At 36.2% G+C, this 57,671-nt stretch carries 54 protein-coding genes and 2 pseudogenes (1 of these 56 cut by a window edge); 48 read left to right on the top strand and 8 right to left on the bottom strand.

Annotation, left to right across the window (positions count from 1 at the left end; all coding sequences use genetic code 11):
• The 31 genes from nuoN to WAZ07_RS07400 form a co-directional block, all read left to right on the top strand.
• Positions 1–630 carry the 3' end of an NADH-quinone oxidoreductase subunit NuoN gene (gene nuoN / locus WAZ07_RS07250; protein ID WP_336472103.1) on the top strand. Its footprint begins 891 nt before the window's first position, so the window shows 630 of its 1,521 coding nt (coding positions 892–1,521); its start codon lies beyond the left edge, outside the window; its stop codon occupies positions 628–630.
• A gap of 134 nt (positions 631–764) precedes the next feature.
• On the top strand, positions 765–1,001 hold the full coding sequence (locus WAZ07_RS07255; RefSeq protein WP_090917823.1) for a DUF1146 family protein: 237 nt from the start codon (positions 765–767) through the stop codon (positions 999–1,001).
• 70 nt (positions 1,002–1,071) lie between these two features.
• Positions 1,072–1,770 carry a YwmB family TATA-box binding protein gene (locus tag WAZ07_RS07260; RefSeq protein WP_396548059.1) on the top strand — a complete coding sequence of 233 codons (699 nt, stop codon included), beginning with the start codon at positions 1,072–1,074 and terminating at the stop codon, positions 1,768–1,770.
• A gap of 34 nt (positions 1,771–1,804) precedes the next feature.
• On the top strand, positions 1,805–3,109 hold the full coding sequence (gene murA, locus WAZ07_RS07265; protein ID WP_336471907.1) for a UDP-N-acetylglucosamine 1-carboxyvinyltransferase: 1,305 nt from the start codon (positions 1,805–1,807) through the stop codon (positions 3,107–3,109).
• A 200-nt stretch (positions 3,110–3,309) separates the two neighbouring features.
• Entirely contained in the window at positions 3,310–4,332 is a 1,023-nt protein-coding gene (spoIID, locus tag WAZ07_RS07270) for a stage II sporulation protein D (protein ID WP_336471908.1), read from the top strand.
• A gap of 516 nt (positions 4,333–4,848) precedes the next feature.
• A complete protein-coding gene (locus tag WAZ07_RS07275) occupies positions 4,849–6,459 on the top strand; it encodes a long-chain fatty acid--CoA ligase (protein ID WP_336471909.1) in 1,611 nt (536 codons plus the stop codon).
• Between the two features lie 189 nt (positions 6,460–6,648).
• Complete coding sequence (locus WAZ07_RS07280) at positions 6,649–7,656, top strand: LytTR family transcriptional regulator DNA-binding domain-containing protein (RefSeq protein ID WP_336471910.1); 1,008 nt, start codon at positions 6,649–6,651, stop codon at positions 7,654–7,656.
• Positions 7,657–7,878: 222 nt separating this feature from the next.
• On the top strand, positions 7,879–8,721 hold the full coding sequence (locus tag WAZ07_RS07285; protein WP_336471911.1) for an ABC transporter ATP-binding protein: 843 nt from the start codon (positions 7,879–7,881) through the stop codon (positions 8,719–8,721).
• Positions 8,721–9,428 carry an ABC transporter permease gene (locus WAZ07_RS07290; RefSeq protein ID WP_336472104.1) on the top strand — a complete coding sequence of 236 codons (708 nt, stop codon included), beginning with the start codon at positions 8,721–8,723 and terminating at the stop codon, positions 9,426–9,428. The genes WAZ07_RS07285 and WAZ07_RS07290 overlap by 1 nt, the downstream gene beginning before the upstream one ends.
• A gap of 162 nt (positions 9,429–9,590) precedes the next feature.
• Positions 9,591–10,646, top strand: a complete 1,056-nt coding sequence (locus WAZ07_RS07295; protein WP_336471912.1) for a peptidoglycan DD-metalloendopeptidase family protein — start codon at positions 9,591–9,593, stop codon at positions 10,644–10,646.
• A gap of 142 nt (positions 10,647–10,788) precedes the next feature.
• Positions 10,789–10,923, top strand: a complete 135-nt coding sequence (locus WAZ07_RS07300) for an ABC transporter ATP-binding protein (RefSeq protein ID WP_090917838.1) — start codon at positions 10,789–10,791, stop codon at positions 10,921–10,923.
• 321 nt (positions 10,924–11,244) lie between these two features.
• Entirely contained in the window at positions 11,245–11,517 is a 273-nt protein-coding gene (gene spoIIID, locus WAZ07_RS07305) for a sporulation transcriptional regulator SpoIIID (protein ID WP_020061467.1), read from the top strand.
• A gap of 158 nt (positions 11,518–11,675) precedes the next feature.
• Positions 11,676–12,677: a rod shape-determining protein gene (gene mreB, locus WAZ07_RS07310; RefSeq protein WP_090917842.1), complete on the top strand. Its 1,002-nt coding sequence runs from the start codon at positions 11,676–11,678 to the stop codon at positions 12,675–12,677.
• 485 nt (positions 12,678–13,162) lie between these two features.
• On the top strand, positions 13,163–13,597 hold the full coding sequence (gene fabZ / locus WAZ07_RS07315; protein ID WP_035430592.1) for a 3-hydroxyacyl-ACP dehydratase FabZ: 435 nt from the start codon (positions 13,163–13,165) through the stop codon (positions 13,595–13,597).
• 361 nt (positions 13,598–13,958) lie between these two features.
• Entirely contained in the window at positions 13,959–14,633 is a 675-nt protein-coding gene (locus WAZ07_RS07320; RefSeq protein WP_413788873.1) for a CpsD/CapB family tyrosine-protein kinase, read from the top strand.
• Between the two features lie 113 nt (positions 14,634–14,746).
• The gene (locus WAZ07_RS07325) at positions 14,747–15,295 is read left to right on the top strand and encodes a GNAT family N-acetyltransferase (RefSeq protein WP_336471914.1); all 549 of its coding nucleotides are present in this window, start codon (positions 14,747–14,749) and stop codon (positions 15,293–15,295) included.
• Positions 15,296–15,696: 401 nt separating this feature from the next.
• Positions 15,697–16,440, top strand: a complete 744-nt coding sequence (locus tag WAZ07_RS07330; protein WP_336471915.1) for a YveK family protein — start codon at positions 15,697–15,699, stop codon at positions 16,438–16,440.
• Positions 16,430–17,134, top strand: a complete 705-nt coding sequence (locus WAZ07_RS07335; RefSeq protein ID WP_336471916.1) for a CpsD/CapB family tyrosine-protein kinase — start codon at positions 16,430–16,432, stop codon at positions 17,132–17,134. Before WAZ07_RS07330 ends, WAZ07_RS07335 begins: the two co-directional genes overlap by 11 nt.
• 64 nt (positions 17,135–17,198) lie before the next feature.
• A complete protein-coding gene (locus WAZ07_RS07340) occupies positions 17,199–17,966 on the top strand; it encodes a tyrosine-protein phosphatase (protein WP_336471917.1) in 768 nt (255 codons plus the stop codon).
• Positions 17,967–18,218: 252 nt separating this feature from the next.
• Entirely contained in the window at positions 18,219–19,100 is an 882-nt protein-coding gene (gene galU / locus WAZ07_RS07345; protein ID WP_336471918.1) for a UTP--glucose-1-phosphate uridylyltransferase GalU, read from the top strand.
• 81 nt (positions 19,101–19,181) lie between these two features.
• A complete protein-coding gene (locus WAZ07_RS07350; RefSeq protein ID WP_396548063.1) occupies positions 19,182–19,796 on the top strand; it encodes a sugar transferase in 615 nt (204 codons plus the stop codon).
• Positions 19,797–19,833: 37 nt separating this feature from the next.
• On the top strand, positions 19,834–21,075 hold the full coding sequence (gene wecC, locus WAZ07_RS07355) for a UDP-N-acetyl-D-mannosamine dehydrogenase (protein WP_336471920.1): 1,242 nt from the start codon (positions 19,834–19,836) through the stop codon (positions 21,073–21,075).
• Complete coding sequence (locus tag WAZ07_RS07360; RefSeq protein ID WP_336471921.1) at positions 21,072–22,058, top strand: glycosyltransferase family 4 protein; 987 nt, start codon at positions 21,072–21,074, stop codon at positions 22,056–22,058. The genes wecC and WAZ07_RS07360 overlap by 4 nt, the downstream gene beginning before the upstream one ends.
• Before the next feature lies 1 nt (position 22,059).
• Positions 22,060–23,334: a lipopolysaccharide biosynthesis protein gene (locus tag WAZ07_RS07365; RefSeq protein ID WP_336471922.1), complete on the top strand. Its 1,275-nt coding sequence runs from the start codon at positions 22,060–22,062 to the stop codon at positions 23,332–23,334.
• Between the two features lie 66 nt (positions 23,335–23,400).
• A complete protein-coding gene (locus tag WAZ07_RS07370) occupies positions 23,401–25,620 on the top strand; it encodes an alginate lyase family protein (RefSeq protein WP_336471923.1) in 2,220 nt (739 codons plus the stop codon).
• Between the two features lie 10 nt (positions 25,621–25,630).
• The gene (locus tag WAZ07_RS07375) at positions 25,631–26,770 is read left to right on the top strand and encodes an acyltransferase family protein (protein WP_336471924.1); all 1,140 of its coding nucleotides are present in this window, start codon (positions 25,631–25,633) and stop codon (positions 26,768–26,770) included.
• A 10-nt stretch (positions 26,771–26,780) separates the two neighbouring features.
• Positions 26,781–28,052, top strand: a complete 1,272-nt coding sequence (locus WAZ07_RS07380; protein WP_336471925.1) for a polymerase — start codon at positions 26,781–26,783, stop codon at positions 28,050–28,052.
• The gene (locus tag WAZ07_RS07385) at positions 28,024–29,175 is read left to right on the top strand and encodes a GumK N-terminal domain-containing glycosyltransferase (protein ID WP_336471926.1); all 1,152 of its coding nucleotides are present in this window, start codon (positions 28,024–28,026) and stop codon (positions 29,173–29,175) included. The genes WAZ07_RS07380 and WAZ07_RS07385 overlap by 29 nt, the downstream gene beginning before the upstream one ends.
• Positions 29,176–29,185: 10 nt before the next feature.
• A complete protein-coding gene (locus WAZ07_RS07390) occupies positions 29,186–30,283 on the top strand; it encodes a glycosyltransferase (protein WP_336471927.1) in 1,098 nt (365 codons plus the stop codon).
• Positions 30,280–31,404: a glycosyltransferase family 4 protein gene (locus WAZ07_RS07395; RefSeq protein ID WP_336471928.1), complete on the top strand. Its 1,125-nt coding sequence runs from the start codon at positions 30,280–30,282 to the stop codon at positions 31,402–31,404. Before WAZ07_RS07390 ends, WAZ07_RS07395 begins: the two co-directional genes overlap by 4 nt.
• A 54-nt stretch (positions 31,405–31,458) precedes the next feature.
• Complete coding sequence (locus tag WAZ07_RS07400; protein WP_336471929.1) at positions 31,459–32,832, top strand: sugar phosphate nucleotidyltransferase; 1,374 nt, start codon at positions 31,459–31,461, stop codon at positions 32,830–32,832.
• Between the two features lie 102 nt (positions 32,833–32,934).
• Here the strand turns inward: WAZ07_RS07400 and WAZ07_RS07405 are convergent, their stop codons facing one another.
• Positions 32,935–33,918 carry an LCP family protein gene (locus tag WAZ07_RS07405; RefSeq protein ID WP_336471930.1) on the bottom strand — a complete coding sequence of 328 codons (984 nt, stop codon included), beginning with the start codon at positions 33,916–33,918 and terminating at the stop codon, positions 32,935–32,937.
• Positions 33,919–34,261: 343 nt separating this feature from the next.
• On the opposite strand from WAZ07_RS07405, the gene tagU reads away from it, so the two are divergent.
• From tagU to WAZ07_RS07475, 15 genes and pseudogenes are all read left to right on the top strand, one after another.
• Positions 34,262–35,179 (top strand): polyisoprenyl-teichoic acid--peptidoglycan teichoic acid transferase TagU, encoded by a 918-nt coding sequence (gene tagU, locus WAZ07_RS07410; RefSeq protein WP_336471931.1) that lies wholly within the window; start codon positions 34,262–34,264, stop codon positions 35,177–35,179.
• A gap of 98 nt (positions 35,180–35,277) precedes the next feature.
• Positions 35,278–35,389: pseudogene (locus WAZ07_RS26195) on the top strand (SGNH/GDSL hydrolase family protein); the annotation flags it as partial.
• A 38-nt stretch (positions 35,390–35,427) separates the two neighbouring features.
• A pseudogene (locus WAZ07_RS07415) lies at positions 35,428–36,072 on the top strand (SGNH/GDSL hydrolase family protein); the annotation flags it as partial.
• Positions 36,073–36,474: 402 nt separating this feature from the next.
• Positions 36,475–37,143 carry a response regulator transcription factor gene (locus WAZ07_RS07420; RefSeq protein ID WP_336471933.1) on the top strand — a complete coding sequence of 223 codons (669 nt, stop codon included), beginning with the start codon at positions 36,475–36,477 and terminating at the stop codon, positions 37,141–37,143.
• 10 nt (positions 37,144–37,153) lie between these two features.
• The gene (locus WAZ07_RS07425) at positions 37,154–38,584 is read left to right on the top strand and encodes a sensor histidine kinase (protein ID WP_336471934.1); all 1,431 of its coding nucleotides are present in this window, start codon (positions 37,154–37,156) and stop codon (positions 38,582–38,584) included.
• 66 nt (positions 38,585–38,650) lie between these two features.
• Positions 38,651–39,433: a DUF3919 family protein gene (locus WAZ07_RS07430; RefSeq protein ID WP_336471935.1), complete on the top strand. Its 783-nt coding sequence runs from the start codon at positions 38,651–38,653 to the stop codon at positions 39,431–39,433.
• The gene (locus WAZ07_RS07435) at positions 39,430–40,464 is read left to right on the top strand and encodes an ABC transporter substrate-binding protein (RefSeq protein WP_336471936.1); all 1,035 of its coding nucleotides are present in this window, start codon (positions 39,430–39,432) and stop codon (positions 40,462–40,464) included. The genes WAZ07_RS07430 and WAZ07_RS07435 overlap by 4 nt, the downstream gene beginning before the upstream one ends.
• 19 nt (positions 40,465–40,483) lie before the next feature.
• A complete protein-coding gene (pgtP, locus tag WAZ07_RS07440) occupies positions 40,484–41,824 on the top strand; it encodes an MFS transporter (protein WP_336471937.1) in 1,341 nt (446 codons plus the stop codon).
• 202 nt (positions 41,825–42,026) lie between these two features.
• Positions 42,027–42,419 (top strand): hypothetical protein, encoded by a 393-nt coding sequence (locus WAZ07_RS07445; RefSeq protein ID WP_336471938.1) that lies wholly within the window; start codon positions 42,027–42,029, stop codon positions 42,417–42,419.
• Positions 42,420–42,883: 464 nt separating this feature from the next.
• A complete protein-coding gene (locus WAZ07_RS07450) occupies positions 42,884–44,071 on the top strand; it encodes an efflux RND transporter periplasmic adaptor subunit (protein ID WP_336471939.1) in 1,188 nt (395 codons plus the stop codon).
• Entirely contained in the window at positions 44,068–44,748 is a 681-nt protein-coding gene (locus WAZ07_RS07455; protein WP_336471940.1) for an ABC transporter ATP-binding protein, read from the top strand. Before WAZ07_RS07450 ends, WAZ07_RS07455 begins: the two co-directional genes overlap by 4 nt.
• Positions 44,745–45,944: an ABC transporter permease gene (locus WAZ07_RS07460; RefSeq protein ID WP_336471941.1), complete on the top strand. Its 1,200-nt coding sequence runs from the start codon at positions 44,745–44,747 to the stop codon at positions 45,942–45,944. The genes WAZ07_RS07455 and WAZ07_RS07460 overlap by 4 nt, the downstream gene beginning before the upstream one ends.
• 216 nt (positions 45,945–46,160) lie before the next feature.
• Positions 46,161–46,847, top strand: a complete 687-nt coding sequence (yknW, locus tag WAZ07_RS07465; RefSeq protein ID WP_336471942.1) for a YknW family membrane protein — start codon at positions 46,161–46,163, stop codon at positions 46,845–46,847.
• Between the two features lie 158 nt (positions 46,848–47,005).
• Positions 47,006–47,689 carry a YknW family membrane protein gene (gene yknW / locus WAZ07_RS07470; RefSeq protein WP_336471943.1) on the top strand — a complete coding sequence of 228 codons (684 nt, stop codon included), beginning with the start codon at positions 47,006–47,008 and terminating at the stop codon, positions 47,687–47,689.
• A 504-nt stretch (positions 47,690–48,193) separates the two neighbouring features.
• A complete protein-coding gene (locus WAZ07_RS07475; protein ID WP_336471944.1) occupies positions 48,194–48,670 on the top strand; it encodes a sigma-70 family RNA polymerase sigma factor in 477 nt (158 codons plus the stop codon).
• Between the two features lie 84 nt (positions 48,671–48,754).
• Here the strand turns inward: WAZ07_RS07475 and WAZ07_RS07480 are convergent, their stop codons facing one another.
• Positions 48,755–49,261: a competence protein ComK gene (locus WAZ07_RS07480; protein WP_336471945.1), complete on the bottom strand. Its 507-nt coding sequence runs from the start codon at positions 49,259–49,261 to the stop codon at positions 48,755–48,757.
• A gap of 229 nt (positions 49,262–49,490) precedes the next feature.
• Here WAZ07_RS07480 and WAZ07_RS07485 point away from each other — a divergent pair, with 229 nt between their 5' ends.
• Complete coding sequence (locus WAZ07_RS07485) at positions 49,491–49,880, top strand: DUF4359 domain-containing protein (RefSeq protein ID WP_336471946.1); 390 nt, start codon at positions 49,491–49,493, stop codon at positions 49,878–49,880.
• Between the two features lie 29 nt (positions 49,881–49,909).
• Here WAZ07_RS07485 and WAZ07_RS07490 read toward each other — a convergent pair whose 3' ends face one another.
• Positions 49,910–50,125, bottom strand: a complete 216-nt coding sequence (locus WAZ07_RS07490) for a DUF2922 domain-containing protein (RefSeq protein WP_336471947.1) — start codon at positions 50,123–50,125, stop codon at positions 49,910–49,912.
• A 19-nt stretch (positions 50,126–50,144) separates the two neighbouring features.
• Entirely contained in the window at positions 50,145–50,369 is a 225-nt protein-coding gene (locus tag WAZ07_RS07495; RefSeq protein ID WP_336471948.1) for a DUF1659 domain-containing protein, read from the bottom strand.
• A gap of 111 nt (positions 50,370–50,480) precedes the next feature.
• On the opposite strand from WAZ07_RS07495, the gene WAZ07_RS07500 reads away from it, so the two are divergent.
• The gene (locus tag WAZ07_RS07500) at positions 50,481–50,966 is read left to right on the top strand and encodes a VanZ family protein (RefSeq protein WP_336471949.1); all 486 of its coding nucleotides are present in this window, start codon (positions 50,481–50,483) and stop codon (positions 50,964–50,966) included.
• A 74-nt stretch (positions 50,967–51,040) separates the two neighbouring features.
• Here the strand turns inward: WAZ07_RS07500 and WAZ07_RS07505 are convergent, their stop codons facing one another.
• The 4 genes from WAZ07_RS07505 to WAZ07_RS07520 form a co-directional block, all read right to left on the bottom strand.
• On the bottom strand, positions 51,041–53,797 hold the full coding sequence (locus WAZ07_RS07505) for a DEAD/DEAH box helicase (RefSeq protein ID WP_336471950.1): 2,757 nt from the start codon (positions 53,795–53,797) through the stop codon (positions 51,041–51,043).
• Positions 53,781–55,400, bottom strand: coding sequence for an SWIM zinc finger family protein (locus WAZ07_RS07510; RefSeq protein WP_336471951.1), 1,620 nt, complete (start codon positions 55,398–55,400; stop codon positions 53,781–53,783). The genes WAZ07_RS07505 and WAZ07_RS07510 overlap by 17 nt, the downstream gene beginning before the upstream one ends.
• A 322-nt stretch (positions 55,401–55,722) precedes the next feature.
• Positions 55,723–56,037 (bottom strand): DUF3910 family protein, encoded by a 315-nt coding sequence (locus WAZ07_RS07515; protein WP_336471952.1) that lies wholly within the window; start codon positions 56,035–56,037, stop codon positions 55,723–55,725.
• 90 nt (positions 56,038–56,127) lie between these two features.
• Complete coding sequence (locus tag WAZ07_RS07520) at positions 56,128–56,976, bottom strand: 3D domain-containing protein (protein WP_090918061.1); 849 nt, start codon at positions 56,974–56,976, stop codon at positions 56,128–56,130.
• Between the last annotated feature and the right edge of the window lie 695 nt (positions 56,977–57,671).

Consider the following 57,671-nt stretch of genomic DNA (forward strand, 5'->3'; position numbering starts at 1 on the left):
ATGATTGTTGGGAATAGCGTTGCTTTAAAACAGCATAGTATAAAACGGATGCTTGCATATTCAGGAGTGGCACATGCTGGTTATTTACTCGTACCGCTTGTTGCGATGTCGCCATTTCTTATGGATAGTATGTGGTTTTATATGTTTGCCTATGTACTGATGAATATCGGAGCATTTGCAATTATCCACGGAATAATTTTACGAACGGGGCAAGAAAATATATCTGCTTTTGCTGGTTTATATAAACGATCACCGTTTGCTGCAATCATGATGACAATTTTTATTTTGTCACTTGCTGGTATTCCTGGGACAGCTGGATTTATCGGGAAAATTAACATCTTTTTAGGGGCCTTTATCGTTCAGCCAGCTCATTACGTGCTAGCATCGATAATGATGGGAACAACGGTTATCTCATTCATCTACTATTTTCGCATCTTGCAGCAAATGTTTTTTCGCCGGGCAGAAAGTGAGGAGCGTATCGTTCTTCCGGTTAACTTGAAAATCGTTGTAAGCCTTTGCGCAATTGCAACAGTTGTGCTCGGGATATTACCAGCCAGCGGTTACAATTTCTTTTATAATTATTTTCCGCTTATGAAAGATTTCTTCTTTCTTGGGAATATGGTACAATAGTACAAATTGAAAGTGTAGAGCATAAACTCTGCACTTTTTATTTTGGTAAATTTTCTTTTACTACATAAGTAGTAGACAGTCTGGTTCATACGGGGAGTTGCCCGTTAGAGTAGGATAAAAGGGGTCGATTTGTTATGGCACAAATTTTAGGGCAACAAGCACTCATTGCAATTGTGTCGCATTTACTGTTTATTACCATTACGTGGTGGGCACTGCAAGGTCTTCACCTAGAACGCTTAATGAAGCCGGGAAAAGTACTGCAAATGAAGGTGCTTCTTATTTTTGTAACGATTGCCATCGGTGCATCTGTAAGTAATTTTCTCCTTGATTATTTAGGCTATTCAAAGAGTTTAACGTACCTTGTAAAGTAAAAAAGTACAACGTATAGAACCATCCTTCTCCGTCAACAATGGGGACTAGGAGGGGATGAACGTGAAAAAAATGCAAGCCATGATGTTGATTATCGTGAGTGTGGTTGTATTTTTAGCTGGATATAGAGAGATGAAACCTGTGAGCGACCAGGAAAAAATGGAGAGCATGATAGCTGTTTTAGAAAAGAACGGTACTAATGTTCAGCGTTGGTCTTGGTTAGCAAGGGAAACGAAGACAATTTCAAATATACATACGTTTGAAGAGTTACTAAAGCAACTGAAGGAACGTGCAAATGTAGAAGAATGGGAAATTGAGCAGTCTAAAGATGGCTACAAGGCAACTGCACAAAAAAAATTTTCTTCTTATGAAGAAAGACTGGTAGTTACATGGACAATGGAAAATACTAAAGAAAACACTTTCATTATATATGAAGTGAGCGGAGAAAAATGGAATCCTAAATATATTAATAAAATGAATCAAATTTTTGATACAAAACCAAAAATTTATACTTGTATTCAAGGGGCGCTCAATGATAAGATTGAAGGTGTTTTGCAAGATAAAGTAAATGAAGTTTTGAAAGATCTTTCAGCAAAAATGATTGAAAAAGTAGAAGAAAGAGCATTTGTGTCAGTCTCCGCATATAATAAAAAATGGAATGACGCTCTTTCAACAAATAAAGAGAAAATCAATGTGCAAATAGCAATACGTTCTACAAACAACAAGAATACAATTGTGGTTGGCACACCGATCATAACTTCTGAGTATTGAATAGATGTGAAAAAAGGACACGGAGGGGAATAACTTGGAAAAGATCATCGTCCGTGGCGGAAAGCGGTTGAACGGCACAGTGCGCGTAGAGGGCGCAAAAAACGCTGTATTACCTATAATCGCTGCAGCCCTATTAGCGAGTGATGGAAAGAATGTACTATCTGAAGTACCAGAATTATCAGATGTATACACAATTAATGAGGTATTACGTCATTTGAATGCAGAAGTATCTTTTGCAAACAATGAAGTAACAATTGATGCATCAAAAGAATTAAACATCGAAGCACCGTTTGAATATGTACGTAAAATGCGCGCGTCCGTTCTTGTAATGGGGCCGCTTTTAGCACGTAATGGTCGTGCACGTATTGCACTTCCTGGCGGATGTGCAATTGGTTCACGTCCAATTGACCAACATTTAAAAGGCTTTGAAGCAATGGGAGCAAAAGTAAAGGTTGGTAATGGATTTGTTGAAGCATATGTAGACGGTAAGTTAACTGGTGCGAAAATTTACTTAGATTTCCCAAGTGTAGGGGCAACAGAAAACATTATGTCTGCCGCTGTATTAGCAGAAGGGACAACAATTCTTGAAAACGCAGCAAAAGAACCAGAAATCGTAGACTTAGCGAACTTCTTAAATGCAATGGGAGCAAAAGTACGCGGTGCTGGAACTGGCACAATTCGTATTGAAGGTGTCGATAAATTATATGGTGCAAACCATTCGATTATTCCTGATCGTGTTGAAGCAGGAACATTTATGGTTGCAGCAGCAATTACAGGCGGAAACGTGTTAATTGAAAATGCTGTACCAGAACATTTACGTTCTATTACAGCAAAAATGGAAGAAATGGGTGTTACAATTATTGAGGAAAACGAAGGTGTACGCGTTATCGGCCCTGAGAAGTTAAAAGCGGCTGATATTAAAACGATGCCACACCCAGGATTCCCAACAGATATGCAATCACAAATGATGGCATTATTATTGAAAGCAAACGGCACAAGCATGATTACAGAAACAGTATTCGAAAACCGTTTCATGCATGTGGAAGAATTCCGCCGTATGAATGCAGATATTAAAATCGAAGGTCGTTCTGTAATTATGAATGGGCCAGGTAACCTGCAAGGCGCTGAAGTAGCAGCAACAGATTTACGTGCTGCAGCAGCGTTAATCTTAGCCGGTTTAGTATCTGAAGGTCATACGCGCGTAACGGAATTAAAACATCTTGACCGCGGATATGTAAACTTCCACGGCAAGTTAGCTGCATTAGGTGCAGATATTGAACGTGTAACTGAACAAGTGGAAGAAGTAGTAGAACAACAAGTATCTGATCTTCACGCTTAATAAGGATAGCTTCTATGCAAAGGCATGGAAGCTATTTTTTATGTACTCTTATTGTTATAGTCAAGAAACATAATATTTATGCCTGTTTCATTAAAAATTCTAAAAATTTAAATAAGAATCAGGTGAAAAAGAACGTGTTCTAAATGCTTGTCTTACTCCATAAGAATGAAATGAGTCTAATTTCATAGTGGAGGAAGATAATGAAAACGACAAAGCCCATTATCGTCATCATAGTGCTGTTAGTAGCGTTAGTGATTATTGTACCAAGCGCGCTTGTTTTTCCGTTTGGAAAAGTTAAAGAAGGCAAGAATCATTCACCTTCTGCTCCTAAGTCCACACAAGACATGCCAGCTCCCTCTCCTACAAAAACTGATGTGCAAGTATCTGTGTATCGCAGTCAGCAAAAAAAGACCGAAACTGTTTCAATTGAAGACTATGTTGCCGGCGTTGTTGCTGCAGAAATGCCGGCAAACTTTGAAATGGAAGCATTAAAGGCACAGGCATTAACAGCGCGTACATTCGTTGTGAAGCGTATGTTAAGCGAACAAAGGCTTCAAAATAAAGCGGACGTAACAGATACGGTAGACAATCAAGTGTACAAAAGTAAAGCGGAGCTAAAAGAACAGTGGGGCAAAGAGTACGAAGGCAAAATGAAGCGTATTGAAGAGGCGGTATCAAAAACAGCCGGACAAGTTTTAACGTATGAAGGCAGCCCGATTACAGCGTCATTTTTCTCGACAAGCAATGGCTATACAGAAAATGCCGCCGATTATTGGGGCAGTGACTATCCGTATTTAAAAAGTGTAAATAGTCCTTGGGATCAACAAGCACCAAAATTTACGAGTGAACAAACTTTTACTGTTGCTGACTTTCAAAAGCGTCTTGGCGTAAAAGTGTTAGCAAATGGAAATATTGGCAACATTAAAGAACGCACAGAAGGAAGGCGCGTTAAGGAAGTTGACTTTCAAGGAAAGATATTAACAGGAAAAGATGTGAGGGACAAATTAGGCTTACGTTCCTCTGATTTTACGTGGAAGCAGCAAGGGAATCAAATTGTCATCACAACGAAAGGCTATGGTCACGGCGTTGGAATGAGCCAATACGGTGCAAACGGAATGGCGAAGGAAGGGAAGGTATATACAGATATTGTTGCGCATTATTATAAAGGTGTGGCAATTTCACCGCTGAATCAGTATGAGGGGAAATTGACGGCGAAGAAGTAAAAGCATAGTGCGGCGGCGCTGTGCTTTTTTATATATGGATGTTTCGTTTTATCGAACGATCTTTACAGTGTGTCGAACGGTAGCCCTGATACGAATACATTGCCTTAAATAAAGTGAAACTTTAATCAGTGGGGGTTTTCTTCATCCCCCACTGATTATTAGCCCTCCCAATCGGGCTTTTACGGGCAGTTTATCTCCCACCTAACTTCTTAAAAAAAGTGGAAGTGGCTCGTTCAGAATGTGAGGGGGATGGAGCTTCTGACGTAGAGGGTTTTTTTACCTCGTAGGAAGAAGCGAAGCCACCGAACATTCTAGCCACTGGAGCTGGACAATGCTTTTGCTGAATTTTGAGGCGGGAGTATTACTGCCCACGAATAGCGGGATAAATAGAATTGTTGTAATTCTGTGTCAGACTTTGTAGAAAAGGTAAGAAAGATTGTTGGTTTTTGCACATGTTTGTCATGTTATAATACAGTTGTATCTTTAAATATACAATGATAACAGGGGGCATGTAAGATGATGATGGATGTACCGCTTCTCATTCCGGCAATGATGGAACGGGCAGAGAAGTATTTTTCAAAAAAGGAAGTTGTCTCGCGTACGGCATCGCGCATTCAAACATTAACGTACGGAGAAATTGCAAAGCGGACAAGAAAGCTTGCAAGTGTATTAAGGAAAATGGGAATTGAGACAGGAGATAAAGTAGGAACAATTGCCTGGAACCATCACCGCCATTTAGAAGCATATTTTGCGATTCCAGGAATCGGAGCTGTATTACATACAATTAATTTACGCCTTTCTGCAGAACACATTTCCTACATTATTAACCACGCCGACGATAAAATTATTTTCGTAGATGAAGATATGGTTCCTATATTAGAAAGTATTCGAAACGAAATTCCTCATGTGAAAGCATTTATTATCATGACAGATGACGATGCACTACCTCATACAACATTATCACCAGCATATCACTATGATAAACTCCTCGAAGAAGGCGATGAAACATTTCAATTTGTAACAGATTTAGACGAGAAAGCACCTGCCGGCATGTGCTATACTTCCGCGACGACAGGAAAACCGAAAGGCGTGGTGTACACGCATCGTAGCATTGCACTCCATAGCTATACGCTTGGACTTGTAGACGGAGGGGGCATATCAGAAGCAGATACGTGTATGCCTGTTGTTCCGATGTTCCATGTAAATGCGTGGGGACTTCCATTTGCAAGTACATGGTTCGGTACAAAGCTTGTCTTACCAGGACCGCACTTTACTTCGGAAATTTTAGCAGAGTTAGTTGAACGTGAGAAAGTAACGATTACTGCTGGCGTCCCGACCATTTGGATTGGTTTACTGCAAGAGCTTGAAAAGTATCCGTATGATATTAGCAGTATTCGTACGATATGGTCAGGCGGATCGGCAGCACCAAAAGGTATGATTCGCACATATGAAGAAAAATATGAAATTGCGTTCAGACAAATCTACGGAATGACGGAAACAAGTCCGGCTGTTGTCATTAACTGTCCGAAATCGTATCAACGTGATTTACCGAAAGAAGAATATTATGAGCTTCGTTCTCGCCAAGGTTATTTATTCCCAGGCCTTGAAATGAAGGTAATTGGTCAAAACGGTGAGATTAAGTGGGACGGTGAAGAAATGGGAGAGCTTTGCCTTCGCGGATCATGGATTGCCGGTAGCTATTATAATGATGAACGCACTGAAGAATCGATGAAAGATGGTTGGCTGCACACCGGCGATATCGTAACAGTGGACCCGGAAGGCTTTATTAAAATTGCTGATCGCACAAAAGATTTGATTAAAAGCGGCGGCGAATGGATTTCTTCCGTTGATTTAGAAAACGCTTTAATGACACACGAAAAAGTATTAGAAGCATCTGTCGTTGCTGTTCCACATGAAAAATGGCAAGAGCGTCCTGTTGCATGTGTCGTTTTAAAAGAAGGAGAAATGGTCAATCAAGAAGAGCTCTACGATTTATTAGAAAGTCAATTTCCAAAATGGTGGATGCCAGACGATATTTTATTTGTAGAAGAAATCCCGAAAACATCTGTCGGGAAGTTTTTGAAGCGAGCACTTCGCGATCAGCTGAAGAGTTATATGGTGAAGTAAAAAGGTAAAAGTAGGCTACCTCGATGTGAGGTAGCCTATTTCCATGAAAGGAATAGATGATGTGGTTTTGCAAATCTGTTCCCCTCGCATTATGTATGAATTGTAATCTTATAATATTGGGAATTTTATCACAGATTTCCATATAACGTCTGATATAATGGAACAAAAAACCAACATAGGGGTGAGAGGATGGCGTTATTAGAACTGAACCAATTGGCAAAGACGAATGTTTTGCCATCTATTCAGTTAGAAATCGAGAATGGACAGTGTGTTGTGCTGCAATGCAATAATCATATTGGTAAAACGTTGCACCGCATTATTATGGGAGAAGAAGAAGCATCGACGGGGACTGTGTTATTTGATGGACAGCCGCTTGGGAAACATTCTTTTTCTCGAATCGGCTTTTGTTTTTTAGATGATGAGGCGTACGAACGCTTAACGGTAAAAGATTATTTTATTTTTTTGAGAGGATTATATGGTAATGGATTATCGGTAGATGAAGTTGTCCAGCTTGTGGGTCTTCTAGATAAAAAAGAGGTGAAGATAAAGGAATTAACCTTTTCTGAGAAACGTCGCCTTCATATTGGAAGGAGTATGATACATAATCCAGACCTTGTTATTTTGGAAGAACCAGAACAAAACGTAGATATTGAAAGTACAATCATTATTCGAAATGTCATTACAAAATTAAAAGAGACAGGAAAAGCGATTTTTATTACTTCTGCCTTTCTTTCGGATGCTTTATCTTTAACGGAGGACGTGTATGTGTTACATCAAGATGGTGTGAAAAAAGTGGAAATCGAGCAAGAGGAACAGGGGGAAGTGGAAGACGAAAAGGTAATCGAAATGATTCCGCAAATGAAATTAGAACGTATCCCAGCAAAAGTAAACGATAAAATTATTTTATTGGATCCAATGGAAATTCAATTTATTGAAACACAAAATGGGATTACACATATTCATGTGCGTGATGGAAATTATATTTGCGCGCTTACGTTAAGTGAATTAGAAGAGCGTCTAAAAGGATTCGGATTCTTCAGGTGTCACCGCTCTTACCTTGTGAACTTACAACGTGTGCGAGAAGTGATTACATGGACGCGAAACAGCTACAGTTTAATTCTTGATGATGAACGAAAAACATCGATTCCGCTGTCAAAAGGAAGAATGGATGAATTGAAAGATGTAATTGGATTGTAAACGTATGCTGCGTTAACCCCAATAATTATTTCACTCGCCTTTTATGTTGTTTCAATGAGCTAAAACTATGCTCCATTCACCGGTAAAAATACTCCTTTTACCGGTATTTTACTGCAAGGCCCCTTTGTTTTTCATATGATTGACTCAAGAAAAACGAAACGAACAAACGAAATTCGCTGAAGCGAGTTTCATCTATAAATGAAAAGCAAAGGGGATGACGTAATGACGTTGGCAATTGAAATGAAAGACGTGATGAAAACATTCGACAGCAAAACAGCGCTTCGCAATGTAAATATTGAAGTGAAACAAGGAGAAATCTTCGGGTTTCTTGGTCCGAGTGGATCTGGAAAAACAACAACTGTAAAAATCTTAACGGCTCAGTTACTTCATAGTGTAGGAACGGTAAAAGTGCTAGGACATGATATTGTAGGACCAGAAAGTATTGATTATAAACGAATTGGTATTTTAACAGATAACAGCGGTCTATATGAAAGACTTAGCATTTATGATAACTTACTATTATTTTGTGACTTATACGACTGTCCAAAAGAACGAATTGATGAAGTGTTAGCACAAGTGAACTTATTAGACGATAAAAAAACACAAGTGAAAAAGCTGTCAAAAGGAATGAAGCAGCGTGTAACGCTAGCAAGGGCGATTCTTCATAAGCCGGATATTCTCTTCTTAGATGAACCAACTTCTGCACTTGATCCAGCAAATGTTCAAAACATTCATAACATCTTAAGAGATTTAAATAAAGAAGGGACAACAATCTTCTTAACAACACACAATATGGATGAGGCAGAAACACTTTGCGAGCGCATCGCATTCTTATGCGGCGGGGAAATTGTCGCACTTGATACGCCAGAAAACCTCCGTTTACAATACGCGAAAGATAAAATTGAAGTTGTGTTAAAAGATAAGAAAAAAGAAACAGTGCAAAAAGATGAATTAGGAGCAAAACGTATTTCAGAATGGATGAAAAAAGGTGAATTACTATCGATTCATTCTTATGAGCCGACGCTCGGGGATATTTTCATTGAAGTAACTGGGAGGGGATTATGATGACATTTTCTATGAAGAGGTTTTCGGCGATTTTACGGAAAGAGATGCAAGATTTAAAAACGAATGCACAAGTATTATTAATGGCGATTTTACCACTTGGTTTAGCGTTATTTTATCAACAAATGAGGGGCGAGAAAGAGCTTCTAGCAGGAATTGTAGTTATTATGGTATTGAGTATGGTGACAACAATTACACAAGCGACTCTGATTGCAGAAGAAAAAGAAAAACATACTCTTCGCGTTATGATGCTATCACCAGCTTCTCCTATAGAAGTCATTTTAGGGAAGTCTTTGCCAATTATGGTTTTATCGTTCTTTTTAAGTATAATAAGTTTATTTTTGTTAGATACGTTAAAGGGAAATGTCTTTTTATTAATGATCGTTATTTTATTGGGAGTACTGCTATTTATTATAATAGGGACAATGATTGGTCTTTTAGCTAAAAACCTAGTGCAAGTTTCTGTACTTGGCACACCGATTATGATGATTTTTTTTGCAGGGCCTTTATTGCATCTCTTTGTGAAGAATGAAATCGCAAAAAAAATTCTCTATCATATCCCGACAAATCATATTTTTAATGCAATTACAGGTGTATTAGAGGGAAAAGGCTTTTCTGCATTGAGTGAAAATGTAATAAATATCTCCGTTTGGATTTTGATTACGTTTATTCTGTTTCTCTTCGTCTACAAAAAGAAACAACTAGACTAAAAAACTGAGCCGAAAATGCTCAGTTTTTTCTTTTTTCATCATTTCCTCGGAAATTTTTCGTTTTTTATGCATAATTTTACAAACTTTGTCGAAAAGTAATTAGTTGTAGGTTGTATAGGATGCGTGAATCTTGTTCAAAATGATTGCTGAGGTGATGATAGAATGAGAGAGAGGGAAAACAAGAAGTCTTCTCGAAAAGTAGTACATTTATTTCAAAAGCGTTGGGTATTCCCGACACTATACATTGTGTGTGCAGCAGTCATTTTAACAGTTGCATTATGGTATCAGGCAACGAATACGAAAAAGATGCCTGAGAAAAATGAAGCAACGCAGCAAAGTCAAGGTGAAAATCCAACAATGCCAGTAATCAAATCTTCAGAAGTCGTGAAGATGCCAACTGCAAATGGTATAGAAGTTGTTGTAAAGAAGAAGTTTTACGAAGATAAGGCAGCAGCTGAGGAGCAAGAACAAGCACTTGTTTTTTATAACAACACATACTCTGCGAATACAGGAATCGATATCGCAGCGAAAAATGGTAAAGAATTTGATGTAACGGCAGCATTAAGCGGAACAGTTACAAAAGCGGAAAAAGATCCACTTCTTGGCTATGTTGTAGCAGTTGACAACGGCAATGGTATTACAACGTTTTACCAAAGCTTAGGAAATGTAAAAGTGGAAAAAGGCGCGAAAATTAATCAAGGTGAAGTGTTAGGAAAAGCAGGATTAAGTGAAGTGAATAAAGATGCAGGTTATCATGTTCATTTCGAAGTTCGTAAAGATAATGTTGCTGTAAACCCAGAGCGTTACTTTGACAAATCTGTTGCGGATATTAAAGTTGAAAAACAAGAAAAGAAAAAAGAAGAGAAATCAACAAGCGGCTCAGCTGAAGATAAGCAAAAAGAAGAGAAATCAACAAACGGCTCAGCCGAAGATAAGCAAAAAGAAGAAAAATCAACAAGCGGCTCAGCTGAAGATAAGCAAAAAGAAGAAAAATCAACAAGCGGCTCAGCCGAAGATAAGCAAAAAGAAGAGAAATCAACAAGCGGTTCAGCTGAAGATAAGCAAAAAGAAGAAAAATCAACAAGCGGTTCAGCTGAAGATAAGAAAAAAGAAGAAAAATCAACAAACAGCTCAGTTGATGATAAGAAAAAAGAAGAAAAATCAACAAATAGCTCAACAGAGAACGAAAATACATCTTCTCCTGAGCAAGCAGAGTAATATACAAAACCATCAACTCTTTATGCGAGAGTTGATGGTTTTATTTTTATATAAAAATAAAATGTATCTCTAAAAAACCTTGTAACGGCAAGGAAATTGGACAGAATTCTCGAATATATATTACTAAAAGGAGGGGATTGTGTTGTCGTTATTATTTGTTGTGTCAATTGCACTTATTTTATTATTTGTTTTATTTTCCTTATATTATTTAATTGCAAGTAAGAGAGAAGTCCCCCATCAAAGCCTTTTGGAAGAAGAATTTGATCAAGAGGAATGACGCTTTTTAGAAGGCGTCATTTTTTTGTTGCCTGTGTACAAAAAGGAAAACTTTCATTTTTCACCGATTTCTCAAAAAAAAATGTAATTTTTGTCACTGTAGTCCGCAAAAATGGAGAACTTGTAGCATATAAATACAGTGCGGGCAATACAATGGTATAAACCAAAGCAAAGAGAGTGTTTGAGGTGAGAAATCGTGGATCATTTCATTATAAATCCCAGAAAGTGTAGCGCTTACAAACAGCACTCGAACTTACAGCCTAGTCACATGCAGCGAGTCTCATTTCACCCTTCTCACATCCAATTTAGGGAGGCGAGTGGTGTGCACGATTACATCAAAGAGAGAACAATCAAGATTGGTAAGTATATCGTGGAGACAAGAAAAACAGTTCGTGTTATTGCGAAGGAGTTTGGTGTATCAAAAAGTACTGTGCATAAAGATTTAACAGAACGATTACCAGAAATTAATCCAGAGCTCGCAAATGAAGTGAAGGAAATTCTTGATTACCATAAGTCAATTCGTCACCTTCGAGGCGGCGAAGCAACGAAGCAAAAGTATCAAAAAGAGGATACAGAAAAAATCGTGCGTCAATAATCTGACACTTAGCAAACATTCCTAAGAAAAGAGAACTTTTTTAATATAATTCAATTCTTCAATATTACGTTTCAGAAAAGAATATGATAAAATTAGGAATTAGGTGCAAAAGAATACGGGGTTAACCTGATTTAGATATTGAGGAGGAAAACATAGGGATGTTTGCAAGAGATATCGGAATTGACCTTGGCACGGCCAATGTATTAATTCATGTAAAGGGTAAAGGAATTGTATTAAATGAACCTTCTGTTGTGGCAATTGACCGCAATACAGGAAAAGTATTAGCGGTAGGTGAAGAAGCAAGACGTATGGTAGGGCGTACACCTGGAAACATTGTAGCGATTCGTCCGCTTAAAGATGGTGTAATCGCTGACTTCGAAATTACAGAAGCGATGTTAAAACATTTCATCAACAAACTTGACGTAAAAGGCTTTTTATCAAAACCGCGCATTTTAATTTGCTGTCCAACAAACATTACATCTGTAGAACAAAAAGCAATTCGTGAAGCTGCTGAGAGATCTGGTGGTAAGAAAGTATACTTAGAAGAAGAACCAAAAGTAGCTGCTGTTGGTGCTGGTATGGAAATCTTCCAACCAAGTGGAAACATGGTTGTAGATATTGGCGGAGGTACAACGGATATTGCAGTACTTTCTATGGGCGATATCGTTACCTCCTCTTCCATTAAAATGGCGGGCGATAAGTTTGATATGGAAATCTTAAGCTATATTAAACGTAAGTATAAGCTATTAATTGGGGAACGTACATCAGAAGATATTAAGATTAAAGTAGGTACAGTGTTCCCAGGTGCACGTAGTGAAGAACTTGAAATTCGCGGTCGTGACATGGTAACAGGCTTGCCTCGCACAATTACAGTATGCTCTGAAGAAATCACAGAAGCATTGAAAGAAAACGCAGCTGTTATTGTACAAGCTGCAAAAGGTGTATTAGAACGTACACCACCTGAATTATCTGCTGATATTATTGACCGCGGCGTTATTTTAACAGGCGGCGGTGCATTATTACACGGTATTGACATGCTTCTTGCAGAAGAGTTAAAAGTACCTGTATTAATTGCGGAAAATCCAATGCACTGTGTAGCGGTTGGAACAGGTATCATGCTTGAGAATATCGACAAATTACCACGCCACGCTTTGCGATAAGAACGTAATTTAATCAGTGGAACCAATCGAAAGAATGAAAAACGTTAGGTATACATCCTAACGTTTTTTTAAAATTTATATATTTATTTATCTGTTTTTAAAAATATAGAACTTTTATGAAAAATAAAGAAAGATAAAGAAAAAAAGAGAAAAGTCGACCTAAATTGAAAAAAATGTAGAATTCCGTCGTTTTTAGATTGTAAATAATTATAATATAATGAATTCAAATACGACAAATGAGGTAAATATGCCTTTGGTATATTGACTTCTCCTAACTTGGGCATATGCTTTTTCTATCTCCGTGTGAACTGTAATTATGCTTGTTATACCAAAGCTTGTGAGAAGAAAGAGTGTATGCATTTTTTTGAAATGATACGAAGCAGAAAAGTCTGCTTCGTTTTTTTGTAATGACAAATAATAAACAAAATGGGATAATATATATAACCTAGTACTAAGACTAGTAACTAAAAAAGGAGCGAGATGTGATGTTAAACATAGAGCAAATTAAAGAAATTATCCCGCATCGCTATCCATTTCTACTTGTTGATCAAGTTCTTGAAGTAGAAGAAGGAAAACGTGCGGTCGGTATTAAAAACGTATCTGCAAATGAAGAATACTTTAACGGTCATTTCCCTGACTACGCAGTAATGCCTGGTGTACTCATTGTAGAAGCATTAGCACAAGTTGGCGCAATTGCTGTTTTAAAGAAAGAAGAAAATCGCGGCCGTCTTGCCTTCTTTGCTGGCATTGATAACTGCCGCTTTAAAAGACAAGTACGCCCAGGTGATCAGCTTCGCTTAGAAGTAGAAATGACACGTGTACGCGGTCCGATTGGCAAAGGAAAAGCAGTTGCAACTGTAAATGGTGAAGTAGCATGTGAAGCGGAAATTACATTTGCGCTTGGAGATAAGAAAGAGTAAAACCGTCATAACGATGACGGTTTTTTATTTATCCCGCTATTCGTGGGCAGTAAGATCCCTACCTCAAGATTGAGAGGGAAGCAAAGAAGATAAGTGGGGGGATGAAGAAAACCCCCACTGCCGGAAGTTTCACTTTATTTAAATTTTTTTAAATTTAAACTATATTCAAAAATATCGTTGTTAATATAAGTAAAATATTGTATGATTTGGTATGCGATGTTTTCTTAGGAAGAAATTGTTGAGTAGCTTGCGATTTCTTATGCTAGGGAAATGCATATTTCGCTATTGTCACCTTAAGAATAGAAAGAACTTCTAGTATGTGCTGATGAAGGTTTCACTTTATATGAGGAGGATGTCGTATATGTTTTTTCGTAAACGTCTGCAATCGAAGCGGAAACTTATTGCATATGAAAAGCCGCAATCTGTTCTTGCTGAACAATATCGTAATATCCGAACAAATATACAATTTGCTTCTATTGATCAAAAGATTCGTTCTCTTGTCGTTACATCGGCAAATCAAGGAGAAGGAAAAACAACGACGGCTGCCAACCTTGCTATCGCTTTTGCACAGCAAGGAGAAAAAATATTACTTATAGACGCGGACTTACGAAAACCAGTTCTTCATCAACTATTTCGAGTTGATACTGTTTTTGGATTAACGAGTGTATTATCGAAACAACGAACGTTACAGGAGTGCATTGCAACAACAGATATAGAAAATGTACATTTGTTAGCATGCGGACCTATCCCGCCAAATCCAGCAGAATTATTAGGATCAACGATGATGGGTGAATTATTACAAGAAGCAAAGGGATATTATGACCTCATTCTGTTCGATACACCACCTGTTCTTGCCGTTACAGATGCTCAAATTATTGCAAATCAATGTGAAGGTACAATACTTGTACTACGCAGCGAAAAAACTGAAAAAGAGCAAGCGCTAAGAGCAAAAAATGTATTACACCATGCAAACACAACATTGCTCGGCGTTGTGCTTAATGCGAAACCTCAATCCGAACATACATATGGATATTAGTAATTAAAAGGCTCTGTTAAAGGATATTATTGATTTTTGAAGCCTTTCTGTGGTTTTGATATAAAATTGAAAACAAGGGAAACTAATCGATTTTAGTACAAGGGGGAGCAAATATGGCTATAAAATTAAAATCTGAGCGTCTATGTATAGAACCCTTTACCAAGAATGATGCATGTAGGATCAAAGAATTGGCTAATGACAAGGAATTAGCAGATATTCTTGGGCTTCCGTACCCATATGAATTGAAGTTCGCACAAGATTGGATTGATATTCAACCAGAACTTATAAGGCAAGGAGTCGAATACCCTTTAGGAATCATTTCTAAAGAATCAGGAGAAATTGTAGGTACGATTACTCTAAGAATTGATAAGGTTAACAATAGAGGGGAACTTGGCTATTGGATTGGTCAGGACTATTGGGGAAAAGGTTTTGCAACCGAAGCTGTAACCAGAATGATTAATTTTGGTTTTATCGAACTGGGTTTAAACAGAATTTGGGCATCTGCTATCTCCAGAAATAAATCATCAATAAGGGTGTTAGAGAAGTCTGGCTTACGCAAAGAAGGAACTTTGAGGCAGAATAGACTTTTATTAGATACATATGAAGATGTTGATGTTTATGGACTTTTAAAGACAGAATACAACGTTATAACTCGCAAATAAAATTGACAATGTGATGACAAAGGAAAGCCATTCAGAACTGGACTTCCCTTTGTATCTCTTAAAAATCAACATTGTAATTTAACAGAGCCAATCAAAAAGTAAGAAACCTAGGTGAAATCCATTGACTCCTAGGTTTTTTGTATATATAAATATTATAGATATATAAAATATACGATATTTTATTAGACGTTTATTGACAAATTCACGAGAGGATATTGTCAGATTTAATCGGATTTTGTAATATTAAATTAGGTTTGTTTAAAATTGCAAAATGGATACAAGTACCATGAGTAGACAATGACGTAAAGGTTTTTATAAAAATCTTATGTTTTTATAAAAATCTTATGTTTTTTTTATGTTATACTCTTTGTTATGTAAATTTATGAGAGCTGGAGGAGCTTATGGAAGAAACGGTTAGTTTAAAAGAGTTATTTCAAGTTTTACGAAAGCGCTTCGCGATGATCCTTTCTATTACATTTGGAGCAGCAATCATTAGTGCGATTGTGAGCTTTTTCTTTATGACACCAATCTATCAATCTTCAACGCAAATTCTTGTTAACCAAAAGAAACAAGAAGGAGCAGCGATTCAATTTAATGAAGTTCAGACGAATGTTCAATTGACCAATACATATAAGGTTATTATTAAAAGCCCTGTTATTTTAGATCAAGTGAAAGAGAAGCTAGGTTTACATATAACAACGCAAGAATTAAATGAAAAGATTGAAGTTGCTAATGAGAAAGATTCGCAAGTAGTAACGGTAACAACACAAGATAAAGATCCAAAAGTAGCACGTGATATCGCAAACGCAACAGCGGAAATATTTAAAGTTGAAGTTGCTAAAATTATGAGGGTAGATAACGTAACTGTTTTATCAAAAGCAGAAGTGGCAGAAAATCAATCTCCAATCAAGCCGCGTCCGATGATAAATGTTGCAATTGCGCTTGTCGTAGGATTAATGGCATCTGTTGGACTAGCATTCTTACTAGAATATTTAGACAACACTGTAAAGAAAGAAGAAGACGTAGAGAAATTACTAGGATTACCAGTCCTCGGTATCGTTGCACGTATGGATGAGGAAGAAGTAGGGAAGAAATCACGTGCAGCGTCAGCGAAGAAAGTGAGGGGACAAACAATTGGTTCTTAAAAATTTATTTCAGAAAAAGAAACATCATCGTCAACGTCGTCAATTAATTGCATACCATCAGCCAAAATCACCAATCTCTGAGCAATATCGCAACATTCGTACAAATATTGAATTTGCCTCAGTAGATATGAAAATTCATTCTTTAATGGTGACGTCTGCGAATCCAAGTGAAGGGAAAACGACGACAACATCAAATATTGCCGTTGTATTTGCCCAGCAAGGAAAGCGCGTATTACTTGTCGACGCAGACTTACGAAAACCAGCAACGCACCAAATGTTTCAAATTGAAAACATTTTTGGTTTAACAAATGTATTAACAGCTGGTGAACAATTAGAAAAATGCATTCAAAAAACAGCAGTAGATAAATTAGATTTTCTTCCATCTGGTCCGATTCCGCCAAATCCTGCAGAACTACTTGGATCAAATGCGATGAAAGAACTGCTTAGTCAAACTTTCAGCTTATATGATCTAGTAATCTTCGACTTGCCGCCAATCTTACCGGTAACGGACGCACAAATTATGGCGAGCCAATGTGATGCATCTGTACTTGTTGTACGTAGTGAACAAACAGAAAAAGAAGCAGCATTAAAAGCAAAAACATTATTAGAATCTGCAAAAGGTAAATTGCTAGGTGTTGTTCTGAACGATCGTGAACGTGAACAGAGCTTATATTATTACTACGGTGCAAACTAAAGAGACGTGCGCGCGGCGCACTTCTCTTTCATCTTGAAAAATATAAGAAGAAAGGGTGAGGACAATGATCGATTTACATTGTCATATTTTGCCTAGTATCGATGACGGGGCCGGGACGTTAACGGATAGTCTAGCAATGGCACAAAAAGCAGCGGCAGAAGGCATTCATACGATTGTTGCAACTCCGCATCATCAAAACGGCAAATATATTAATGAGCGCGCAGAGATTCTTTATCAAGTAAAACAATTAAATGAAGCGCTCCAAGAACATGATATTCCTCTAACTGTGTTACCAGGTCAAGAAGTTCGTTTATACGGGGATTTATTAGCAGATTATGAAGCTGGTAAAATTCTCACATTAAATGAAACCAATAAATATATATTAATTGAATTTCCATCCAATCACGTACCACGTTATGCTGAACAAATGTTATACGAATTACGAGTAAAGGGTATGATTCCGATTATTGTTCACCCCGAACGTAATGCCGAGTTAATCGAGCAGCCAGATAAGTTATATAACCTCGTAAATAAGGGAGCGTTAACACAAGTAACAGCAGGGAGTTTACTTGGAAACTTCGGTAAAAAAATTAAAAAATTCTCACTGCAACTCGTTGAACATAACTTAACACATATGATAGCATCGGATGCGCATAACACAACGACAAGAGCATTTCATTTACAAGCCGGATATGATGTAATTGAAAATGAATTTGGCACAAATACGCTTATTGATTTCAAAGAAAATCCTTATTTGTTAATAAGTGGTAAAAGTATCTATAAGGAAGATCCACAACAAATTCGTCGTAAAAAATTATTTGGTATTTTTTAAAGTAAACAATGGTGATGTCTCCTAACCATTATCAACGGAGGCACTCGGTTGTGCTGTGGGTAGAAATTTTATTTCAACCTACCTTAGACGCTTGTCGTCGGGAGCATGGCGTGAGGATGGGTTAGATGCCCAATATGATTTATAAAAACTCTAGCTATGGAGTTGTGTATAAGGACACTGTAGCTAGGGTTTTTATCGTTTTAATATTATTATAAATGGATATGAAAAAGAGTGTGGTTAGGGGGACTTATTTTGAAACAAGTAAAAAAAGCAATTATTCCAGCAGCCGGAATGGGTACAAGATTCTTACCAGCAACGAAGGCAATGCCGAAAGAAATGTTACCAATTGTCGATAAACCGACAATTCAATATATCGTTGAAGAAGCAATTGAATCTGGCATTGAAGACATCATTATCGTAACAGGAAAAGGAAAACGTGCAATTGAAGATCATTTCGATCATTCCTTTGAACTGGAAGAAAACTTATTAGCAAAAGGTAAATATGAAATTTTAGGAAAAGTACAGGAATCTTCAAAGATTAATATTCATTACATACGTCAAAAAGAACCGAAAGGATTAGGACACGCAGTATGGTGTGCCCGTAAATTTATCGGAAACGAACCATTTGCAGTATTACTTGGCGACGACATTGTGCAAGCGGAAACACCATGCTTACGTCAGTTAATAAATGAGTATGACGCAACAAGCGCTTCTGTCATTGGTGTTCAAACAGTACCAGAAAACGAAACACATCGCTACGGTATTATCGATCCAATTATGCCAAAGGGTCGCCGCTACCAAGTACGTCAATTTGTAGAAAAGCCAGCACAAGGAACAGCGCCATCTAACTTAGCAATTATGGGCCGTTATATTTTAACACCAGAAATCTTTATGTTCTTAGAAGATCAGCAAACAGGTGCGGGCGGAGAAATTCAATTAACAGATGCCATTGAACGTTTAAATGAAATTCAAAGAGTGTTTGCTTACGACTTTGAAGGAACACGCTATGATGTTGGAGAGAAATTTGGTTTTATTAAAACGACAATTGAAATGGCACTTCAGCATGATGAACTAAAAGAAGAATTGATGAAGTATATAAATGAATTGGTGCAGAAAGAGAATGTGCATGTATAAGGGAGGTAGATAAACTTGGAAAATCAAGGTGCGCTAAGTGAGTCTGTACAACAAAGTGCTACTGGAGTAAACAAACCTAGTATTGTGTATTTATTCTTAAAAAGAATAATAGATATTGTCGGTGGAGTTATAGGTTTGCTTATTTTTTCCCCTGTATTTATTCTTATTCCAATCTTATACATGCGAGGAGATAATAAAGGACCAGTATTCTTTAAACAAGTTCGCATAGGAAAAAACGGGAAGGTATTTCATATTTATAAATTTCGTTCGATGGTTGTAAATGCTGAACAAAAATTAAAACAGAATGAAGTATTATATAAAAAATATATAGACAACAATTATAAGCTTGAGCCAGAAGAAGATCCACGTATTACCAATCTCGGTCGCTTCTTAAGAAAAACAAGTCTCGATGAATTACCACAATTCATTAATGTGCTTAAGGGGGAAATGAGTTTAGTTGGCCCAAGACCAGTAGTGCAAGAAGAACTTAAAGAATACGGATCTAAGACATCAGATTTCTTATCTGTAAGTCCTGGGTTAACGGGTTATTGGCAAGTAAGTGGTAGGAGTAATGTAGGATATCCAGAACGGGTAGACTTAGAATTACATTATGTATATAATGCTTCTCTATTTTTTGATATAAAGATTCTATTTTTAACAGTAGTAAATGTGGTATTAAGAAAAGGGGCTTATTAAGTAGTTTTATTGGTTTAACACAGAAAGGATGTCAGATATGAACGAAAAAGTTTGTGTAGTAGGATTGGGTTACATTGGATTACCAACAGCTAGTTTATTAGCGACCAAAGGGTTTCAAGTATATGGAATAGATGTTAATACAGATGCTGTAGAAATGATTAATAGCGGAAAAGTACATATTTATGAACCAGATTTGGACATTATGGTAAAAGCCGCTGTACAAAGTGGGAATCTAAAGGCTGGAATAGAACCAGAAGTAGCTGATGTATTTATACTAGCTGTTCCGACACCTTTTAAAGATAATCATAAACCAGATTTAACATATGTCGAGCAAGCGACAAAAACAATAGCACCATATGTAAAACAAGGGGACCTAGTAATTTTAGAGTCTACAAGTCCAGTGGGAACGACAGAAAAAGTTACAAAATGGATTTTAGAAGAACGTGAAGACTTAACTATAACTGAAGAATTAAATTCAAATAAAGGTGTTTTCTACGTATCACACTGTCCTGAAAGAGTACTTCCAGGACATATTTTAAGGGAGTTAGTAGAAAACGATCGTATTATCGGTGGTATTAATTCTGAGTCTACAAAGAAAACGGTAAATTTTTATAAGAAATTTGTAAAAGGTAAAATACTTGAAACAAATGCTAGAACAGCGGAAATGGCAAAACTAACGGAAAACTCATTCAGAGATGTAAATATCGCATTTGCTAATGAGTTATCTATGATTTGTGATGAGCTAAATATTAATGTTTGGGAACTAATTAATTTAGCAAATCGACATCCACGTGTAAATATTCTACAACCAGGACCAGGAGTAGGGGGGCATTGTATCGCAGTTGATCCTTGGTTTATTGTAGATGCGGCACCAGAGCAAGCAAAACTTATTCATACAGCGAGAATAGTGAATGATTATAAACCAGGTTACGTAGTAGATAAAATACGTGAAAAAGCAGATAAATTTAAAAATCCTGTTATTGCTTGTTTAGGTTTAGCATTTAAGGCTAATATTGATGATTTGCGTGAGAGTCCGGCAGTTGAAATAGTAGAGTATTTAGCTAAGCAACAATTGGGGGAAATTATAGTTTCTGAACCGAACATCCAAAAATTACCTGATAAACTAAGCGAGTTAGGCATTGAACTAGATTCTATAGCATCTACTATATCTAAAGCGGATATTATTGTATTACTGGTAGACCATGACTCATTTAAGGATATTGATCGTTTAACATTAAATGAAAAAGTTGTTATTGATACAAGAGGAATTTGGAGATGAATCAAAAGAAATATTTTTTGATAGGGCCTTATCCCCCTCCTTTAGGGGGAGTAAGTGTCTATATTTACCGTTCTAAAAAAAGGTTAGAATCAATGGGGATTCAGGTTGAAGTAATAGATTTTTCGAGATTGTCTCTTTATGAGAAATTAAAATTTTTATTTATTACAAGCTTTTTATCGCCTTCGCATCATACATTTCATTTAGACGGTTTTAAATTCCCTTTAATGCTAATGTTGATATTTAGGCCTTTTAAAGCTCAAATTATTTTACATCATCATTCAATAAGAAGATTAGATAATCTTGGGAAGATTCAAAGATGGATTGCTAGCCTATTCGTAAAAAAAATAGATGAATGTATTATGGTAGGGGAGCATTTGAAGGATGGCTATGTGAAAAACAATTTGCCATTACCAAAGAAGATAACTATACAATCTCCTTTCGTACCTCCTCCAATGGAAGATGAAGAAAGAATTATGAATACTTATTCATATGAAACGAAAGAGTTTATAACAAAAGCAAGGCCTCTTATGGTGGGGAATGCTTCTATAATTACATTTCATGATGGATTTGACTTATATGGTTTAGATATAAGTATTAAGATGGTTGCTAAGTTGAAAGAAAAATATGAAGATATTGGATTGGTTTTTGCAATTGCAAAAATCGGTGATGAGAATTACTTTAATGAAATGAAAGAAACAATAAAGTTAAGTGGGCTTGAAAATAATATTCACTTTATTACTGGACAAAAAGAATTATGGCCACTTTTTAAACATGCAGACTTAATGATACGTCCAACATATAGTGATGGATATGGGATTAGCATAGAAGAGGCTATATACTTAGGCTGTCCAGCAGTTGCAAGTGATGTATGTAAGAGACCAAAAGGGACTGTATTGTTTAAAAATAGAGATTTAGATGATTTTGCAGCTAAAGTAGATGATTGTATAAGTAAGATGAATGAGGCATTGAAGGAGAAAGTATAAAATGAATGATCGTTTAATAGCCCTTGGCAATAAAGTCCGTAATAGTTTGGTTCAACTAGGAAAGAAGGGTTTTTTTAGTTTATTACTTACTAAATTCTTGGTTCAGTTCTTAGGATTTGGAAGTATTATATTAGTTGCTAAATTTATCACTCCCGAAAGTATGGCACAAATCAGAAGTTTACAAACGTATTTAACACTAGCGGTCATACTTGGAACTTTTGGTCTAGATACAGCTATATTAAAATTTGGTGCAGAAAAGCGAGACGATAGCCAGAAAGATAAAATTCTTGCTTATTCCGTGCGAAATAGCTTGTTGTTTTCTACGCTATCTATTTTGCTATTTAATGTATTCTTAATTTTTATTTCTAAACAATATTCGATTCATTGGAGCATATATACTTTATGCGTACCTATATTAGCTTTAACAAATATATTAATGAATTATTTACTAGCTTTAAAAAGGGTTAATAAGATGGCAAGTATGCAAGCGATTATAAAAGTACAGAGTGCATTACTCATAATCGTTGGTACTTGGTTATTTGGTGTAAAAGGTTTTATTATTGCCACTGTTTTAGGGTTAGCTATTGGGTTATATCCTCTATTTAAAGAAGTAAAACCTGCTAAGAGACTAAATGACATGAGCATAGATATACCTAAGCAATTTTGGGGAATTGCTTTTTTTAGTTTTATGGCTAATTTTGTAAACAACATAGGGAACTATGCGGATATTATTATTATGGATAACTTTGTAACTGATCGTGTTGAAATGGGATACTATTCAATTGCTACGATATTCCTGTTAGGTGCTACTCAAATTACAGCCACGCTGCAAAGTATATACACACCTTACTTAACAGAAAAAAGTAATAACTATAAAGATTTAAAGAAAATGGCCTTTAATATTCAGAAAAAGGCAATATTTTTAAGTATATTTGCAGGATTAGCAGTATATATAGTTTCCCTAGTATTTGTTCCTCTCTTTTATGGGGATACATATAAAAGCACAATCACATACACTGGTATATTAATGATTAAATATGTATTGTATTCATCGTATGCGATTATGGGTGTCACGCTACTGGCATTAGGTAGAATGAAAGAAAATTTTTATGTAACTGCTGTTTCGGCACCTATTGCTTTAATAGTTAATTATGTGATTTCGCAAAATTTTGGTGTTATAGGAATTGCATGGGCGCAAATATTTAACGGTTTTATAATGTTATGTTTACAATATGCAATCGTATTTCGTGTGTTTAATAAATTAAAAAAACAATAATGGCACAAAAATCTTTCTTTGAATTGTTACAGAAATATATTATCCAAATAGGAGAAGAGTCTTTTTATGTCTTATTATGTGAAAAAAGTTAAGGAATTAACTCCTAAAGAAATAGTAGGTAAAATTACCAGAAAAATAAAGCAAAAAGTATTAAAAAGAACGGAGGCTTTAAAAGATAGTGGAGCTTCTACATACTCGCAAACATTAAATACATACGAGATAGAGCGTATATTATCAGATTCTATAGTACATGATTTTTCCAAAATGGAAATTTTACAAACTAAAGAGTTATCAACATTGTATTTGAACCATTCTTTTGATTTATTAGGATCTGGTTGGATAAATATAAAATATAATATGATTTGTAATGGTATAGAAGAATTCAAATATAAAGCACCTATAGTAGATGTCAGCGAGGATATTTCATGTCTTATTAATAAGAAAAATAAGCTATATAGTAAAAAGATAAGAAATATGATAACTAGCAACTATAGTCCAATTGACTGGCGTTTAGACTTCAAATCGGGTTACTGCTGGGATTCAAAGTTACACTATTCTCAAATTCGTTACGGTCAGGACTTAGGTGCAGACATTAAAGTTCCGTGGGAATTATCACGTATGCAACATTTAGTTCAATATGTATGGGCATATATGTTAGCTAATCAAGGAAAAGAAGATTTCAAAGAGCCAGAAATATATGTGGCTGAGTTTCAAGATGAAGTGTTAGATTTTATATCCATGAATCCACCCAAGTTTGGAGTGAACTGGGTTTGTGCAATGGATGTTGCAATTAGAGCCGCTAATTGGTTGTTAGTATATGATTTATTCAGAGCGCAAGGGGTAACGTTTACCGAAGAGTTCGAAAAAGTATTTAGTCTTTCTATATATGATCATGGGAAATTTATTTATAATCACTTAGAACGTAATGGTGAAGTGCGTAATAACCACTACTATTCTAATATTGTAGGTCTATTTTTTATTGCCGCATATCTTCCTATTACAGAGGAAACGAAGGAGTGGTTATGTTTTGCATTCCAAGAAAGTATTCAAGAAATGCATGCACAATTCTATGATGAAGGTGCAAATTTTGAACATTCCACTGCATATCATCGACTATCAGGAGAATTAGCACTATATGTTACCGCCTTAGGATATGCATTACCAGAACATAAAAAGAATATACTAAAGAATTATAATGTGGAGCAGCATAATATAATTTGTAAGAAAAAGGGTTTTAATCTTAATGCAAGTTGTTTTTGGAAAATAACAGATAGAAAAATTTTCCCTGATTGGTATATAGATAGATTAGAAAAAATCGCAGAATTTACTGTGGCTATAACGAAACCAAATAAGGAAATTATACAATTTGGTGATAATGATAGTGGGAGATTCTTTAAAGTACAACCGATATATCAGTTATTGTCTGTAAAAAAAGCAAAAGAAGTATATTTAAATTTACAAAATTATAGTGCGCGTGACGATGAAAATTATTGGGATGAAAATTTCTTAGATCACCGTTATTTAGTAGCCGGAATTAATGCTTTTTTTGAGAGAGACGATTTTGATCGGTATGTAGAGGTTCCTTCTATAGAGAATAAGATTATTAAAGGTCTAATAAAAGGGAATTTTAATAAAAAGGATAAAAATAATCAACAAGTAATGATTAATAATGTATTGATAAAGTCATTAAATAAAGAAGATGAGGAAAGAATACAGTCATTAAGAAAGCAATCACAATTTGTTGAATATGTATATCCATCAAATTCAAATTTAGTAGAAAATTTAAAAGTAGTTTCTTACCCTAATTTTGGAGTATACATTTACTCTTCAAAAAATCTGTATTTAGCTATTAAATGTGGACCTCTTGGAAGTAACGGGAAGGGTAGTCATGATCATAATGATCAACTTAGTCTTGAATTAGTAATTGATGGGAAAGAAATTATAAAAGATCCTGGAACATATCTATATACAGCAATTCCAGAGAAACGAAATGTATTTAGATCTACGAATGCTCACTTTACTATTCAAATTAATAACAAAGAGCAAAATGAATATTATCAAGGATTACCTGGGTTGTTTATGTTAAAAGAGAGCACAAAAAGTGAGTGTTTGGAGTTAAGTTCAATAAGATTTATGGGATGCCACAATGGTTTTGGTACGAAAGTATATAGGGTAATAGATATTATGAGTGATAGAATAGTTATCTCTGATTATGGATCTAACCAAAGAATTGCTCATTTTAATTATTATTCAAATGGTTATGGTAGAATAATTAAGTTAAAATAACGGAGGTAATATGAGAAGAATAGATGAATTAGATTCCTTAAGAGGGCTGGCAGCGGTTACAGTTATGTTGAGCCATTACTTTTTGATTTTCCCTGTTTTTTTATCTGCTGAAGGAAATAATATAGGAGTTAATCTACTTAAATATTCACCTCTACACATTCTTTGGGCTGGTCATGAAGCTGTTATTTTATTTTTTATATTAAGTGGTCTTGTATTAACAATTCCATTTATTAATAATGAGAAAACAAACTATGGAGAGTATGTATTAAAGAGAATTTTTAGAATATACATCCCTTATATAGTTGCTGTACTAGTAGCTATAATTGCTAGAACTTTATTTTATTCTGGACCAAAACAAGGATTAAGTGAATGGTTTAACGGTCTCTGGAACCATGGATTTGAGTATAAATTATTTTTTGAACATCTATTTTTTATAGGTAGTTTTAATAATGTTGCCTATGATCCAGTACTTTGGTCATTGATACATGAGATGAGAATTTCATTAGTTTTTCCTTTGATTGTGTATGTAGTGAAAAAATATAAGTGGAAAAAGAGTATTTGTATAGCAATAGTTTGTTCACTGATTGGCATAGTATTAACAAAACTATTAAATTCAAGACTAAACATTGATGTGGATTATTTTATGACATTACATTATACATCGATGTTTATTATCGGTTCAATATTAGCAATAAATTTAAATAAGATTTTACAAAATAAATTTATAATAAAGTTTAGATTCTATTTATTACTAATAGGAATATTGATTTATACATATAGATGGTGGTTTTTCCCTAAAAAAGTACCATTACATGTAGAAATAATTGGTGATTGGATGATCGTTTTTGGAGTGGTTTCATTAATTTGCGCACTTCTAACAGATCCTTTTTCAAGCATAATGAAATATCGCCCTTTACTCTTTTTAGGAAAAATATCGTATAGTTTATATCTTTATCACGCATTAGTGATGTTAATATTAGTACACTTAATGTATAACTACCTTAATATTTATGTTATCCTGTTTATTTCTATAATTGGCTCATTACTTGTAGCATCCTTAGCTCAGTATTTTATTGAAAGAAACGCAATGAAAATAGGGAAAAGTCTGAGTTTAAAAAAGTATAAATTAAAATATTTCAATCATGGTTAGGGTGATTAATTTGCAAGGCCATAATAATATTACAAACAAATTGGTCGTAAGGATTTTTATAATCTTAGCATCTTTTTTGGCTTTTTTAACGTTGGAGCCTTTTTTTGTATGGGGAAATAAATTAAAAGACATAGTAGGACTTGTTTATGGTTTCTATTTTCTTTTAATTATTACTAAATATAATGTTATTTCGAAACAAAATATAAAATTGGCATTTGGTACGATGTTTTTGTTATTGCTATACAGTTTTAGATATGAAGAGATATATAAAACTTTGTATAGTTTTTTATTTTTATGTACGGTATTAGTTCCTTTTGTATTACTGACACGTGAAATAAAGGTGAAGATATATGAATATTTTATTAAGATAGTAGCCATTTCATACATTCCTGCAATAATTGTAGCTTTTTTACTGTTAATAGGTATTGACTTGCATTGGGATAATTTAATTAGTTTTTCTAATAGTAAATCATATTATCGTCAATATTTATGGAGCGCGAATTATGCAGTATACTATGGTTTCTCAGAACAGTATTTCTTTTCGTATGGAGGAAGTATTGATAGAATATGTGCTATGTTTAATGAACCTGGTGTGGTAGGAACGGTAAGTGCTTTAATTTTAATCTCTAAAAGACTTAAGTTAAACAGATTATACGAAAAGATAATTCTTATAGCAGGAATTCTATCTTTATCCATGGCATTTTATGTGTTAATAGGCTTGTATCTTTTATTGAAGAGTAAAAAATATGCCTTTTTATTTATTATTGCATATATTCTTGTTTTCTCTCTTACACCAAAAGATTCCTATTTATATAATAGAATACTTTCTCGATTTGAAATTACTGAGAGTGGTGTAGCCGGAAATAATCGAACAAATGAAGGGTTTAATTATATATATAAAGACTTTAAAGCTGGGGGTATAAGAGAACATCTTTTTGGGATGGGAGAGAAGGAATATTTTAATAAAGCTTTAAATTACAAATCAGAAGCTTTATCATGGAAAACCTTCACTGTTATTAATGGTTACTTTTTATTAATATTACACTCGCTATTCTTTCTCTATATATGCCTTAAAGAAAAAAATAAAGCAGCGATGTTTTTTGCATTATTTTATTTTATGTCCATATACCAAAGACCTTTTGATTTCTCATTAGGATATTGGTTAATATTCTTTGGTGGGCTTCTACTTAGTTTAAATATTCAAACGAAAGAGGATAAAGTTAATAATATAGAGTTACCAAGGAGAAGTTTAAATGAAAAAGAAAGCATTGTTTGCAACTAGTAACTATTGGAATTCTCCGTTTCAAGTAGGGACACATCACATCGCTAAAGAATTAGTGAAAAAAGGATGGGAAATTGCGTATGTTTCAGCTCCTATCTCACCGATTCATAGAATATTTTCACCTACTAAGGAGTTTTATGATCGATATGAAGTGTATAAAAAGGGTGGAGAGATGCATGGAGATGGACAAGTTTGGTCGTATGTGCCGGGAGCATTATTAACACCTAATAATAAACCAATCTTAAGCAGTGAGTTTATATATAATAACTGGAATAAGCTTACTTACCCCAATATTAATAAATTAATAGAGTCCAAAGGGTTTAGAAAAGTGGATTTACTTTATTTCGATAATGGTCTTCAAAATTACTTGTTAGACTTTATTGATTGTAAAAAATCGGTTTTTAGAATGGCAGATAAAAACTCTGGTTTTTCTAATCATACGAACGCATTAGGGAATGCGGAAGCTAAGTTATCTCAAAGTGTAGATCGTGTTTTATATACGGCCCATACATTAGAAGAGCATGTAAATAGCTTAGGGCCTAAAGATACATTATATTTTCCAAATGGTGTTAATCTAGATCACTTCTTGCAAAAGCAGGAACAACCGATTGAATATAAATCAATTGATAAACCAATTGTTGTTTATGTAGGTGCTATAGAAGAATGGTTTGATTTTCATTTATTTAATGAAATGGCGAAAATGATGCCAGATATTGCGTTTGTAGTTATTGGACCTGATCAATTAGCGAAAGAACATATTGATGATCGTGAAAATGTTCATATTTTAGGTAGAAGAAGCTATGATCAACTGCCAGCTTATCTTCAACATGCTAATGTAGGGATTATACCGTTTAATGTTAAAGATTATGCACACTTATTGGACTATGTGAATCCTTTAAAGCTGTATGAATATATGGTTTGTGGAATTCCAGTTGTTAGTACAAAGTGGAAAGAGCTGGAGTATATAAATAGTCCAGCTAAATTAGCTGAAAACCTAGAGGGATTTGTGGAAGCAATCAGAGAAACGGTACAAGATACTGATAAAGAGAAATATATTAGTTTTGCTAAAAAACATAGCTGGACTAGTAGGGTGGATAATCTGCTAAAAGAAGTCTTAGAATAGGTGATTGATTGTGAAAAAAAAGGTGTTATTAATAACAGTTAGGGCAGATTATGGCGGGGGACCTGAACATGTATATCGCTTAATGAAGAATATGGATAATGATATAGAATTCTATGTCGCTTGTCCACACGAAGAACCATATTGGGATAAATATAAACAATTATTAGGTGAGGAGAAGTTAATAAAAATTCCTCATAGAAAGTTCGTTTTAAAATCCCATTTAGAAATATTGAAATTTATAAAGGACAATAATATCGATATTATTCATTCGCACGGTAAAGGCGCTGGTATTTACAGTCGCTTATTAAAGGTTCTTTCTCCTAAGAGAGTAAAAATAGTGCATACTTTTCATGGTATACACTTGGATTATAAAAATGTAATCAATAAAGTTTATATATTAATTGAACGAATTCTATCTCGCTTTACGAATGAGTTTATTTGTGTATCAGACGGGGAACAAGATAAGGTTAATACAGTAAAATTGGTACAAAGTAATAAACTGAATGTTATTGTGAACGGTGTAGAAATTCCCGAAGATAGAGTGATTAATGAAAATAAAACTTTAAAGGTTGTATCTGTTACAAGATTTGATAATCAGAAAAATTCTAAGCATTCTATAGAAATAATGGAAGAGTTAATTAAAAAGCCCGGTTTTGAGAATGCAACGTTAACTTTTATAGGACAAGGTTCTCAAATGAAGGAACTGCAAGAGTATGTAAATAAAAAAAATATAAATAATAACATTTTATTTTTCGGTCCAACTCAGTATGTAATAAAAGAAATGAAAAATCATAATATTTATTTGTCATCTGCTAAATGGGAAGGGATGCCATTAGCTGTGTTGGAAGCTATGTCATTAGGATTGCCAGCTGTCTTATCTAATGTAGTTGGTAATAGAGATATTGTGGATCACGGTAAAGAAGGATATTTATACGATTTAGAAGATGTAAATGGAGCGGTTGATGGAATTATTGAGCTGCACGAGAAAGAAAAGTGGATAAACATGTCAAATGGATCTAGGGAAAAGGTTGTTAATAAATATAGCGTGCAACAAATGGTAAAGTGTACAAAACAAATATATTTTAAGATTAGTGGTGTATCTAAATGAAAATAGCAATAGTACATGATTGGTTTGTGACATATGCAGGAGCTGAAAAAGTTGTAGAGCAAATGTTAGAAGTTTTTCCAGAAGCAGATTTATTTAGTGTTGTAGATCACTTAGGAGATAATAGAGAATTTATAAAGAATAAAGAAGTGAAAACTACTTTTATTCAAAAGTTACCTTTCTCGAAGAAGAAATATAGAAACTATCTACCTTTAATGCCTTTGGCAATTGAACAGTTAGACTTATCTAAATATGATGTTATTCTTTCTAGTTCCCATGCTGTAGCAAAAGGGGTTTTAACCGGACCAGATCAGTTGCATATCTCTTATGTTCATTCACCTATTCGTTATGCATGGGATTTACAACATCAATATTTAAAAGAAGCAAATTTAGAAAAAGGAATTAAGGGATTCATTACAAAGACTATCCTTCATAAAATAAGAAATTGGGATTACCGTACTGCCAATGGTGTTGATCATTTTGTAGGTAACTCTAAATTTATTGGACGCAGAATATGGAAAGTATACCGAAGAGAGTCAACAGTTATTTATCCGCCTGTTGATATTACTGCATTTACACTACATGAACAAAAGGAAGATTTTTATGTAACTGCATCCCGTATGGTTCCTTATAAAAAAATTGATTTAATTGTAGAAGCTTTTGCATCTATGCCAGATAAAAAATTAGTTGTAATTGGTGATGGACCTGATTTTGAAAAGGTAAAGTCTAAGGCAAAAGGGAATGTTGAACTTTTAGGATATCAATCTTTTGAGGTATTAAAAGATTATATGCAACGTGCAAAAGGTTTTGTATTTGCTGCGGAAGAAGATTTTGGTATTACACCAGTAGAGGCTCAAGCATGCGGAACACCTGTTATTGCTTATGGTAAGGGTGGAGCAATGGAAACTGTATTAGATTTAAGTCATGAAAAACCAACGGGATTGTTCTTTAAAGAACAAACTGTAGAAAGTATTGTAAAAGCAGTAGATGAATTTGAACGAAACTATGATCAGTTTAGTTCTTCTAATTGTAGAGAAAACTCTATTAGATTTTCTCCAGAGAGATTTAAAGAAGAGCTAAAAAATATGGTAGAAGAACGGTATAAGGAAAGATTTTCTAAGTGAAGGAAGCATATCCTTCACTCTTTTAATTTTTATGAAAAGAGGTAGAAGTATTATATGAAATTAATATTATTATCAGGTGGATCAGGGAAACGTTTATGGCCGTTATCTAATGATTCACGTTCAAAACAATTTTTAAAAGTTCTTAAGGCAGATAATGATGAGCTACAATCTATGGTTCAGAGGGTTTGGGGGCAATTAACAGCACTTAGATTGGAGAAAAATACTGTTATTGCAACAAGTAAATCTCAAGTAGATATGATTAATAGTCAATTAGGACAAAATGTACCGATTATTATTGAACCAGAACGTCGAGATACGTTTCCTGCTATTGCTTTAGCAGCTTCTTACTTATACTCAAAACAAAATGTGGACACAAATGAAATTATCGGGGTGTTGCCTGTAGATCCATATGTAGAGGATAATTTCTTCGAGAGACTATTGGATTTAGAGAAAGCATTACAATCTTCAGAAGCTGATTTGGCTTTAATGGGAGTTACTCCTACATATCCTTCTGAAAAGTATGGCTATATCGTTCCTAATGTAAAGGAAAGTCATTCGAGTTATATTCAAGTGAGTCATTTTAAAGAAAAGCCAAAACAAGAAGAGGCGATTCAACTTATTGAATTGGAAGCACTTTGGAATTGTGGTGTTTTTGCATTTAAATTAGACAAAATTATTTCGTTATTAGATCAAAAAGGATTTCCAGTTCAATATGATCAATTATTAAAACAATATAGTGATTTGCCTAAAATAAGCTTTGATTATGAAGTAGTTGAGAAAACAAAAGATATTATTGCTCTTCCTTATAATGGATCTTGGAAAGATCTTGGGACCTGGAATACACTTACTGAAGAAATGGGAACAAGTATGATTGGAAAAGGAAATATGAGTGAAGAATGTGAGAACAATCATATTATTAATGAATTAGATATTCCTGTCTCTGTATTAGGGCTTTCCAATATTATTATAGCAGCAAGTCCAGATGGTATTTTAGTTTCTGATAAGGAAGCAAGTCCACGAGTGAAAGAGTTAGTGGGAGATTGGGATCAACGTCCAATGTATGAAGAACGCCGTTGGGGCTGGTACCGTGTATTGGATTATACAAAATATGAAAATGGAAATGAAGTGTTAACAAAACGCATTGGCATTACAGCTGGGAAAAATTTAAGCTATCAATATCATAATAATCGTAGTGAAGTATGGACAGTTGTAAAAGGTGAAGGTGTGTTTGTGTTAAATGATAAATTTAAAGTTGTTCGTCCAGGTGATGTATTAGAAATTAAACCTGGTGAAAAGCATGCCATTAAAGCAGTAACAGATTTAGAATTTATTGAAGTACAATCAGGCAGTGAACTGATTGAAGAAGATATTGTTCGAGTTTATATGCAATGGGAAGAGATTGAAGAATTTTGTTATACAATAAAGTAAGTACAGAGGGATATGAAAAAACAGTGCTATTCTTATAGCACTGTTTTTTCAGGCTGTGGAGAAAGCCTTCTCCACGCCCTTTTTTGTATTCTTTTTTATTGCTTAGTTCATAAAATACTGTGAAACAACTTGCTTCAATTGTTCCTTATCCATTATTAATTGATCGTTATTATTCTTTAAAATATCATCATACATGGACTTCCACTGTCCGCTAATTTGATGATATTTTAATTGTTTTGTAGGATCAAAGTCTTTTGCAGCCATTCCCAAACTTAGCATATCTGCTGTCGTCATATTGGATGCGATTAAGAAGTTTGGAATCTGTTTAACAAATGCTGGCAGTTTCGTTACGTTTGAAGGCTGCAGTGTTTTCTTTGCGATTCCTACTAATGCTTCTTCCTGTAATCTTTGACGATCATACTCCCCGTTTTTAAGAGAATAGCGCTCATGTACAATTTCTGTTACCATTTTGCCATCCACTGAATGTGTGCCGGCATTTATTACTTTATTTTTATTTTCTGGGTACCAAGGATGTGTAAGTTTTACATCAAACGGTACATTCATTTCAATGCCACCAATTGCATCTACCATTCCTTGCAATCCTTGATAGTTTGTTTCTACGTAGTAGTTAATATTTACACCAGTTAATTCAGTAATAGCTTGTATTGCAGCTTCTATACCCTTTTGTTGCCCATCTGTCGCTTGCTTGATGTATTGTACGCTTGTCAATTTTGTATAGCCGTAGCCATCAAGATGTACGCGTGTATCACGAGGAATACTCATCGCGTGATATTCTTTTTTATTTAAATCTACATGAACAATCATCATGGAATCGGAGTGACCGACGTTTTGTCCTTTTCGCTCATCTGAACCGATTAATAAAATGTTAAAGACACCGTTTTGTACTTTTGTGTCCTGACTTGAATCTGTCTTTTTATTAGAGTTGGCATTTACCACAGGAACATTTTTGAAATGGTTCTCAGGCTGCAGTTGCTTGTAGGCATACACGCCTCCGCCTACAGCAAGGATGAGTATTACCAGAAAACTGATACCTATAACCTTCCATATTTTCTTTCTTTTTTTCATAGGAGCCTCCACTGTGTTCTATTTATCTATAAATAAATTGGTTGAATGCATACTAAATAATTCTACTATATAATGTAAGGTTTTTTCTACCTCATTTTCTTTTATTTTGAACTTGCGATATACGTGGATAAAAATGGGATTATTTGTATGTAATAGCTATAAACATTGAAGATTCAGCAAGAAAGGAAATTCTCGTGGAATAATAAAATCTGTTAGGCGTACAATAAGGAATGTTACTGGATAGTTCTATTACGTATAATTTCGAAAAATAACTGTAAAATTCTTTATTTTACGATAAATGTTGTTGATACCCTATTAATTAAAAGGAAAGAAGGAATAAAAGATGAAAAAGAAAATTTTATTCTGGATTCTGGGCATTATAGGTCTTCTCGTAGTTGCTGGAGGGGCTTATGCATATCATATTTATTCTAATGTATCAAATACATTAGATGCGGTTCATAAACCATTAGACCGTGATAAATCAGATAAGCGAGAACAAAAAGTAGATGTTGTAGATCAAAAGCCTATTTCGATTTTATTAATGGGTAGTGACCAACAAAAAGGTGAAGTTGGCCGTTCCGATTCTTTAATGTTATTTACGTTAAATCCAAAGACAAATTCGATGAAAATTGTAAGTATTCCACGTGATTCTTATACAGAAATCATTGGCAAAGGTAAGAAAGATAAAATTAATCATGCGTATGCATTTGGCGGAATTGATATGGCTGTGAAAACAGTGGAAAACTTTCTTGATGTTCCTGTTGACCATTATATTGAAGTGAATATGGCTGGATTCAAGGATATTGTAGATGCTGTTGGTGGTGTAGATGTTTACAATGATATGGACTTTACAATTGACGGGGTTCATTATGCAAAGGGAGATTTACATTTAAATGGTGATAAGGCTCTTTTATATACTCGTATGCGCTATGAAGATCCCCGCGGCGATTTCGGACGTCAAATGCGTCAACGTCAAGTAATTCAAGCTGTAATTAAAAAAGGAGCAAATGTTTCTTCACTTGCAAACTACGGTGATGTATTACAAGCAATTCAAAAGAATATAAAGACAAGCTTAACGCAAGATCAAATGTTTGATATTCAAAAGAATTATAAAGATTGTACGAAAAACAGTGAAGAAATTCAAATTCCTGGTGATGGTCACAAAGCTGAGGATGGTATTTGGTACTACTTTGTAACAGATCAAACTCGTAAAGATTTATCAAATAAGTTAAGAGAACATCTTGAGTTGCCTAAGAAATAATTTTCCATAAACCAACTACCCTTACAGCAGTTGGTTTATTTTTGTATGCTTTTATACTAATATATATGTTGTATTAGATGAACAGATGGGGTGAATGAATGAATAAAAAAGCATTCCTTGTGCTTTTTGTTTTTGTGTTGTTTGTTGCTTCTGTTGTGAGTGGTAAGTTGTATTGGAATAAGAAAGTTGCCAATGCAACGCAGCAAACGGCAGTAAGTACACAAAAGCAAAGTGCACAGACAGATAAGAAAAAAACGGAAACAAAAGGCTCTTTTAATGAAGCATATGCAAAGAATTTACCTAATGCGGTAAAGGAAAAGTTAAAGAAAGCAGCAGCTGATAAGAAAGCTGTGAACCTTGTGATTGTTGGGGATCAAGCTTCGGGGGCTGGTGCTTGGCCAGCGAAGGTGACTGCTAATTTAAAGCAAGCGTATGGTGAATCGCTTTGGAACGTTACTGTAAAAGAGTTTAAGGATGAGAGTACAGACGATTTAATTGCGAAGAAGCGTGATAAAGAAATTGCAGAAGCAAAGCCGGACGTGATTTTATTTGAACCGCCGTTTGTGACAGATAATAGTAAAATGGGTAACAGCAATTCTGTAGCGAATACGCAAAAGTTTGTACAAGCACTTCAAAGTAGCGTGAAGGATGCTACGATTATGATCCAACCGCCAAATCCAGTGTATAATGCAAAGAATTATCCGAAAGCTATTACTGCATTGAAGCAGTTTGCAGAGCAAAACGGTTATACATATATTAATCATTGGGAAGTATGGCCGGATCCAACGACGAAGAATATCTTGCCATATTTACAAGATGAGTTTGGCTTCCCAAGTGCAAAGGGTTATGAGCTTTGGGCGGAGTATGTGACGAATTATTTTGTTGCAAAATAATGATAGTTTAGCAGAATGATTATTGAATGTAATAGAGGGAATTGTCGTCAATATATAGTCGATAATTCCCTCTATTTTTATTTCTGCTGTTTGTTATACTATATAAATCACAAATAAGTTGCTGGTATCTGAAATACTTTAAACCCTGCATGTGGAAAGAAAAGGGTTTTTCAACTTGTATATATATGAATCCATTTCATTTTAATTTTTCGGGATATAGATTGCAGCTAGGGAGAAAGAAAGGAGCCTGCACTCGCTTTCTCCCTTTGTTTAAACTATGCATGTGGCAGGAAAAGGCCCTGACCGCTTCTATGCGCGGCCAGATGCTCTCGTCCCCCTTAAAAGAAAGGGGGTTTTATGTTGTTTATTCAGTTTATATATAGCTCTGAAAGGAGGAACTTCATGAAAATACTTGTAGTTGATGATGAAGCTAGCATTTGTAATTTAATTCGGATGCAGTTAGAGATGGAAGGCTATGAAGTACTTACAGCTGCAAATGGAAATGAGGCGCTGCAAAAGTGGGAAGAGAAGCCTGATGTGTTGATTTTAGATGTGATGCTTCCTGATATAGATGGTTATGAACTTCTTCGGCTGTTTCGTGAGAGGGATTGTGATATTCCCGTGTTAATGTTAACGGCGAAGAGTCAGATGAATGATAAGTTGCTTGGTTTGCAGCTCGGTGCTGATGATTATGTGACGAAGCCTTTTCATTATGCAGAGCTGCTGTTGCGTGTGAAAAATATGACGCGGCGTGTGCAGAAGAAGGAAACGATTCATCATGAAGTGATTCGGGCCGGTGAGTTTGTCATTTGTCCAAAGGAACGAAAGCTGAATGTGAATGGAGTAGAAATTCATTTGACGTACCGCGAGTTTAATTTATGTCAGCTGTTTGCGACAAATCCTCAGCGTGTCTTTATGAGAGATGAGTTGTTAGAGAAAGTATGGGGTTTTGAATATATTGGAAATACGAGAGCGGTTGATATTATGGTGCAGCGTCTACGGAAGAAGCTTGGAAGTAGCGGAGAGAGTATTAAAACGATTTATGGCGTTGGCTATAAGTTAGATTGTTAAAGGTGATTTGATGTCATTAAAACGAAATATGGTATTTGGTATAGTGGGATTATTGATCCCCATTTTGTTCCTTCTTTACATGGTAATTTATATTGTACTTGAAAAGAATATGTATCGTAATGCTGCAGGTTCGTTAGAGAAATTAAGTGTAGAAGCACAAATATACACAATGAATTATTTAGAGAAGGAGGCGGAAGTGGAGACACTAGGGCCAAATTCATTGTTAATTGCTTCTTATTTAGCAAAGCGGATGGATGTCCGTGTCCAGATGATTGGGAAGAACGGAGAAGTTGTGGCAGATACGCAAAAAGGGGCACTGCTTTATCGGAATGTTGATATTGAGCATTCACTGCAGGGAAAGAAGGCTTATGTTGTTGAAAATAGTGATCCAGCTCCGTTGTTATTGTTTTCAAGTCCAGTTTATTATGGGAATGAAGTTATTGGGGCAATCCGGTTTGTGGATGAACTGCGTGATGAGAAGGAAGTATTAATGAATGTAAGTTGGACATTTGTAGTGACATCTATTTGTTTAGTGGCAGGCGGAATTTTCTTTGCGATTCGTTTGGCGAAGTCGCTGCATAAGCCGATTGATCAATTGAGGCAAATGGCAAAACGTCTCGCAAATGGTGATTATAAAAATAAAATTGAGCTAACAGAGTATGTGGAGATTGCTCAGTTATCAGCTTCTTTTAATGCGATGGCTGATGCAATTGAGCTACATATGTCGCAATTACGGGAAGAGAAGGAGAAGCAAAAAGATTTCTTGGACCGTATTACGCATGAGTTAAAAACACCGCTTACTGCCATTATTGGTTATGTAGATTTAATTCCGAAGTTACAGCAAGAACAAGAGATAAAGGAAAGCCTTCATTATGTTTCGATAGAGAGTCAGCGTTTACTCTCTTTAGTGGAGGAGCTCTTGCAATCTTCGAAGTATGGAACGAGTACGTTTGAAGTTTCTCCGACGATCGTGGATATAAAGCAAATTGTGGATGAAGCTGTTTCGATTGTAAAGCCACGCTTGCAGCAATATGAGATCAAGGTTGTGAATGAATTATATTCTACATATGTTGTGGCGGATTTTGATAAGACGAAGCAGATTTTCTTAAATGTATTTGATAATACGATTAAATATAGTGATGCCTCGCAGATGAGAGTTAGCGCCGTTGTGAATGGACATGAAGTAAAGGTGTTAATTTATGATGATGGAATTGGAATGGATGAAGAGGTACTTGCAGAATGGAATCGTTCTTCTAAGGAGAAGGTGTTACCTTCTAGTTATGGGAATGGATACGGTTTGTTGATTTGTAAGGAGATTATGAATAAGCAAGGAGGGAGTATGCGTATCGAAAGCAGTGAGAATATGGGAACAATGATATATATGACATTTCTGTTGCCAAGGTATATGGAAGATATAAAAAATTTGAAAGCGATTAAATGATACATTTATGAAACATTTATGCAGTATTTTCGAAACAACGTTTTTTTATCTTGGAGGTAGGCAGAAATGAAAAGGCTATCATTTCAAGTTTTCTTGTTTGTCTGTTGTATGATGCTTTTTGTTCTTTTGTTTTATTTTATAGAAGAGCGGTTATATGGCCGCGTCACAATCGTAGATGACAAGCAAGCAGTTTTAAAAGGAGCAAATGAATCTGTTCCTACTGAAGTAAGAGTAAAGCATGAAAAGTGGGGAGAGCTCGTTGTCACAGACGAAGTTCGTCTGCATGCAATTATCTCATTTTTTGATCGAATTCGCATGGAAAAGAATCATGCAGATGCCTTAGAGAAAGTATTTACTGGAGAAATAACGTACTTGAACGGACATAAGCGTACGTTTGCAGTAGGTAATTTGTTTCAGTATGAGGCAGATGTGTACGGAAAGATTGGTACAGATCCAATGATCTCCGCGTTGCAAACGTATTTGTTAAGTTTATATTATACGCCTGAGAGAATTAGTGATTTCTTTGCGAATGCAAAGGAAGTGGTTGTGCGGCAAGGTGATGATGTGCGTGCTGCTGAGTTGGATTCGATACTTACGCGAATCCGGCAAGCGAAACAAATTACGGATTATGCAGAAATTCAAAATTTGCTGTATGCACAGAAAAAACCAATCGCTTATATAACCGCCTATCAAAATGGAAAACAAATCAAGAATAACCGTGAGGATATTCTTACAATCTCTGTATATGGAGATTATTTTGTTGTTCAATATCTCGGCGATAATAATGGAAATGTGATGTATATGAAAGGCTCCCTAGCATCGTTATTTGTAAAGGAGAATCATTCATGAAAAAGATAGCCTTTTTCTTCTTTTTGCTAGTAATTGGAGGAGCGATGTCTAGTTGCTCTCGAGACACTACCACTATTAAATATGATAAGAGCGGTCTTCCAATCTTAAAAGACCGTCATCTCGTTGCTTATGTAGCAGCCCGTGAAGAGATTGGTGAGGCCTTGTTATCGTCTTTTTGCAGGGAGCGCGGGTGTACGTATGAATTTATTCGTCTTTCTACAGAGGAGATGTTAAGAAGAGTAGAAGCGGAAGCCGATAATCCAAAAGCAGATGTCATTATTGGGGGCACAGTCGATGCTCATCAAACGATGAAGCGAAAGAACATTTCGGTTCCTGTCACAAGTCAGCATGCCAATAACATTTCAAAAGCCGTAAAGGATCAGGATGGCTATTGGTATGGCTATGAAGTAGAGCAGCTTGCGATCGCTATTAATAAGGAGCGATGGAAACAGGAAATGGAACCGCTTGGACTTTCTTATCCGTCAGAGTGGAAAGATTTATTACATCCTGCTTATACTGGGAAGATCGTCATGCCTGATCCGAATGTATCAGGAACAGCGTATACGTTGTTTCAATCACTACTGGATACGTTTGGAGAAAAAGAAGCAAATAATTTTGCGCTCGGACTTGCCAAACAAGTTGCAAAGGTAACGGTTAACGGCTATATGCCTGCGGAATATGTTGCGAGCGGCGAAGCGATCATCGGCATTAATTTCTTAGGAGACCAGCGTATGTTGCAAAAGCAAGGCTTTCCAATTGTAAGTAAGGTACCGAAGCAAACAGGGTTATCTGTTAATGCGATTTCTAAAATAGAACATGCACCGAGTGGTATTATAGCGGATTTATTTATTGATTATTGTTTATCAGAAGAAGCGGGGCATATTTTAGAAAAGGTTTCGTTTGGCGTACCAACGATGCTTACAGAACGGCAGCAAGAAGTGCAAGGTCAGCCAGTTGGAAACATGAATCAGTCAGTATCAGATAGTGGAATGATCGAGTTATGGAATAGACAACGTCTCTCTCAAAAGTGAAAAAAGGAGAAGAGATGATATGTTGAATTGGCTTAAGCCTGCACCAGCAATCGATCGTTTGCCAGCGAATATGATTGACAAAGTATACAAACTACTACGTCTTCGTGTGTTACTGGGAATTTCGGTTGGGTATGCAGCGTATTATTTAGTTCGCAGTAACTTTACGTTATCTAGTACGTATTTAATAAAAGAATATGGTTTTACTACAACGGAATATGGTTTATTAGGTTCCGTTACGGCGATTGTGTATGGATTAAGTAAGTTCTTTATGGGAAATTTATCAGATAAAGCGTATGCGCAGCGTTTTATTGCGGTTGGTTTATTCATATCAGCAATTATAAATATTTGTTTCGGTTTTGCATCTTCATTTGGAATGATTTTAACATTATTAGTTTTCAATAATATTTTCCAAGGAATGGGGGCACCGCCTTGTAGTACTGTAATGACAAAGTGGTTCTCGAAGAAAGAGCGCGGTACAAAAACAGGACTTTGGAATATTTCACATAATATTGGTGCGATGCTTGTACCACCGCTTGTTGGAATTGGTGTTGGTATTTTCGGTGAAAGTCATTGGCAAGCCGGCGTGTTTATCTTCCCGGCGATCATTGCAATGGTCATTTCAATTCTTATGTGGATAAATGCGAAGGATACACCAGAATCTGCCGGTCTTCCACCAATTGATGAATATCGTAATGATTATGAAGATCTTGAGAAAGCAGACAATGCCAACAAAATGTCACCAAAAGAAATTTTGATGAAATATGTAGTGAAAAACAAATTCATTTGGTATTTATGCATTGCGAACGCATTTGTATATTTAATTCGTTTCGGTGTTATTAACTGGGTACCAATTTATTTAACAACAGTTAAAGGATTTACAAAAACAGAGGCGCATGCAGCGTATTCCATTTTTGAATTTATGGCAATTCCAAGTTCATTAATCGTAGGTCTGTTAAGTGACAAGTTATTTAAAGGAAAACGTATGCCACTATGTGTGTTTAGTATGGTTGGTGTTGTTATCGGAACGCTAGTATACTGGCAAGCGTCGAATATACTTGTTGTAAGTGCGGCAGTTTCGATTATTGGTTGCTTAATTTACGTACCACAATTTTTAATTGGTTTAAGTGCAATGGAGTTAGTACCAAAATTCGCAGTAGGTACAACAGTTGGTATGTGCGGCTTGTTCGGTTATTTAGGAGGAAGCTTAGTTGCAAACGCAGCGATTGGTGTTATCGTTGATCGTTCTGGTTGGGACGGCTGTTTCATTCTATTATTAGCAGGCGGTATTTTATCTACTGTATTCTTATTCATCGTTCAATTTGGTCATGAGAGAAAAGAGTCTAAGAAGCAAATTGCTTAATGATTTAGGAGAGGAGAATCTATCAATGGATAGATTCTCTTTTTTAATTAAACGTTTGTTTAAAGGAAATACTACTTTTTTCGGTCATATGTAAGTCGTTTTTGTTCTGTGAAATATAGAAAAAATTACAATTCATTCACAATATCTTAACCTTCAATTGTTAAAATTAGGTAATTAACAATATAGAAGGTGAGATGTTGATATGCAAATGTTTACTACTGAAGTGGAAAGAATTTACCGTTGTACGGCAATTGTTGTAACAGGTGAGAATATGTATGAATTTAGACTGCGCAGTACAGAAATGGGGGTTGTAGTTCACTTGTTGGATGAAGAGAAAGAAGAATGGTCACCGTTATGTATCGAAACATTTATAGATGTTTCAGGATCTGCTTTTCCTGATGAAGAATCGAAGGAACGATTTCGAGTAGAATGTAATAGTGAAACGGGTTGGATTTTACAAATGTACGGTGAGGATTTTGGAAATGAGCATCAACGCCCAATGACACCTGGCGAACTCAAGGCGTTTGAATTTGTGAATGAAAATATACCAGATGAGATAGTGATTGCACCGAAACAAGCGATTATGTGGCAATAAGAGAATGAAATATAAACTGAAAAAACGACATCAGTATTTTAGGCGGGCAAGAGCATCTGACCATGTGTAGAAGCGGTCAGGGCCTGTTTCTGCCACATGAAAGGGTTAAAACAGTGCAGGTCATGTTTTGCTTTGCATAGTAGCAATTTATATGTTGAAAAGTCAAAATGGATTTGTTCATATAATTAGAAAAGGGCGTAGTTTAAGGCCCTTTTTTTGTTTCGAATAACTGGGGTTCTAAAAGTGGATAAATCATTTTTCTTAATCAAACGTTTGTTTAAGAAAAATATGCATATATGCATATTAGTGAGTATTGAATTTTAAAACATGCCATTGTTTGATACAATTTATAATATATAAACTATGCAATGTAAATGCAAGAAATGTCGGATGTTTGTTGAGATATTTTGGAAAAGTTTGTATAATTTAATTATATTAACGATTTAAGTAAAAGGAGAGAGACAATGTTACCAAATACGGTTCGTACTCCGAATAAAAAGAAAAAATGGATTATCATTGGAGTTATTGCTCTTATTATTATCGTAGCTGCTGCAAATATTTTTATGATGCAGAGTAAGAAAAAAGGGAGCACAGAAGATGTGAAGTTTAGGGAAGTAACAGAACGTCAGCTCAATAATACAAAACTTGTTTCCGGTCAAGTGAAACCAGGGAATATTGAGAGTTTCTATGCGGATGCGACTAAAGGAAAAGTAAAAGATATTGCTGTAAAAGAAGGACAAGAAGTGAACAAAGGGGACAAGTTGTTCTCTTATGATAATGAAGAAATTAATTTGCAAGTAAAGCAAGCAGAAATAGAACAAAAAATGACTTCTATGCGCTATGATCAAGGGAAGAAAAAAATAGATTCATTGAAACAAGATATTAAAAAAGCGAAGGATAGCGGAGCGACGAAAGAGATGATCGATCCGTTAGAATCCCAATTAAATGAATTGGAAATGCAACAAAAAACAGCTGACCTTGAAAAAGAAAAAGTGAATCTTCATATAGAAGAATTAAAGAAAAAGCAAGGTGAGCTTACGGTTTACAGTAATTTTTCCGGTGTTGTGCAAAAGTTTGATAAAGATGCTTCGCAAGGTTCTACGCCAGTAATGGGTGGACAAGGGAAAGCATTTTTACAAATCGCCTCTAAAGATCCATTCCAAATTCAAGGTACATTAACTGAACTACAAAAATCACAAATCCAAAAAGATCAAACGATTACAGTGACGGCAAAGGCAGCGCCGAAGAAGAAGTGGACTGGGAAAGTTACAGAGGTAAGTGAATATCCGACAAGTGCGGAGGCAAATATACAAGCTCCAGCAGGCGGAGAAGCAGGACAAAATATGTCTTATTATACATATAAAGCATCACTAGATTCCCAAGATGGATTATCACCAGGATATCATGTATCTATTCAAGTAAACGTAGAGAATAGGAAAATGGTTGCTGTTCCTCATAAAAGCATTGTAGAGGAAAAAGGTGAATCATTTGTGTATGTAGAGGATAAAGGAAAGCTTCGCAAGCAAATTGTGAAGAAAGGTTCAAGCGATGGAGATTGGGTTGAAGTAGCTGAAGGCGTAACAGTAGGACAAAAGGTGGTTGAAAATCCTTCCGATAAAGTGTTTGACGGAATGGAAGTGAAGAAAAAATGATTACCTTAAGCAATATTCATAAAACGTATTATCAAGGGAGTTTAGCTGTACCAATTTTACATGGTATTAGTTTAAAGATTGATAACGGTGAGTTTGTTTCGATTATGGGACCGTCTGGATCGGGGAAATCAACGCTTATGAATATTATTGGTTGTCTCGATCGGCCAACAGAAGGGGAATATATGCTGAATGATGTAAATATTTTAACGGCAGATGAGTCCAAATTGGCACTCATTCGAAATGAATACATCGGTTTTGTGTTCCAGCATTTTAATTTACTGCCTCGTCTTTCAGCGGTGGAGAATGTAGAGCTTCCGCTTGTTTACGGCGGTATAAAGAAAGCAGAGCGCCGCGAGCGGGCATTAGAGGCATTAGGGAAGGTAGGACTCGCGGATCGCGTACATCACTTGCCAAATGAATTATCAGGTGGACAAAAGCAACGCGTCGCAATTGCACGTGCGATTGCAAATAATCCAACGTTTATTATGGCTGATGAACCAACAGGTGCACTTGATACGAGGTCAGGTGAACAAGTTATGAATATTTTCACCCAGCTGAACAAAGAAGGTACAACGATTGTAATGGTTACGCATGAGGAGGAAGTAGCAGCGTATTCATCTCGCCGCATTGTGCTCAGAGATGGGAAAATTACAGAAGATAGAAGGTGTGCGGTATGAGTTTACTAGATAGTATTAAAATTGCTCTTTCTTCTATTCTAGCTCATAAGTTGCGCTCCGCACTGACAATGCTTGGGATTATTATCGGTGTTGGCTCTATTATTACTGTCGTTGCGATTGGGCAAGGCGGAGAAGCAATGCTGAAGTCCCAATTTGCAGGTATGGGTAATAATGTTATTCCAATTCAGTTTCATACGGATATCGATGATCCATTTACGCAGGGACTAGGAGAACGTCCTGCATTAACAGATGAAGATATTTTTGCACTGAAACAATTGCCAGAAATTAATCATGTTGTTACGACAAATGCGGGTATGGAACCACTCGATATTAATGATAAAAAGGACATGACTAATATTATTGGACTTGATAGTGAATATTTTGCGGTGAATAAAATCAAATTGGTTGAAGGCCGCTCTTTAAATGAATCGGATGTTGAGCGTGGTAATAACGTTGCGATAATTAGTACGAAAGCAAAGGATACTTTTTATCCGAAAGAAAATCCTGTTGGAAAAATTATCGAGTTAAAAGGCCAGCCATTGCAAATTATCGGGGTGTATAAATCTGATAATGAATTTATGGGCATGGGGATATCGGAAATGTTAATTCCAATTTCTCTTTGGCCAACACTATATGGGAAAAGTGAAATTCAAAATATTTCGGTGCAAGTGAAAAATGTTGATCAAATGGAAGCGGCAGGGAAAAAAGCTGTTGGCGTTTTAAACGATCGAAAACCAAATGATGTTCCGGGGAAGTATGAAGTTCTCGACCTTGAGAAAATGCAAGCAAGCATTTCAAAGGTAACGAGTATTATGACGATGATTATCGGTGGTATTGCGGGTATTTCCCTTGTCGTTGGCGGCATCGGCGTTATGAATATTATGCTCGTATCTGTTACGGAACGTACGCGTGAAATTGGTGTTCGTAAAGCGCTCGGTGCAACGCGCGGGAAAATCTTGCTTCAATTCTTAATCGAGGCCGTGATGTTAACACTTCTTGGTGGCTTGATTGGAATTGGCCTTGGATACGGAGGCGCATATATCGTTTCTACCTTTGCGAAATGGCCACCGCTCGTTTCATGGGAAGTTGTGCTTGGCGGCGTCCTATTCTCGATGACGCTCGGCATTATTTTCGGACTAATTCCAGCGAACAAAGCAGCGAAATTAGATCCAATCGAAGCATTGCGCTATGAATAAAGTGAAACTTCTCTCAGTGGTGGGCTTTATTCCCTGCTGAGAGAAAGCCCACCCAATCGGGCTTTTACGGGCAGTTTTCTTCCCTGCTCTTATCCAGCCTTTACTGTCCACGAATAGCGGGATAACACCCAGTTCTTGTGGGTGGTGAATCCCTGTTTGAAAAAGTGGGGATTCACCACCCGTTAGAACGGGTATAAAATAAAGGAGGTTTTACATATGGAAGCGAACGTAAACACGCAGAAGGTAAGCGGAGAGAAGCCCTCATTATTTGGAATGATTACCTCACCTAGCTTGCAGTTTCAGAAAATGAGAAGTAATGCACCGGTGTGGGGCGCGTTTTTCTTAATGGTTGTATTAGGCGGTATTATGGGAGCTATTGGTACATATTTATATTCTATGGACCCTGCAATTGTCGCGAAAAATAAAGAGCTTGGCGTAGAAGTGCCTATGGCAGTTACATTAGGTAGTGGATTTGTATTTGCAGCAATTATTTTTATGTTCACATTCTTTATTAGTGCAGCTCTGTATAAAGTACTTATGATGTTTATGGGCAATGATACGTCTTATAAAAAGTTATTAGCGATTATTGTTTATTCTAGTATTATTACAGTTCTTGGTGGCATTATTAATATGGTATTAGCATGGATTTTTGGCGGAAATGGTCAAGAAATGTATACAGGATTAGGAATGCTATTTGCTTCTACTGGCGGTGTTGTACATGGCATTGCAAAGGCATTTGAAGTTTTTGCGATTTGGGGATTATTTGTAACGGGATTAGGACTGCACATTACAGCAGGTTTAAGCAAGAAACAAGCGACAATTCTTGTTGTAGTTTTCTTTATCATATCATTGGCATTTGGCGCAATTGGTGGCTTTCTTGGTGGCTTAGTCCCAAAAATGTAATATAAGATCATGTTTATCAAAACGGCTCATATAGGGCCGTTTTATTCGTAGAAGTGTCCTTTTGTTTATAGGAAAGCCCTTTTATTCTTATGGGCGGTTCGTGTGCAAAAAGAACGGCTCATAAAAATGGAATGTACAATAAAAGAGGAGATTTGTATATGAAATCGAATGTAGATGTACAAAAAGTAGGGGGAGAAAAACCATCTTTATTTGGAATGATTACATCCCCGGGTTTGCAGTTTGAAAGAATGAAAACAAATGGCTCGGTGTGGGGTGCGCTTATTATCTTAGCTGTGCTTGGTGGAATGGTATCGATTATTAACAATTATATAAACTTCAATTCACCTCAATTACAAGCGGTGATGGAGAACGAACAAGCTGCAATGTTTAAAAATATCACAATTGGGATTTCATTTTTTACTGGTATGCTTGGAGTGGCAGCGGGATTCATGTTTACAGCTGCAGTTTATAAAGTTATTATGATGGTTATGGGCAATGATACACCTTATCAGAAATTGTTATCTATCACAGTGTATACAGGTTTAATTACATGTATTGGTTTGTTAATAAATGGTGTATTAGCAATTGTATTCGGCGAGGACGGTACTGTGAAATATACAAGCTTGGGACCTTTATTTGAAAAGGGTACAGTGGCTTTTGGAATCGGAAGTACAATTGACATTTTCTTAATTTGGGTTCTCGTTGTAACGGGATTAGGACTGCACATTACAGCGGGCTTAAGTAAGAAGCAAGCAACAATTTTTGTTGTAGTTTTCTTTATCATATCATTGGCATTTAGTGCAGCTGTTGGCTTAGTTAGTGGCTTATTCCCAAAGGCATAATATAAGATCATGTTTATCGAAACGGCTCATGTAGAGCCGTTTTTTTGTTGTACATTGGCGAGGAACCTTTCTATGGTATCGAAGCGCCTATATAAATCGGTTTTAATTTTCCGACATATAAGTTACTGCTATGCAGACTGCCAAACGACCTGTACTCGTTTGCTCCCTTAGCTTTAAAACATCGCATGTGGCAGGAAAGGGCCCTGACCGCTCCTATGTACGGCCAGTTGCTCTCGTCCGCCCCTAAAAAGAAAGAGGTTTTTATGTCGGGTTTTTAATTTGGATATATATATACGGAGAGTTTCTGCTAATATATTGGCGTCGAAAATAAATTTGTTATGGAATTTCACATAAGACTAGCAGAATTTTAAATACTGCATAGGTAAATTTGGAATTCTGTTAGTCTGTCATGAAATGCAGTGCAGTGAAGGGGATATCATTTTCTTATAAGGTAAAGATACCGCGGAATAACAAAGAGGTATACCTTTTAGAAGTGGGTCAAATGTGAAGCCAGTTACCTTTACGGAAACCGTAGCGCTGTATGAGAAGATGATTAAAAATCAAATAAAGAAACTGTGTATTTACCGGGATTATGAAGAGTATTATCAATGCGGGCTCATTGCACTTTGGCGGGCGTATGATAAATATGATGAGAAGAAGGGAAGTTTTCCGGCATATGCGCTTGTGACGGTGCGCGGTTATTTGTTAGCACAGTTAAAGAAGGAGCGTCGTTTTCAAGACCGTGAGACTTGTACGGAGCAGTATATTTTAGAAAGTATAAGTGGTGAAGAGAAGCGGACGGAGGTGTTTGAGTATATGAGTATGCTAGAGGAGAATGAGCGGTTTGTCTTATTTGAGCATTTCTACGGCGGAAAGAAAATGCACGAGATTGCAGATGAGTTAGGTATGACCTATCATCAAGCACGCTGGATATATAGACAAGCACTGAAAAAAATACGGGCGCATGCAGTGGAGAAATGATAGAAAAAAGAGGCGATATCGTATGATGCTGCCTCCCTTTTCTATATGTATGCAGAGTTTATTTTGCTTTAACAGAAAGTAACATTAAAGAGGAGGAAAAAAACGTTCTGCTGGCAGGAGTTTCATTTTATCTAGAAGATTGAGTTTTGCTAAAATATGACCAGCTTTTATCCACTGCTTCTCCATTTGATTGGGACTAATAGGGAAAATTTGATTTTTACCGTTACGAAAGTGTATGTTTGTGTGGCGTGAATCATGACGTTCAAGTCTCTCTATGTGAGCATAAAATATCCAGGAGCATGGCCAAGATGAAGGTGACTTTGTAGGAATGGCGCAAATGTAGTGTTGGTGGTCAATAGGGATTGGGATGTTTTGTTTAAAGTGGCAACATTCTTGAATGGCTAATCGTTTTCCTTCATAAGTAGAGTAGTTTCGCATAATGCAACTTTCACGAATGAGTTGTAACGGTGTTTTCACTGAAAAGATGATTCTTTGCGTTTCCAAAATTTTTGTTTGATAAACAGGATGAGCGTACGCCTCAAGTGCCATCGTTTGCGCTGAAATTTCATACCAATCAACTAAGTAAGTCAATGAAAAAGCCTCCTTGTATTGTAATAGATTACATTTTCTATTATAAAAATAAAACATAAAAATAACTTAAAGAATTTGTAAATTAATGTTAAAAAATGTATTTATTTACTGTTTATTCCCGATATTTGTGGGAGGGATACCCGGCTAGAAATTTGTAACTATTTAGGTTGTCTAATTTGCAATGCGATTCCATATATATGAAAATGGAAAGGATAGGCGGTGAGGAAATATGAAATGGAAATATGTGCTTCTCGCTTTGGTTCTCGTGTTTTTCGTATATTTAGCAAATAGTAACCCGAGTAAAGGAGAATATACAGACTGGGCAGCAAAGCAATTTATGACACGGAATGATATTCATAAGAAGTTGACGGAAGTTGAGCAAGAAGATAAAGAAGGGATTCTTGGTGAGTTAGCTACAATTGGAAAGAAATTAGCGAAGAACTATGTAGAGCCGCAAGTTGGTTTATTAATTGATCACTATACGGAGCGCAATGACTATATTTTCTTCTCGACATATACAACAGAGTTTAAGATAGGGAAAGAAAATTATAAATATGTTTCAGTTGGTATATCACATATCTTTATACCAGTTGAAATGCCAAAAAAGAAAGAGGAGTAGCCCATGGGTTACTCTTCTTTCTTTTTTGCTTATATGTTAATTTTTACCTCAGAAACGCTCTTCTGGATAATGCGTGCGCCTTTTTTGCGAGCATGCTGCCCAAGTGTTAGAAAAATACCAGTCGATATAATTGTGTCCATGACGCTAGTTACTGTTTGTTCGTTTACAGGTGTAACAGGATTTTCGATTGAGAAAGTTGTTGTTTTACCATCGTCTTTTAAGAAAACGAGTTCGAGTACTTCCATTTGTTATCCCCTCCTTTTGTTATAGGTTAGATACGTCAGTTGTGCTGACAAGCTGAACTGCGTCAAGCTTGTGCTGTTGTAGTGAAGCAATTGCAGCTGCAACTTCGTGTACTTTGCTTAAGTCTGCATCTGGTTTAACATTTTTAAATTGTTTGTTTTTCATGATAGCTTTTCCATTTTTGTCTGAACCACCGTTTAGGACAAGGCGTAAGCTCATATCGGATACAGTTGTTTGAATCGCCATGTTTTTCACCCCCTTTTCGTCATATATATAGGTGATAAGGTCACATTTTTGGCGTGAATTTTTTTCTTTTTTTTGATACGCTTAAAGGAAATAAAGTAAGGAGCTTTAAACATGAATCGTAAGTGGTTATTTTGGATTCCCGTTTTAGTATGGATGGGAGTCATTTTTTATTCATCATCTCAGCCATATCAAGAGCAAGATATGCGTCCAGATATTATGAAATATGTGAATGCGGAGTTTGTGAAAGAGCATTTTTCATGGGTATCCATTGATTACGGGGGAGGGACTCCTATTAGCATTGTGAACAAAGGGGTCGATGGTTTTATTGAATTTTTTATTCGTAAAGGTGCTCATTTTACTGTGTTCGGTATTCTTGGTGCACTGTCATATTTCGCGTTATTGCGGTGCGGGTTTAAGCGAAAGCAAGTTTTTTGGTTGTCGCTACTTCTCGTTGCTATGTATGCGAGTATGGATGAGATTCATCAATCCTTCACAGGTGACCGTACACCGATGTGGCAAGATTCTGTATTAGATACGTGCGGTGGCATCACAGGTATCTTAATAAGTCGTTTTGTTTGGAAAAGAAAAAGGAGCTGAAAAATAGCTCCTTTTTTATATATCGGCGTTTCGACACAATATAAAGACCCTCAGGCAACGTGCGGCGCGACTACTTATACTCCTAATAGTTCTTTCAGCTCGTTTGTTGATAGTTCTGTAATCCAGTTTTCACTTGTAATAATCGCATTATTGAGCGATTGTTTTCGCTCGAGCATTTCATCAATTTTTTCCTCAAGTGTTCCTGTTGTAATGAGTTTATGCACATGGACAAAGCGTTTTTGACCGATGCGATAAGCGCGGTCTGTCGCTTGGTTTTCAACGGCAGGATTCCACCAGCGGTCGTAATGAATAACATGGTTGGCTGCGGTTAAGTTAAGTCCTGTTCCGCCCGCTTTTAAAGAGAGCAGAAAAATGCCGTGTTGTCCATTTTGAAACTGTTCAATCATTTTATCGCGTTCTTTTTTCGGTACACTTCCATTTAAGAAGATGACGCGCTCTCCAAAATGTTCTTCTAGCAATGTTTGCAGCATATTTCCCATTCGAATATACTGCGTGAAAATGAGGCAGCTTTCATGCTGATCACGTATGTTTTCAACGAGTTCTAATAATGTTTCTATTTTCATGGAACGCTTAATTAAGTTTGCGGGTAGCTCTTCTTTTAAATAGAGAGCAGGATGGTTACAAATTTGTTTTAGTTTATTTAACATGAGCAAAATAAAGCCGCGGCGCTCAATACCTGTTAATCCTTCTACATTCTTTAACGTATCTTGAACGAGTTGTTCATAGAGTGATGCTTGTTCTGCCGTTAACGAGCAGTATGCTTTTTGCTCTTGTTTATCTGGTAAGTTCAAGGCAACTGACTTATCTTGCTTCGTGCGGCGCAGTAAGAACGGTGCGATTAAGCGCTGCACTTGCTGAATCTTTGTTTCATCGCGATCTTTTTCAATTGGTGTCACAAAGCGGCGCTGGAACTGCAGTAAACTGCCAAGATAGCCGTGATTCAGAAAATCAAAGATAGACCATAATTCTGATAAACGGTTTTCCATCGGTGTTCCTGTTAAAGTGATTTTATGATTTGCTTGTAATTTTCGAACAGCACGCGATTGTTTTGTGTGCGGATTCTTTATATTTTGCGCTTCGTCGAGAATAATCGCATCCCAGCGCTGTAAGCTGAGCTCTTCTTCATCAAGCTGCGTGAGTGCATAGGATGTCAGAATTACATCAGCGTCTTGCACGAAATTAGACAAATCTTCTCCCTTTGTTCGGTTGCCGCCGTAATGGAGTTTCACTCGTAAGCTCGGTGCAAAGCGCTCGAACTCTTTTTGCCAGTTACCGAGAACAGATGTAGGCGCCACAATAAGTGCTGGGCCTGTTTTTAGGTTGTGTTCTTTTATATATAGTAAGTAAGTAATGGTTTGGATACTTTTCCCAAGTCCCATATCGTCTGCTAGTAACGCACCGAATCCTAGCTCTCGTAAATAGAGAAGCCACTCGACTCCTTGTTGTTGGTATGGTCTTAATGTTGCTTGTAAGGAAGTTGGCACTTTTATAGATGGGATCTCTCCAATGTGCAGCAATCTTTCAAACAGCTTGTCATAATAATCATCGAGTTCGATTTCCATATCTGCAAATGGATTTTCTTCTTCGACTACTTCTGTTTCTGCACCTCGAAGTAATCGCTGCTGTACGACATCTTTCATTTCAAGTCCGTATTTGTCTGCTTTCTTCATCAGCTTTTTCACTTCTTCGATAAATGCAGGGTCAAGTCTCATCCATTGTCCGTTTATATGAATAAGACGTCTGTTTTGTTCAATGAGCGCGAGAAATTCGGCCTCTGATAAATCGATGCCGTTTGTAGAAATACGCCAGTCAAAATCTACGAGCGTATTCATTCCAAAGAATGCCTGTCCTGCTTTTGCATTATGTTTCACTTGGACGCGCAATTTTGGTTTATTTGCCTTCAAGTTTTGCCACCATGATGGCAGTAAAATATCAACACCAGCTGCTAGCAATTCATTGCTGGCTTCTGTTAAAAAGCGCCATGCTTCCGTTTCGTATAATTCACCTCGAAATATACCATCTTCCATTAACCAAGGTACGAGTTTGCCGAAACCTTCTTGCGTTTCAGTAATACGGGCTTCGTGATTCAACCATCTTTTGGGCAGAGATCTGTCCTCTGTATATACGTATATTCGATGAGTGCCGCGCTTTGGTGTTAATATTGTTTCGAGCTGCCACGTTTCAAAATCATTCTCCGGTTCTTGGAGGCGGAGTCCAACTGTAAATGGTAGGTCATCTTCAAGATAGCCAATTTTACGCAGCCAATCGTTTTCATGAATGGCTGTTTCGAGCTGTCTTTTCGTAAAGTCATAATGCTCATATAAGCGTTTTGCACTCTCCCATGCCTTTTCAGAACGAGTATGATGGCGAAGTGTTTCATTAATTGCCCCTGAAAACAGTGTTTGCATCGTTTCATCTATTACTTCTTCATGAGCAATTTTCCAGGAGGGATATTGATGCCATTGTTTTATATCTGGAAGGAAATCTCCGGTTGTATAAGCCTCCCACATTTTTTCTGCCAATGGCGCGAGTTCACTAATAGCTGCACTTGTTTGTAATTTTGTAAATGAATTTACTGGTTTTTTTGCGATATATTCAAATGCTTGAGTAGCGTTTAAAATGATACCGCTCCGCTGTTCATACGTTCCTTCTTGCAGAAGTGTTCCATAGAAAGAAGAGGAGTGCCATGTGAACGCATGTTGTTTCCAATTGATTAGAGGCAAACTGTTCCCTGTTTCATCTTCTGCCCAAAGAAACCAGTTTTGTTTCATTCGTTCAAGCCGAATGGTAATGTCAATTTGTGTTGTCATGGATCAACTTTCCTTTCCGCAGTTCTTCTTGTAATGCTCGTAGTCGTGAATGAGAGGTAGCAATGATCATAATGAAGGACTCCCATTCGTCTATCCGTTTGAGCTTTTTGTAAAGTGTTCTTAGTTTTTTTAAGTAGCGAACAGCTCTGCGGTAAGATTTGCGATTCTTTTCCTCAATAGCTTGCATAGCAGCATAATGATAGAGCGGAAGAGCAGCTTCCGGTGCTTCTTTTTCAACTTCTTTTAATGGTTCTTTTAACAATTCAATGGCTTCAAATCCATACAGTAAATGAAGCTCTGTCCATGTGTGATATTGCTTTTTGGCGAGTACATATTGTTCATAGCTGGTAAAGCTATATGGTAATAATTCTTGAAGAATCATCTCATAGCCAGCTTGTTCGTTCGTATGCGTTGCATATGTTTCATACATCATCATAAATAAGCGGACAACATCCTTTACAAAGTATGAGTCGTGCTCGGTCGTTATCGTTTCTTTTACTCGCTTGTAAGTGAAGGATAGCCACCCTTTTGCCCGCTCCCACTGCATGGAACTTAATAAATCTTCAAGCCAATCAAAGTAAAGGCCAACAACTTGGGGTGGCTGTGCTCTTAGTACATTCATTGCTTCTTTATCTTTTCGCTGTAGAAAGAGAAGATGAGCAGATGCAAGTGCTTTTGATAAGGGATGCATTTTTGTTTCAATCCGCTGCTGTTCTTCCTCTATCCAAGCTGGTTCTACGAAAAGCTCTCCCCATAGATGGCGATAAATAAAAAATCGCTCCTGTGTATAAGAAGGGGCAGAGAAGAAGATCGTATGTAGCATTTCAGCAATGTTCTGCAGAAATGGCTGTAGTACATCTTGAAATGGTTCAGCTTTCAAATCTTGTACAATGTTTTCTATTTTATTAACAAAAAGCTGTACGATATTGATTGGCTGATGATAAGAATAGAGCTCATCTGCTTCAAAGGTTTGAATCTCCTCAAGCAGTTTTTGAAAAGAAAAGAGTGCTGCACTTAGTTTAAATAATTCATGAACTGTAACAATGCGCGGTGCTTTTCGTTCAATTTTCATATAGAACTCTGTAAAAATATTCATCAGAAAATACATTTGTTTGTATGAAAGACGTGCGTGTTCTTTAGCAAATGCATCGTACTCAGATGCAAAGTACGGAAGCCAGCTTTCATAATCTGTATCGTTAAAATCGGTCATTTGCAGCATTTGCCGTGCTGTGCGAATGGGCGGGAGCACCGGCTTCGTTTTCTTTTTAAATAAAGTTAGAATGTCTCCTACTTGTCCAAAACTTGAGGCTGCATATAGTAATACGGCAAGCATATGCTCACATTGTGTTGGTGAAAAGCAATCACAGTAACTTTCAGACACGTTTCGAATTGGAATATTTACACTATAAATATCCCCGTCATGTTCGACTGTCCCTGACAATGTATATCCATCGAAATCAACGTTATACACAAGGCCACTACGGTAAAGCTGAAGTGCATTTGATACTTGTTCTTTGTCAGTTGTTTGCTGTGGATCGAGTCCTTTTAAAAACTCATTGGCAATTTCCATAATTTCATCTTTCGTAATTGAATGTTGCAGCATAATGTTCCTCCGCGCAAAAGATTTCCTTCTTTTCTATTATAAAGTGAAACTTCCCTCAGTGGGGGTTTTGTTCTCTCCCACTGAGGGTTAGTTGAACCAATCGGGCTTTTAGGGGCAGTTATTCCCCGCCTATCTTCTTTGTCTTTCCCTGAATCTTGAGGTGGGGATTACTGCCGGTTAATGCGGGATAAAGTGAAACTTCCCTCAGTGGGGGAGTAGTTGAATTAACCAAGCTCTTATGGGCAGTTATCTCCTGATTTTCTCCTTTTCATTCCCTTAACATCTAATTGGGCAGAGAAGTAATGTAAAAAGACTATCTCTTTCATGAAGAGGTAGTCTTTTTGTGTAATATGCTTTGCACATAAGAATCTTGCAAAATCATTTCGATTAAAGGAATCGTTTTATTTTTGAAGTAATGGCCAGTGTCGATTGGAAATGGCTTTTGGCTGCCAGGCTTGATGCCGTATTGTATGATTTTGTATTCTACGTCCTCGCTGTGCTGTAAAATGATGAGTCTATACCGATTATCGTCATGTTCTAATGAAAAATCAATTGCAGTCGCATCGTATGTAACGGCATCTTTATATACATACGGAGCTGGTGTACCAATCCAGTCAACGTTTGCGTTTATATCCATATGAATGCCTCCTTTCTTCTATTATAAGAAAAATAAGAGCCAGCTCTCAACTGATGAGAGCTGGCTCGTTTTTTTTAGTAACAATAGCAATTAGTCTAAAATTTTCACTTTTACAGTTTTACGTCCCCATTTGTTTGCAGCACTGTCAGAGCCTACTAGGACGTCGATACGATTTCCTTTAATTGCACCGCCAGTATCACCAGCAACTGCTTCACCGTATCCTTCTACCCAAATTTTTGATCCAAGTGGAATTACTTTCGGGTCAACAGCAACCATTTTCATACCTGGATTTGCTGTTAGGTCATGACCCATTGCAGTTAAGACACGACCGCCATGTGTGCCGCCATTTTCGCTTGGATGAGCTGTGTAAGCAGTTGCCACAACTGTTAATTCACGGCCATTAGCTTTCGCAGCTTTTGTTTCTGTAGCAGTCTGCGTTTCTTGAGCTTGAGCCGGTTGAGCTTTTGCTGGAGCAGGTGCTTGTTCTTGAGCTTTTACAACAGGTGCATCACCTGTTACATAAGGAACATTTACATAAGCTGTTTTTCCATTATATTCAAATTGTAACCAATCGTTTTGAACTTGATGTGTTGTTTCGATCACATCATCTTTCTTTAATGTCCCCAGAATTTCTGAGTTTGTGTTTGCATCAGCGCGTACATTTAATACGTTTGCTGTTACATAATAGATGTTTTTCGTAAATTCTGAGCTTACGAATCCTTCTTTACCATTTAGGTTTACTTTTAGCCAACCGTTTTCTGTATTCTTAACATCTAATTTATGACCATCTAATACTTTGCCTACAACTTTTGATTCAATATTTGGGTTTTCTCGTACGTTTAGTACGTCTGTTTTAACAACTGTTTCCGCTTGTGCAGAAGAAGTGAAAATCCCAAGACCAAAAACTGCTACTGTTGCTATACCAAGTAATTTTTTCATGAATAGCCTCCAATGCTTTTGTTTTCGTGTTCTCATTATAGCAACTGATTTTTTGCGAAAATGGGAAATCACACAATTACAAACCATTCGTAACAGTTCATTAATAATCTGTAATATAAAAAGAAACATAAAAAAAATGCTTTTTTCTTATGTTTTAAGAGATTCTATTACATGTTTAAAGATTGGAAAAGCGAAGTAAGATATTGCAAAGCAGTTAATCGTATTTCACTCACATTACAAGGTTATTATGGAAGTGTTGCATAAATAGAGGATTTTATTAATTTATAAGCAATATAGTTATAGAATTATAATTAATTTGTGTCGTTTTTCACAATTTATAGCCCGATTTTAAGAAAAATCATCATTTAATTGTTACAAAAAAAGAAGGTTTCATAGAACAAATTTGGCTTGTTTCATTTCTGTAATAGTATGTAAATGAGATGATTGAAGGGCTTGGTTAGTAATGTTTCTCAATATATGTGAGTAGATAAATGGCTTTGTAAAATATCATTTATGATTGCAAGCGAGAAGGCAGATAGAACGAATTGGAAGCATCGTTAGGCATGCGATGCTTAATTTTGCATGATATTGACAAAAAAGTGTCGAAAATGTGTTGTCACTTCTTTCTATATGTGCTATATTATTTCCTGTAAGCGATTTCAATTTAAGTTTCATGGCAATCAAGGGGAGGACAT

Source organism: Bacillus bruguierae, assembly GCF_037104725.1.
GTDB classification, from domain to species: domain Bacteria; phylum Bacillota; class Bacilli; order Bacillales; family Bacillaceae_G; genus Bacillus_A; species Bacillus_A bruguierae.

Coding starts and splice junctions, on each gene's coding strand:
- WAZ07_RS07405 (WP_336471930.1), bottom strand. CDS start 33,918: ATGAAAAAAAGAAAGAAAATATGGAAGGTTATAGGTATCAGTTTTCTG.
- WAZ07_RS07455 (WP_336471940.1), top strand. CDS start 44,068: ATGATTACCTTAAGCAATATTCATAAAACGTATTATCAAGGGAGTTTA.
- WAZ07_RS07445 (WP_336471938.1), top strand. CDS start 42,027: ATGCAAATGTTTACTACTGAAGTGGAAAGAATTTACCGTTGTACGGCA.
- yknW (WP_336471943.1), top strand. CDS start 47,006: ATGAAATCGAATGTAGATGTACAAAAAGTAGGGGGAGAAAAACCATCT.
- WAZ07_RS07285 (WP_336471911.1), top strand. CDS start 7,879: ATGACGTTGGCAATTGAAATGAAAGACGTGATGAAAACATTCGACAGC.
- WAZ07_RS07275 (WP_336471909.1), top strand. CDS start 4,849: ATGATGATGGATGTACCGCTTCTCATTCCGGCAATGATGGAACGGGCA.
- WAZ07_RS07320 (WP_413788873.1), top strand. CDS start 13,959: ATGTTTTTTCGTAAACGTCTGCAATCGAAGCGGAAACTTATTGCATAT.
- WAZ07_RS07375 (WP_336471924.1), top strand. CDS start 25,631: ATGAGAAGAATAGATGAATTAGATTCCTTAAGAGGGCTGGCAGCGGTT.
- WAZ07_RS07460 (WP_336471941.1), top strand. CDS start 44,745: ATGAGTTTACTAGATAGTATTAAAATTGCTCTTTCTTCTATTCTAGCT.
- pgtP (WP_336471937.1), top strand. CDS start 40,484: ATGTTGAATTGGCTTAAGCCTGCACCAGCAATCGATCGTTTGCCAGCG.
- WAZ07_RS07280 (WP_336471910.1), top strand. CDS start 6,649: ATGGCGTTATTAGAACTGAACCAATTGGCAAAGACGAATGTTTTGCCA.
- WAZ07_RS07395 (WP_336471928.1), top strand. CDS start 30,280: ATGAAAATAGCAATAGTACATGATTGGTTTGTGACATATGCAGGAGCT.
- WAZ07_RS07515 (WP_336471952.1), bottom strand. CDS start 56,037: ATGGATATAAACGCAAACGTTGACTGGATTGGTACACCAGCTCCGTAT.
- WAZ07_RS07360 (WP_336471921.1), top strand. CDS start 21,072: ATGAATCAAAAGAAATATTTTTTGATAGGGCCTTATCCCCCTCCTTTA.
- WAZ07_RS07490 (WP_336471947.1), bottom strand. CDS start 50,125: ATGGAAGTACTCGAACTCGTTTTCTTAAAAGACGATGGTAAAACAACA.
- WAZ07_RS07500 (WP_336471949.1), top strand. CDS start 50,481: ATGAATCGTAAGTGGTTATTTTGGATTCCCGTTTTAGTATGGATGGGA.
- WAZ07_RS07365 (WP_336471922.1), top strand. CDS start 22,060: ATGAATGATCGTTTAATAGCCCTTGGCAATAAAGTCCGTAATAGTTTG.
- tagU (WP_336471931.1), top strand. CDS start 34,262: ATGAAAAAGAAAATTTTATTCTGGATTCTGGGCATTATAGGTCTTCTC.
- WAZ07_RS07330 (WP_336471915.1), top strand. CDS start 15,697: ATGGAAGAAACGGTTAGTTTAAAAGAGTTATTTCAAGTTTTACGAAAG.
- WAZ07_RS07260 (WP_396548059.1), top strand. CDS start 1,072: ATGCAAGCCATGATGTTGATTATCGTGAGTGTGGTTGTATTTTTAGCT.
- WAZ07_RS07520 (WP_090918061.1), bottom strand. CDS start 56,976: ATGAAAAAATTACTTGGTATAGCAACAGTAGCAGTTTTTGGTCTTGGG.
- yknW (WP_336471942.1), top strand. CDS start 46,161: ATGGAAGCGAACGTAAACACGCAGAAGGTAAGCGGAGAGAAGCCCTCA.
- WAZ07_RS07510 (WP_336471951.1), bottom strand. CDS start 55,400: ATGCTGCAACATTCAATTACGAAAGATGAAATTATGGAAATTGCCAAT.
- WAZ07_RS07435 (WP_336471936.1), top strand. CDS start 39,430: ATGAAAAAGATAGCCTTTTTCTTCTTTTTGCTAGTAATTGGAGGAGCG.
- WAZ07_RS07425 (WP_336471934.1), top strand. CDS start 37,154: ATGTCATTAAAACGAAATATGGTATTTGGTATAGTGGGATTATTGATC.
- WAZ07_RS07450 (WP_336471939.1), top strand. CDS start 42,884: ATGTTACCAAATACGGTTCGTACTCCGAATAAAAAGAAAAAATGGATT.
- WAZ07_RS07325 (WP_336471914.1), top strand. CDS start 14,747: ATGGCTATAAAATTAAAATCTGAGCGTCTATGTATAGAACCCTTTACC.
- WAZ07_RS07495 (WP_336471948.1), bottom strand. CDS start 50,369: ATGGCGATTCAAACAACTGTATCCGATATGAGCTTACGCCTTGTCCTA.
- spoIID (WP_336471908.1), top strand. CDS start 3,310: ATGAAAACGACAAAGCCCATTATCGTCATCATAGTGCTGTTAGTAGCG.
- WAZ07_RS07370 (WP_336471923.1), top strand. CDS start 23,401: ATGTCTTATTATGTGAAAAAAGTTAAGGAATTAACTCCTAAAGAAATA.
- WAZ07_RS07420 (WP_336471933.1), top strand. CDS start 36,475: ATGAAAATACTTGTAGTTGATGATGAAGCTAGCATTTGTAATTTAATT.
- WAZ07_RS07430 (WP_336471935.1), top strand. CDS start 38,651: ATGAAAAGGCTATCATTTCAAGTTTTCTTGTTTGTCTGTTGTATGATG.
- mreB (WP_090917842.1), top strand. CDS start 11,676: ATGTTTGCAAGAGATATCGGAATTGACCTTGGCACGGCCAATGTATTA.
- WAZ07_RS07505 (WP_336471950.1), bottom strand. CDS start 53,797: ATGACAACACAAATTGACATTACCATTCGGCTTGAACGAATGAAACAA.
- WAZ07_RS07255 (WP_090917823.1), top strand. CDS start 765: ATGGCACAAATTTTAGGGCAACAAGCACTCATTGCAATTGTGTCGCAT.
- WAZ07_RS07400 (WP_336471929.1), top strand. CDS start 31,459: ATGAAATTAATATTATTATCAGGTGGATCAGGGAAACGTTTATGGCCG.
- wecC (WP_336471920.1), top strand. CDS start 19,834: ATGAACGAAAAAGTTTGTGTAGTAGGATTGGGTTACATTGGATTACCA.
- WAZ07_RS07485 (WP_336471946.1), top strand. CDS start 49,491: ATGAAATGGAAATATGTGCTTCTCGCTTTGGTTCTCGTGTTTTTCGTA.
- WAZ07_RS07385 (WP_336471926.1), top strand. CDS start 28,024: ATGAAAAAGAAAGCATTGTTTGCAACTAGTAACTATTGGAATTCTCCG.
- fabZ (WP_035430592.1), top strand. CDS start 13,163: ATGTTAAACATAGAGCAAATTAAAGAAATTATCCCGCATCGCTATCCA.
- WAZ07_RS07290 (WP_336472104.1), top strand. CDS start 8,721: ATGACATTTTCTATGAAGAGGTTTTCGGCGATTTTACGGAAAGAGATG.
- WAZ07_RS07340 (WP_336471917.1), top strand. CDS start 17,199: ATGATCGATTTACATTGTCATATTTTGCCTAGTATCGATGACGGGGCC.
- WAZ07_RS07295 (WP_336471912.1), top strand. CDS start 9,591: ATGAGAGAGAGGGAAAACAAGAAGTCTTCTCGAAAAGTAGTACATTTA.